The sequence below is a fragment of the Pseudomonas sp. PGPR40 genome, from assembly GCF_022014505.1.
In the GTDB taxonomy this organism is placed as follows: Bacteria; Pseudomonadota; Gammaproteobacteria; order Pseudomonadales; family Pseudomonadaceae; genus Aquipseudomonas.
This window is the reverse complement of the sequence record NZ_JAKLSP010000019.1, coordinates 1-57671: the sequence shown is the minus strand read 5'-3', so window position 1 is coordinate 57671 and position 57671 is coordinate 1. Positions and strand designations below refer to the sequence as shown.

The 57671-nt window shown below is 58.7% G+C and carries 50 protein-coding genes, 2 tRNA genes, 2 rRNA genes and 4 pseudogenes; 35 read left to right on the top strand and 23 right to left on the bottom strand.

Annotation, left to right across the window (positions count from 1 at the left end):
• Positions 1–132 precede the first annotated feature (132 nt).
• Positions 133–771 carry a uracil phosphoribosyltransferase gene (gene upp / locus MEB48_RS17235; RefSeq protein WP_030129730.1) on the top strand — a complete coding sequence of 213 codons (639 nt, stop codon included), beginning with the start codon at positions 133–135 and terminating at the stop codon, positions 769–771.
• A gap of 2 nt (positions 772–773) precedes the next feature.
• Positions 774–2048 carry a uracil-xanthine permease family protein gene (locus MEB48_RS17230; protein ID WP_237885260.1) on the top strand — a complete coding sequence of 425 codons (1275 nt, stop codon included), beginning with the start codon at positions 774–776 and terminating at the stop codon, positions 2046–2048.
• A gap of 113 nt (positions 2049–2161) precedes the next feature.
• Here MEB48_RS17230 and hemH read toward each other — a convergent pair whose 3' ends face one another.
• Both hemH and MEB48_RS17220 read right to left on the bottom strand, forming a co-directional pair.
• A complete protein-coding gene (hemH, locus tag MEB48_RS17225; RefSeq protein ID WP_237885259.1) occupies positions 2162–3184 on the bottom strand; it encodes a ferrochelatase in 1023 nt (340 codons plus the stop codon).
• 8 nt (positions 3185–3192) lie between these two features.
• On the bottom strand, positions 3193–4101 hold the full coding sequence (locus tag MEB48_RS17220; RefSeq protein ID WP_237885258.1) for a TIGR01777 family oxidoreductase: 909 nt from the start codon (positions 4099–4101) through the stop codon (positions 3193–3195).
• Positions 4102–4297: 196 nt separating this feature from the next.
• Here MEB48_RS17220 and MEB48_RS17215 point away from each other — a divergent pair, with 196 nt between their 5' ends.
• The 6 genes from MEB48_RS17215 to MEB48_RS17190 all read left to right on the top strand — a co-directional run bounded on the left by MEB48_RS17215 (position 4298) and on the right by MEB48_RS17190 (position 10034).
• Complete coding sequence (locus tag MEB48_RS17215; protein WP_237885257.1) at positions 4298–5284, top strand: NAD(P)/FAD-dependent oxidoreductase; 987 nt, start codon at positions 4298–4300, stop codon at positions 5282–5284.
• 155 nt (positions 5285–5439) lie between these two features.
• Positions 5440–6399, top strand: a complete 960-nt coding sequence (locus MEB48_RS17210; RefSeq protein ID WP_237885256.1) for a YbgA family protein — start codon at positions 5440–5442, stop codon at positions 6397–6399.
• Entirely contained in the window at positions 6399–7340 is a 942-nt protein-coding gene (locus tag MEB48_RS17205) for a MerR family transcriptional regulator (protein ID WP_237885255.1), read from the top strand. The genes MEB48_RS17210 and MEB48_RS17205 overlap by 1 nt, the downstream gene beginning before the upstream one ends.
• Positions 7341–7374: 34 nt before the next feature.
• A complete protein-coding gene (phrB, locus tag MEB48_RS17200; protein ID WP_237885254.1) occupies positions 7375–8817 on the top strand; it encodes a deoxyribodipyrimidine photo-lyase in 1443 nt (480 codons plus the stop codon).
• 74 nt (positions 8818–8891) lie between these two features.
• Positions 8892–9668, top strand: coding sequence for an SDR family NAD(P)-dependent oxidoreductase (locus MEB48_RS17195; RefSeq protein ID WP_237885253.1), 777 nt, complete (start codon positions 8892–8894; stop codon positions 9666–9668).
• Positions 9669–9728: 60 nt separating this feature from the next.
• Positions 9729–10034 (top strand): YkgJ family cysteine cluster protein, encoded by a 306-nt coding sequence (locus tag MEB48_RS17190; protein ID WP_205889737.1) that lies wholly within the window; start codon positions 9729–9731, stop codon positions 10032–10034.
• A 136-nt stretch (positions 10035–10170) separates the two neighbouring features.
• Here the strand turns inward: MEB48_RS17190 and MEB48_RS17185 are convergent, their stop codons facing one another.
• The 6 genes from MEB48_RS17185 to hemA all read right to left on the bottom strand — a co-directional run bounded on the left by MEB48_RS17185 (position 10171) and on the right by hemA (position 15542).
• A complete protein-coding gene (locus MEB48_RS17185; RefSeq protein ID WP_237885252.1) occupies positions 10171–10689 on the bottom strand; it encodes an acyloxyacyl hydrolase in 519 nt (172 codons plus the stop codon).
• Between the two features lie 120 nt (positions 10690–10809).
• Entirely contained in the window at positions 10810–11601 is a 792-nt protein-coding gene (gene murI, locus MEB48_RS17180) for a glutamate racemase (RefSeq protein WP_237885251.1), read from the bottom strand.
• A complete protein-coding gene (locus tag MEB48_RS17175; protein WP_237885250.1) occupies positions 11594–12349 on the bottom strand; it encodes a molybdopterin-synthase adenylyltransferase MoeB in 756 nt (251 codons plus the stop codon). The genes murI and MEB48_RS17175 overlap by 8 nt, the downstream gene beginning before the upstream one ends.
• Positions 12343–13173 carry a peptide chain release factor N(5)-glutamine methyltransferase gene (prmC, locus tag MEB48_RS17170; protein ID WP_237885249.1) on the bottom strand — a complete coding sequence of 277 codons (831 nt, stop codon included), beginning with the start codon at positions 13171–13173 and terminating at the stop codon, positions 12343–12345. Before prmC ends, MEB48_RS17175 begins: the two co-directional genes overlap by 7 nt.
• Positions 13174–14256 (bottom strand): peptide chain release factor 1, encoded by a 1083-nt coding sequence (gene prfA / locus MEB48_RS17165; protein ID WP_030129716.1) that lies wholly within the window; start codon positions 14254–14256, stop codon positions 13174–13176.
• The gene (gene hemA / locus MEB48_RS17160; protein WP_237885248.1) at positions 14253–15542 is read right to left on the bottom strand and encodes a glutamyl-tRNA reductase; all 1290 of its coding nucleotides are present in this window, start codon (positions 15540–15542) and stop codon (positions 14253–14255) included. The genes prfA and hemA overlap by 4 nt, the downstream gene beginning before the upstream one ends.
• A gap of 236 nt (positions 15543–15778) precedes the next feature.
• Between hemA and MEB48_RS17155 the strand changes: the two genes are divergently transcribed.
• From MEB48_RS17155 to ychF, 8 genes are all read left to right on the top strand, one after another.
• Positions 15779–17503, top strand: coding sequence for a tetratricopeptide repeat protein (locus MEB48_RS17155; RefSeq protein ID WP_237885322.1), 1725 nt, complete (start codon positions 15779–15781; stop codon positions 17501–17503).
• Positions 17504–17507: 4 nt separating this feature from the next.
• Positions 17508–18125, top strand: a complete 618-nt coding sequence (gene lolB / locus MEB48_RS17150) for a lipoprotein insertase outer membrane protein LolB (protein WP_237885247.1) — start codon at positions 17508–17510, stop codon at positions 18123–18125.
• A 2-nt stretch (positions 18126–18127) separates the two neighbouring features.
• Entirely contained in the window at positions 18128–18979 is an 852-nt protein-coding gene (gene ispE, locus MEB48_RS17145; protein ID WP_237885321.1) for a 4-(cytidine 5'-diphospho)-2-C-methyl-D-erythritol kinase, read from the top strand.
• A gap of 37 nt (positions 18980–19016) precedes the next feature.
• Positions 19017–19091, top strand: a tRNA-Gln gene (locus tag MEB48_RS17140).
• Positions 19092–19137: 46 nt separating this feature from the next.
• Positions 19138–20079 (top strand): ribose-phosphate pyrophosphokinase, encoded by a 942-nt coding sequence (locus tag MEB48_RS17135; RefSeq protein WP_003171603.1) that lies wholly within the window; start codon positions 19138–19140, stop codon positions 20077–20079.
• Between the two features lie 142 nt (positions 20080–20221).
• Complete coding sequence (locus tag MEB48_RS17130) at positions 20222–20821, top strand: 50S ribosomal protein L25/general stress protein Ctc (protein WP_237885246.1); 600 nt, start codon at positions 20222–20224, stop codon at positions 20819–20821.
• A gap of 169 nt (positions 20822–20990) precedes the next feature.
• The gene (gene pth / locus MEB48_RS17125) at positions 20991–21575 is read left to right on the top strand and encodes an aminoacyl-tRNA hydrolase (protein WP_008074178.1); all 585 of its coding nucleotides are present in this window, start codon (positions 20991–20993) and stop codon (positions 21573–21575) included.
• A gap of 22 nt (positions 21576–21597) precedes the next feature.
• Complete coding sequence (gene ychF, locus MEB48_RS17120) at positions 21598–22698, top strand: redox-regulated ATPase YchF (RefSeq protein WP_237885245.1); 1101 nt, start codon at positions 21598–21600, stop codon at positions 22696–22698.
• 176 nt (positions 22699–22874) lie between these two features.
• Here ychF and MEB48_RS17115 read toward each other — a convergent pair whose 3' ends face one another.
• The gene (locus MEB48_RS17115; RefSeq protein WP_237885244.1) at positions 22875–24092 is read right to left on the bottom strand and encodes an MFS transporter; all 1218 of its coding nucleotides are present in this window, start codon (positions 24090–24092) and stop codon (positions 22875–22877) included.
• Positions 24093–24415: 323 nt separating this feature from the next.
• Between MEB48_RS17115 and MEB48_RS17110 the strand changes: the two genes are divergently transcribed.
• From MEB48_RS17110 to MEB48_RS17075, 9 genes and pseudogenes are all read left to right on the top strand, one after another.
• Positions 24416–26473 (top strand): methyl-accepting chemotaxis protein, encoded by a 2058-nt coding sequence (locus MEB48_RS17110; RefSeq protein WP_237885243.1) that lies wholly within the window; start codon positions 24416–24418, stop codon positions 26471–26473.
• A gap of 116 nt (positions 26474–26589) precedes the next feature.
• Positions 26590–26666, top strand: a tRNA-Met gene (locus MEB48_RS17105).
• 360 nt (positions 26667–27026) lie between these two features.
• Complete coding sequence (locus tag MEB48_RS17100) at positions 27027–27551, top strand: sigma-70 family RNA polymerase sigma factor (RefSeq protein WP_237885242.1); 525 nt, start codon at positions 27027–27029, stop codon at positions 27549–27551.
• Positions 27524–28492 carry a FecR domain-containing protein gene (locus tag MEB48_RS17095; RefSeq protein ID WP_330932710.1) on the top strand — a complete coding sequence of 323 codons (969 nt, stop codon included), beginning with the start codon at positions 27524–27526 and terminating at the stop codon, positions 28490–28492. Before MEB48_RS17100 ends, MEB48_RS17095 begins: the two co-directional genes overlap by 28 nt.
• Before the next feature lie 92 nt (positions 28493–28584).
• Positions 28585–31014 carry a TonB-dependent siderophore receptor gene (locus tag MEB48_RS17090; RefSeq protein WP_237885240.1) on the top strand — a complete coding sequence of 810 codons (2430 nt, stop codon included), beginning with the start codon at positions 28585–28587 and terminating at the stop codon, positions 31012–31014.
• Between the two features lie 81 nt (positions 31015–31095).
• On the top strand, positions 31096–31407 hold the full coding sequence (locus MEB48_RS17085) for a hypothetical protein (protein WP_237885239.1): 312 nt from the start codon (positions 31096–31098) through the stop codon (positions 31405–31407).
• Positions 31407–32930 (top strand): PepSY-associated TM helix domain-containing protein, encoded by a 1524-nt coding sequence (locus MEB48_RS17080; protein ID WP_237885238.1) that lies wholly within the window; start codon positions 31407–31409, stop codon positions 32928–32930. The genes MEB48_RS17085 and MEB48_RS17080 overlap by 1 nt, the downstream gene beginning before the upstream one ends.
• Positions 32931–32933: 3 nt before the next feature.
• Positions 32934–33233 (top strand): DUF3325 family protein, encoded by a 300-nt coding sequence (locus MEB48_RS29425; protein WP_442969102.1) that lies wholly within the window; start codon positions 32934–32936, stop codon positions 33231–33233.
• Positions 33221–33441 (top strand): annotated as a pseudogene (locus tag MEB48_RS17075) (hypothetical protein); the annotation flags it as partial. The gene MEB48_RS29425 and the pseudogene MEB48_RS17075, both read left to right, overlap by 13 nt.
• A 6-nt stretch (positions 33442–33447) precedes the next feature.
• On the opposite strand, the gene glyA reads toward MEB48_RS17075, so the two are convergent.
• From glyA to MEB48_RS17060, 3 genes and pseudogenes are all read right to left on the bottom strand, one after another.
• Complete coding sequence (gene glyA, locus MEB48_RS17070; RefSeq protein ID WP_237885237.1) at positions 33448–34713, bottom strand: serine hydroxymethyltransferase; 1266 nt, start codon at positions 34711–34713, stop codon at positions 33448–33450.
• Positions 34714–34805: 92 nt separating this feature from the next.
• A pseudogene (locus MEB48_RS29420) lies at positions 34806–34938 on the bottom strand (YggS family pyridoxal phosphate-dependent enzyme); the annotation flags it as partial.
• The gene (locus MEB48_RS17060) at positions 34938–36188 is read right to left on the bottom strand and encodes a benzoate/H(+) symporter BenE family transporter (protein WP_237885236.1); all 1251 of its coding nucleotides are present in this window, start codon (positions 36186–36188) and stop codon (positions 34938–34940) included. The gene MEB48_RS17060 and the pseudogene MEB48_RS29420, both read right to left, overlap by 1 nt.
• A gap of 209 nt (positions 36189–36397) precedes the next feature.
• On the opposite strand from MEB48_RS17060, the gene pdxR reads away from it, so the two are divergent.
• The 4 genes from pdxR to MEB48_RS17040 all read left to right on the top strand — a co-directional run bounded on the left by pdxR (position 36398) and on the right by MEB48_RS17040 (position 40890).
• A complete protein-coding gene (gene pdxR / locus MEB48_RS17055; protein ID WP_237885235.1) occupies positions 36398–37897 on the top strand; it encodes a MocR-like pyridoxine biosynthesis transcription factor PdxR in 1500 nt (499 codons plus the stop codon).
• 197 nt (positions 37898–38094) lie between these two features.
• On the top strand, positions 38095–39939 hold the full coding sequence (gene ggt, locus MEB48_RS17050; protein ID WP_237885234.1) for a gamma-glutamyltransferase: 1845 nt from the start codon (positions 38095–38097) through the stop codon (positions 39937–39939).
• Between the two features lie 273 nt (positions 39940–40212).
• A complete protein-coding gene (locus tag MEB48_RS17045; protein ID WP_237885233.1) occupies positions 40213–40515 on the top strand; it encodes a type II toxin-antitoxin system HigB family toxin in 303 nt (100 codons plus the stop codon).
• A 3-nt stretch (positions 40516–40518) separates the two neighbouring features.
• Positions 40519–40890 (top strand): helix-turn-helix domain-containing protein, encoded by a 372-nt coding sequence (locus MEB48_RS17040; RefSeq protein WP_237885232.1) that lies wholly within the window; start codon positions 40519–40521, stop codon positions 40888–40890.
• A gap of 35 nt (positions 40891–40925) precedes the next feature.
• Here MEB48_RS17040 and MEB48_RS29415 read toward each other — a convergent pair.
• The 3 genes and pseudogenes from MEB48_RS29415 to MEB48_RS17030 form a co-directional block, all read right to left on the bottom strand.
• A pseudogene (locus tag MEB48_RS29415) lies at positions 40926–41363 on the bottom strand (methyl-accepting chemotaxis protein); the annotation flags it as partial.
• A 150-nt stretch (positions 41364–41513) separates the two neighbouring features.
• A pseudogene (locus tag MEB48_RS29410) lies at positions 41514–42152 on the bottom strand (PAS domain-containing protein); the annotation flags it as partial.
• Between the two features lie 208 nt (positions 42153–42360).
• Positions 42361–43674 carry an MFS transporter gene (locus tag MEB48_RS17030; protein WP_237885230.1) on the bottom strand — a complete coding sequence of 438 codons (1314 nt, stop codon included), beginning with the start codon at positions 43672–43674 and terminating at the stop codon, positions 42361–42363.
• A 216-nt stretch (positions 43675–43890) separates the two neighbouring features.
• On the opposite strand from MEB48_RS17030, the gene MEB48_RS17025 reads away from it, so the two are divergent.
• On the top strand, positions 43891–45063 hold the full coding sequence (locus tag MEB48_RS17025; RefSeq protein ID WP_237885229.1) for a hypothetical protein: 1173 nt from the start codon (positions 43891–43893) through the stop codon (positions 45061–45063).
• Between the two features lie 181 nt (positions 45064–45244).
• Positions 45245–45769 carry an SET domain-containing protein gene (locus MEB48_RS17020; RefSeq protein ID WP_237885228.1) on the top strand — a complete coding sequence of 175 codons (525 nt, stop codon included), beginning with the start codon at positions 45245–45247 and terminating at the stop codon, positions 45767–45769.
• A 7-nt stretch (positions 45770–45776) separates the two neighbouring features.
• Here the strand turns inward: MEB48_RS17020 and can are convergent, their stop codons facing one another.
• A complete protein-coding gene (gene can, locus MEB48_RS17015) occupies positions 45777–46421 on the bottom strand; it encodes a carbonate dehydratase (RefSeq protein WP_030129672.1) in 645 nt (214 codons plus the stop codon).
• Positions 46422–46582: 161 nt separating this feature from the next.
• Here can and MEB48_RS17010 point away from each other — a divergent pair, with 161 nt between their 5' ends.
• Positions 46583–46987 carry a serine kinase/phosphatase gene (locus MEB48_RS17010; protein ID WP_237885227.1) on the top strand — a complete coding sequence of 135 codons (405 nt, stop codon included), beginning with the start codon at positions 46583–46585 and terminating at the stop codon, positions 46985–46987.
• A gap of 121 nt (positions 46988–47108) precedes the next feature.
• Here the strand turns inward: MEB48_RS17010 and rimI are convergent, their stop codons facing one another.
• The gene (gene rimI / locus MEB48_RS17005) at positions 47109–47561 is read right to left on the bottom strand and encodes a ribosomal protein S18-alanine N-acetyltransferase (RefSeq protein ID WP_007896888.1); all 453 of its coding nucleotides are present in this window, start codon (positions 47559–47561) and stop codon (positions 47109–47111) included.
• Positions 47554–48294, bottom strand: coding sequence for an energy transducer TonB (locus MEB48_RS17000; protein ID WP_237885320.1), 741 nt, complete (start codon positions 48292–48294; stop codon positions 47554–47556). Before MEB48_RS17000 ends, rimI begins: the two co-directional genes overlap by 8 nt.
• A gap of 238 nt (positions 48295–48532) precedes the next feature.
• Here MEB48_RS17000 and mksB point away from each other — a divergent pair, with 238 nt between their 5' ends.
• The 3 genes from mksB to mksF are packed head-to-tail and all read left to right on the top strand — an operon-like array spanning position 48533 to position 53335.
• Entirely contained in the window at positions 48533–49807 is a 1275-nt protein-coding gene (mksB, locus tag MEB48_RS16995) for an Mks condensin complex protein MksB (RefSeq protein ID WP_237885226.1), read from the top strand.
• Positions 49797–50498, top strand: a complete 702-nt coding sequence (gene mksE / locus MEB48_RS16990) for an Mks condensin complex protein MksE (RefSeq protein WP_237885225.1) — start codon at positions 49797–49799, stop codon at positions 50496–50498. The genes mksB and mksE overlap by 11 nt, the downstream gene beginning before the upstream one ends.
• Positions 50495–53335: an Mks condensin complex protein MksF gene (gene mksF / locus MEB48_RS16985; RefSeq protein ID WP_237885224.1), complete on the top strand. Its 2841-nt coding sequence runs from the start codon at positions 50495–50497 to the stop codon at positions 53333–53335. Before mksE ends, mksF begins: the two co-directional genes overlap by 4 nt.
• A 214-nt stretch (positions 53336–53549) precedes the next feature.
• Here mksF and MEB48_RS16980 read toward each other — a convergent pair whose 3' ends face one another.
• The 5 genes from MEB48_RS16980 to MEB48_RS16960 all read right to left on the bottom strand — a co-directional run.
• Positions 53550–55853, bottom strand: a complete 2304-nt coding sequence (locus tag MEB48_RS16980; protein WP_237885223.1) for a PqiB family protein — start codon at positions 55851–55853, stop codon at positions 53550–53552.
• Positions 55846–56469 (bottom strand): paraquat-inducible protein A, encoded by a 624-nt coding sequence (locus MEB48_RS16975; protein ID WP_095051129.1) that lies wholly within the window; start codon positions 56467–56469, stop codon positions 55846–55848. Before MEB48_RS16975 ends, MEB48_RS16980 begins: the two co-directional genes overlap by 8 nt.
• Complete coding sequence (locus tag MEB48_RS16970; protein WP_237885222.1) at positions 56456–57115, bottom strand: paraquat-inducible protein A; 660 nt, start codon at positions 57113–57115, stop codon at positions 56456–56458. Before MEB48_RS16970 ends, MEB48_RS16975 begins: the two co-directional genes overlap by 14 nt.
• A gap of 149 nt (positions 57116–57264) precedes the next feature.
• Positions 57265–57380 (bottom strand): 5S ribosomal RNA (gene rrf, locus MEB48_RS16965).
• A gap of 183 nt (positions 57381–57563) precedes the next feature.
• Positions 57564–57671 (bottom strand): 23S ribosomal RNA (locus MEB48_RS16960); the annotation flags it as partial.

Below are 57671 nucleotides of genomic sequence, written 5' to 3'. Positions count from 1 at the left end.
AAGCGGGCAAAGGTACGCATCAAGCGAGGCCAGATCAAGCGTTTGTGGACTAACGTTCTATATGTCTATAGGACAACACCCTCGGATAGATTAATCTGGGCCGGTTTTTTGCCCGCCTCCGGAGCCTTTCCCATGCCCATCCTCGAGATCCGCCATCCGCTGATCCGTCATAAACTTGGCCTCATGCGCCGCGCCGACATCAGCACGAAGAATTTTCGTGAGCTCGCTCAGGAAGTCGGTGCCCTGCTGACTTATGAAGCCACCAAAGACCTGCCGCTGGAAAGCTACGACATCGAAGGCTGGTGCGGCACGGTGTCGGTCGAGAAAATCGCCGGCAAGAAAATTACCGTGGTGCCGATCCTGCGTGCCGGTATCGGCATGCTCGAAGGTGTGTTGAGCCTGATCCCGGGCGCCAAAGTCAGCGCCGTGGGCGTGGCCCGCAACGAGGAAACCCTCGAAGCCCACACCTACCTTGAGAAACTGGTACCCGAAATCGACGAACGCCTGGCGATGATCATTGACCCGATGCTCGCCACCGGTGGTTCGATGGTCGCCACCATCGACCTGCTGAAAAAGGCCGGTTGCAAGGACATCCGCGCGATGGTGCTGGTCGCCGCGCCAGAAGGCATCGCCGTGGTCGAGAAGGCTCACCCGGACGTGATCATTTACACAGCTTCCATCGATCAAAAACTGAACGAACACGGTTACATCATCCCAGGCTTGGGCGATGCCGGTGACAAGATCTTCGGCACCAAGCAGAAGGACGCTTGAGCATGCAACAAGAGTTCAACGATCCGCTCTGGCGCACAGTGTTGTCGGGTGCGCAGATGCTGTTCGTGGCCTTTGGCGCGCTGGTGCTGATGCCGTTGATTACCGGCCTCGACCCGAACGTCGCGCTATTCACCGCAGGCCTTGGGACGATTCTGTTCCAGATCGTTACCGGGCGTCAGGTGCCGGTGTTCCTCGCCTCGAGCTTCGCCTTCATCACGCCGATCATTCTCGCCAAGGGCCAGTTTGGCCTGGCAGCGACCATGGGCGGTGTGATGGCGGCCGGTTTCGTCTACACCTTCCTCGGCCTTGCCGTGAAGATCAAAGGCACCGGGTTCATCGACCGTTTGCTGCCACCGGTGGTGATTGGCCCGGTAATCATCTCCATCGGCCTGGCCATGGCGCCGATCGCCGCCAACATGGCGATGGGCAAGGCCGGCGATGGCACCGAGCTGATTGCTTACCAGACGGCGATGTTGATCTCGATGCCGGCGCTGCTGACCACTCTGATCGTCGCGGTGTTCGGTAAAGGCATTTTCCGCCTGGTGCCAATCATCTCCGGTGTGCTGGTGGGGTTTGCCATGGCGTTCTATTTCGGGGTGGTCGACACCGCGAAGATTGCCGCTGCACCGTGGTTCGCGATTCCCCAGTTCACGGCGCCGGAATTCAACTGGCAGGCGATTCTGTTCATCGTTCCGGTGGCCCTGGCCCCTGCCATTGAGCATATCGGCGGCGTGATTGCAGTGGGTAGCGTGACTGGACGCGATTATTTGAAGAAGCCCGGCCTGCACCGCACCTTGCTCGGCGATGGCATTGCCACCACCGCCGCCGGCCTGTTTGGCGGCCCACCCAACACCACCTACGCCGAAGTGACCGGCGCGGTGATGCTGACCAAAAACTACAACCCGAAAATCATGACCTGGGCGGCGATCTTTGCGATCAGCCTGGCGTTCATCGGCAAATTCGGCGCCCTGCTGCAAAGCATCCCGGTGCCGGTGATGGGCGGGATTCTGTGCCTGTTGTTCGGTTCGATCGCTGCGGTGGGGATGAACACCATGATTCGCCACAAGATCGACTTGGGCGAAGCGCGCAATCTGGTGATTGTCTCGGTGACGTTGGTGTTCGGGATTGGCGGCGTGCTGATCGGTACAGGAACTGGCCCGGACGATTTCGGCCTCAAAGGCATCGCGCTGTGCGCGGTGGTGGCGATTGCGCTGAACCTGTTGCTGCCGGGCCATGACAGCTGGAAGCACAAGCAGGCGGATGAATCGCTGCTCTGAGTGAACTGATCGTTCCCACGCTCTGCGTGGGAATGCAGCCCGTGACGCTCCGCGTCACTGGACGCGGAGCGTCCCCAGAGGCGTTCCCACGCAGAGCGTGGGAACGATCATGACTACAGGGCTATCGGCGCTCTTTCACACAATGCGTTCAACGCCTTGGCCCACTGCGGATTCTCGTTGAGGCACGGCACCAGCACCAATTCCTCCCCTCCCGCTTCGCGGAATTGCTCTCTCCCGCGATCACCGATCTCTTCCAGCGTTTCGATGCAATCGGCGACAAACGCCGGGCACATCACCAGGACTTTCTTCACGCCACTTTTGGCCAACTCATCGAGGCGCGCTTCGGTGTAGGGTTCGATCCACTTGGCCCGCCCCAGACGCGACTGGAACGACACCGACCACTTGCCGTCCGGCAGGCCCATGCGCTTGGCAAACTCGGCGGCTGTGCGCAGACATTGACCGCGGTAACAGGTCGCGACCACTTCCGGCGGTGCCCCGGCGCAGCAATCGCTGCCACCTTCGAAGCTGTGTCCTGGATTAAGCTTCTTCAAGTGCCGTTCCGGCAAACCGTGGAAGCTCAATAACAGGTGATCGTAATCCTGCTCCAGATACGGTTGGGCACTGGCCACCAACGCATCGAGGTATTCCGGCTGATCGTAGAACGGCTGGAGAATCGAGAACTGCACGTCGAGTTTCTTCTCCCGCACCACCCGCCTGGCTTCTTCGATCACCGTGGTCACCGTGCTGTCGGCGAACTGCGGATAGAGCGGCGCCAGCGTCACTTTCTTGTGCCCCTGGGCAGCCAGCCGCACAAGTGCCGATTCAATCGATGGCTCGCCATAACGCATCGCCAACTCAACAGGTCCGTGGGTCCATTCCCGGGTCATGGCCTGTTGCAGACGACGGCTGAGCACCACCAGTGGCGAGCCGTCCGCCCACCAGATCGACGCATAAGCGTGGGCCGATTGCTCTGGACGCTTGATCAGAATCAATGACACCAGCAAACGCCGCACCGGCCATGGCAGGTCGATCACATACGGGTCCATCAGAAATTGATTGAGGTAACTGCGCACATCCGCCACCGAGGTGGAAGCGGGTGAACCCAGGTTGACCAGAAGCAACGCGTGATCGGTCATGCAACGTCCTATTTCTTAAGGCGGCTGGACACATCGTCCAACGCCGCGCGCAAATCGGTGAACTGGAAAGTGAAGCCCGCTTCCAGCAAGCGCGCCGGCATGGCCTTCTGACCACCCAGCAACAACAATGACAACTCGCCCAGGCCCACCTTCAACACGAGAGTCGGCATCGGCATGAACGCCGGACGATGCAACACGCTACCCAACGTTTGGGCGAACTCGCGATTGCGCACCGGTTTGGGCGCGCAGGCATTATATGGACCGCTGGCCTCATTGCGATGCAGAAGAAAATCAATCAGGGCAATTTGATCCTTGATATGAATCCACGACATCCACTGCCGACCGTTGCCGAGCGGCCCGCCCAGCCCCAGTTTGAACGGCAACAACAGCCGCGACAAAAAGCCGCCCTCGGCGGACAGCACCAACCCGGTACGGATGAGGATCACGCGAATGCCCAAGGCTTCGGCGCGCTGCGCGGTTTCCTCCCAGGCGACGCACAATTGGCTGGCGAAATCATCGATGACCGGTGGAGATTCTTCAGTCAATTCCCGCTCACCACCGTCGCCATACCAACCGATCGCGGAGCCGGAGATCAGCACCTGCGGTTTCTGCTCGCGGCTTTCGAGCCAGGCCAGCAGGGTTTCGGTCAGGGTGATCCGGCTGCTCCACAACAAGGTTTTGCGTTTATGAGTCCAGAGCCGATCGGCAATCGGCGCACCCGCGAGGTTGATAATGGCATCCACCGGCTCTTGACCCAGGTCCTCAAGCCGTGCGATTCCACGTACCTGAGTGCCACAGACTTGGGCGACTTTTGCAGGCGTGCGACTCCAGACCGTCAGGCGATGTCCCTGACTCAACCAGTGTCGGCAGAGTTGACGTCCTATCAAACCAGTACCGCCGGTCAGCAATATGTGCATGACATCTTCCTCGCGTGGCGTTTTACCCTGATCACTAGTCTATTTTTATAAGCAGGGATCTTTGGTATTGGGCAGGCTCTGTGCTTAACAATAGGCCAAGCTGTCAGAACGAGGACGCTAAAAGTTATACCAAAAAACAATATTGTACAGGTTTGAACCACGGCGTAGTCTGTACAGACAGGTAAACGAGGCCCCTATGACTGTACCTATCGCAATCATCGGCACCGGCATCGCCGGACTCTCAGCCGCCCAGGCCCTTACGGAGGCCGGGCATGTCGTTCAACTTTTCGATAAAAGCCGCGGCAGTGGCGGACGCATGTCGAGCAAGCGCAGCGATGCGGGTGCTCTGGACATGGGCGCGCAATATTTCACTGCCCGCGACCGCCGCTTCGTCACCGAAGTCCAGCGCTGGCAAGCCAACGGCTGGGTCGCCGTCTGGACGCCGCAGCTCTATACCTTTCACGGTGGCCAGCTCAGACCTTCGCCGGACGAACAGACTCGCTGGGTCGGCACGCCACGCATGAGCGCGATCACGCGCGGCCTGCTCGGTGATCTGGAAGTGCATTTCGCTTGCCGCATCACCGAGGTCTATCGCGGTGAAGAACATTGGCACCTGCAAGACGCCGATGGCTTCACTCACGGCCCGTTCAGCCATGTCGTTATCGCCACGCCAGCCCCTCAGGCGACCGCGCTGCTGGCGACCGCACCGAAACTCGCCGGGGCCGCCGCCGGGGTAAAAATGGAGCCGACCTGGGCTGTCGCCCTGGCGTTCGACACGCCACTGGAAACCGCCATCGAAGGTTGCTTCGTGCAGGACAGCCCTCTCGACTGGCTGGCACGTAACCGTAGCAAACCGGGACGCGACACCACCCTCGACACTTGGGTACTACACGCCACCAGCGCCTGGAGCCGGCAACATATCGACCTGTCCAAGGAAGCGGTGATCGAGCAATTGCATGGTGCCTTTGCCGAACTGCTGAACGACGCCATGCCTGCTCCGACTTTCAGCCTCGCCCACCGCTGGCTTTACGCCCGGCCGGCCAGCAGCCATGAGTGGGGTGCCTTGGCCGATGCTGATCTGGGCCTGTATGTGTGCGGCGACTGGTGCCTGTCTGGCCGTGTCGAAGGTGCCTGGCTCAGTGGTCAGGAAGCAGCCCGCAGACTGCACGAACATCTGCAGTGAATTGAATCAAATCCAGCCCATCGCTGCTGTCGACATGGGCAGCAGCCCCGCAAAAAACCTATACAAAAAATTTGACTTGTACACCTTTGAATCTATGATGAAGTCATGTTGTACAGATCTAATAATCTGTACAGGTCTGGATTCGAGGCGCTCCGATGCCCCCTACAGCCATGAAACCCAAAATCGCCATAAGCGCCTGCCTGATGGGAGCCGAAGTGCGTTACAACGGCGGGCACAAAGCATCGCGGCTGTGCAGCATTACCCTCACCGATTATTTCGATTTCGTCCCGGTATGCCCGGAAGTCGCCATTGGCCTGGGTATCCCTCGCGAACCGATCCGCCTGGTCGGCAACCCCGAGCACCCGGAGGCTGTCGGTACGATCAATCCTGAGATCAACGTCACCCGGCCGCTGGCCGAGTATGGCCAAAAAATGGCGATGGAATTGGGTGACATCTGCGGCTATATCTTCATGCAGAAATCCCCTTCGTGCGGGCTGGAACGGGTCAAGACCTACCACGCCAACGGCGCGCCAGTGGACGGTGGTAGCCGTGGTATCTACGCCCAAGCCTTCTGTGCGTTGCATCCTGATCTTCCAGTGGAAGAAGACGGCCGCCTCAACGACCCGGTGCTGCGGGAAAACTTCCTCACCCGAGTGTTCGCCTACAGCGCCTGGCAGCAGTTGTTGCAAACAGGCCTGACCCGTCATGGCCTCACTGACTTTCACGCGCGCTACAAATACCTGCTGATGGCCCATAACCCGGTGCAATACAAAACCTTGGGCAACTTCCTGGGCAACATGGGCCAGACTGATCCAGAAGTGCTTGGACCGCGCTATTTCAGCGAGCTGATGACAGCCCTGAAAAAATGCGCCACACGCCGCAGTCACACCAACGTGCTGCAGCACCTCAGCGGTTATCTCAAGCAAGCCATCAGTCCTGAAGACAAACAGGAAGTGCAGCACGTCATCGGCCAGTATCGCCAGGGCTTCGTGCCGCTGGTGGTGCCATTGACGCTGCTCAAACACTACTTTCGCCAACACCCGGATCCCTACATCGCGCAGCAGGTTTATCTGCAACCGCACCCGGAAAACCTCAGCCTGCGAAACGCGATTTAATGAAGAACCCACCGGACACCAGCGCCAGCGAAGACCTCGGCACCAACTTCAAGAAGGCCCTGGACGCTGGTTGGCTGCCCATTCGTGAAGTGGCCCGACAGACCGGGGTCAATGCCGTCACCTTGCGCGCCTGGGAACGCCGCTATGGGCTGATAGTGCCTCAGCGCACACCTAAGGGGCATCGGCTGTTCTGTGCCGAACACATTCAACGGATCCTGATGATCCTCACCTGGCTCAATCGCGGCGTAGCTGTCAGCCAGGTCAAACAGCTGCTCGACACGCCTTCAGGGCTTACCGACCCCGTCGGGAACGATTGGCTGGTGCTGCGCCAGATATTGCTGCAAGCGGTCACTCAGCTAGCCGAACGCACCCTCGATGACACAGTGAATCAGGCGATGGCGCTGTATCCACCGCGTACCTTGTGTGAAAAATTGTTGATGCCGTTGCTGGCGGAACTGGAACAACGCTGGCAAGGCCAGTTCGGCGCGCAGATGGAGCGGGTGTTTGTTTATTCCTGGTTGCGCAGCAAATTCGGCGCGAGGGTTTACCATAACAACCGTCAGTTGCGCACCGCGCCGCTGTTGCTGATCAATCACTCGGACCTGCCGCTGGAGCCTTATCTGTGGCTCACCGCCTGGCTGATCAGCAGCGTCGATTGCCCGGTGGAAGTCTTCGACTGGCCGCTCCCTGCCGGCGAGCTTGCGCTGGCAGTCGATCATCTGCAAGCCCGCGGCGTACTGCTGTATTCCAGCAAAGCCATGAATCTGTCGCAGCTGATGAAACTTCTGAATGGCGTCAGCTGCCCAAAAATGATTGCCGGACCGACGGTGTGCATTCACCACGCCGAGTTATCCGCAAGAACCGCCGCCATTGCCGACCTGTCCCTGGCCGAAGACCCGTTGTCGGCCCATCAGGGCCTCATTCAGCGAGGGCTCATTTAATGGCGTATTTCCAATGGATCGTGTGGATACCACCATGCAATTGATCTGGCTGCGCAGCGACTTGCGTCTACACGACAACACCGCCCTCTCGGCCGCCGCAACCCGCGGCCCGAGTGTGGCGGTGTATTTGCTGAGTCCACAGCAATGGCTGGCGCATGATGACGCACCGTGCAAAGTGGATTTCTGGCTGCGCAACCTGCGCGAATTACGCCCTGCGCTGGACGCCCTGAACATCCCGCTGCTGATTCGCAAAGCGTCCCGCTGGGATGAGGCACCGAAAGTCCTGCTCGAATTGTGTCAGCAACTGAAGATCGACGCGGTGCATGTCAACGAAGAATATGGCATTCATGAAACCCGTCGTGATGCGGCGGTGGCCCAAGTGCTGAAAGCCCAAGGCATCGACTTTTACAGTTACCTCGATCAACTGCTGTTCAAACCGGGCACCGTGCTGACCAGAACCGGCACCTATTTCCAGGTCTTCAGCCAGTTCCGCAAGGTCTGCTACGAACGCTTGCACGCATCATTGCCCAGATTGGTTACCGCCCCTGCCATCCAGGCTCCACTGGGTATCGCCAGCGACGAACCGCCCTCTCGTGTCGAGGGTTTCGACACGCCCAGCGATAGTTTGCGTGCTCTCTGGCCGGCCGGCGAAGCCGAGGCCAGACGCCGCCTCGAGACCTTTACCGACGCACAGATCGACTATTACCACAGCGAGCGCGATTTCCCGGCAAAACCCGGTACCAGCCAGCTCTCGGCCTACCTTACCGCCGGGGTCATCTCCCCTCGTCAGTGTCTGCACGCCGCGTTGCGCAGTAATCAGGGTGAGTTCGAAAGCGGCAAGGCCGGTGCGGTCAGCTGGATCAACGAGTTGCTGTGGCGTGAATTCTACAAACACATTCTGGTGGGTTATCCACGGGTCTCCCGGCACCGCGCCTTCCGCCCGGAAACCGAAGCCCTGGCCTGGCGTGACGCCCCTGAAGAACTCAAAGCCTGGCAACAAGCCCGTACCGGCCTGCCGATCATCGATGCCGCCATGCGCCAATTGCTGGAGACCGGCTGGATGCACAACCGTTTGCGCATGGTCGTGGCAATGTTCCTGACCAAAAATTTGCTGATCGACTGGCGTGAAGGCGAACGTTTCTTCATGCAGCATCTGATTGACGGCGACTTGGCGGCAAACAACGGTGGTTGGCAGTGGAGTTCGTCCACCGGCACCGATTCGGCGCCCTACTTCCGGATTTTCAACCCACTGAGCCAGTCGGAGAAGTTCGATGCCGAAGGGGTTTTCATCAAGCATTGGTTGCCGCAGATCAATGAAATGAACGAAAAAGACCTGCACAATCGCGCGAAACTCGATGGATTGTTCGGTGTGATGGATTATCCATCGCCTATCGTCAATCTGAACAGTTCCCGCGAACGGGCCTTGGCGGCGTTCAAGAACCTGCCGTCACGACAAGGTTTACCGCTACCGGAATGATCGCTGATGCCGCAGCGTTACGTTATGAACACGGTATTGAGCCGGGAAATCATCTGGTTAAAAAGGGAATTGCGATGAATCTTAAACCTCCAAGGCGATACTGGCTGACCGGCACCAGCAACGGTATTGGTGCCGCGCTGGCCGAAGAAATACTCAAAACCGGTGCCCACCTGGCTGCCAGCTCCCGCTCGTTGGCGCCATTGGAAGCCCTGTCTCAGCGTTATCCCGGACAGGTACTGGTGGTCGCGGGGGATTTGACCAACGGTCAAAGAGTGCGCGAAATCGGCGAGCAGATTGCCAAGGAATGGGGGTCTCTGGACACCATGATTCTCAACGCAGGCACCTGCGAATACGTCGATGCCAATCAGTTCGATGCGTCAATCATCGAGCACATCGTGCGTACCAACCTGCTTGCCAGCAGCTATTGCATCGAAGCTGCCCGCCCCCTGCTGCGGGCGGGCACTGCGCCGCATCTGGTGGGCATGGCCAGCTTAGTGACCTGGCTGCCCCTGCCACGAGCCGAATCCTGCGATGATTCAAAGCCCGGGTTACGTCATCTATTCGAGTCCTTGCGCATCGAAGTAGCGCCTGAAAACATCGAAATGACCATCGTCAGCCCAGGACTTATCGATATCCCCTTGAGCAACGACGCTCCGGAGTACCTTGACTGGTCGGCGGACAAAACTGCGCGATACCTCTTCGACATGCTCAAGCATCGTCCCCTGGAACTCCCCTTACCGGAGTTGCTCATGCCTGTCCTTTGGCCTCTGCCGCAAAAGCCCGGCCAGACGGAACTGGCAATCGACAAGCGCATGGAGCGAGACAATCCGCCGATCGAGGATCTGCCGTGAAGCCTGAGCGTCCGTCAGGCCTTTCACACAGCGCGGGCCCACTGCCTTACACTGCGCGCCATGAAAACCATTCCCCATACGCAAATCGCCGAACCTGCGATCACCTGCTCGACCTGCGCGGCCTGTTGCTGTCAGCTTGAAGTCATGCTGATCACCGACACCGGTGTGCCCGAGCGTTTTATCGATACCGACGATTGGGGCGGGGAAGTCATGCTGCGACTGGATGACGGCTGGTGCGCCGCGCTGGATCGCAACAGCATGATGTGCACCATTTACGAAAAACGACCGCTGATTTGCCGGGAGTTCGAAATGGGCGCACCGGAATGCATTACCGAACGCCAGGGGATTGCGACGGCGTATCGGTGAGCGATACGACAGGCCACCGAAAATCCAATGTGGGAGCGGGCTTGCTCGCGAAAGCGGATTGTCAGTCAACATCAATGTTGAATGTTAAATCGCATTCGCGAGCAAGCCCGCTCCCACATTAAAGGTACAGCACTGCTTACAACGGCATCGTGTAATGCAGCGAGTAACTCTCTACACCATCGTTCGGGCTGCTGATCCCGGCATTGGAATAGTGCGTGGCGCGAATCCCGACTTCATGTCCGCCGGTAAAGCGCAGACCAAACCCGAAACGGTCTTCGAACTGAAAGGCACTGCCCAGTTTGTTGTCTTCGACTTCGGTGTTGGCAAACACCGCGATGCCGATACCCGCTTCAACGTAGGGTTTGATGGTCTGACCGGCAAACTCGTACACCAGCACCGGCGAGAACGACACACTGTGATTGTCCGACGTTTCATCGCCCTCCCAATAGGTGTAAGCGCCACTCCAGTAGCCGGTCAAGCGACCGATGTCACTCTGCAGCCAGCTTTTGTCCCAATCGAATTGCATCCCCAATCGGTAGGTCATGGTCGAATCGCTGGTCTGGCCGACCGCGAACTCCACCCCTGCTGCCTGCGCGGTAAAACTGTGCCCCATCAATGCGGTCGCAATCGCGGCCAAGCAGAATAGTCGCGTCATTAGAAACATCCTTTTCCGAACAATTTCGTATGGTTTTTTATGCCGCCCAACAGACCAAGCTATAGAAGTAGACGCTTGATCAGAAGTTCAGCCCAATTATTCGTTTCTTCATCTTTTTATCTACAAATCGAAGCTTTGCACAATCCCCGTCGAATGCCACAAAACCGGCAGGATATTTCTGAAGTGTGCCGGATCCGCACTCGACCAGAATCGGGCAGCGCGAGCAGGTCCCTCGGCCAGCAACTCACGCTCGGCCAATAATCGTTGAAGCTGCCGTGCCACAGCGGCACCGGTATCGATCAGGCTGATGCTCGGCGGGAGCATTTGCTTAAGCAGCGGTTTCAGAAAGGGATAATGCGTGCAGCCAAGAATGATCGTGTCTGCACCGGCAGCCAGCAGCGGGTCGACATACCCTTGCAGCAACTGACGCAATGCCTCGCTGTGCAAATCGCCATTTTCAATCAGCTCTACCAGCCCGGGGCATGGCTGGGTAATGACTCGCACATCGACGGCGAAACGGTCGAGCAAAGCGGCGAACTTGGCGCTCTGTAAAGTGCCGGTGGTGGCGAGTACGCCAACTACACCGCTGCGCGTCGCCGCCGCCGCCGGTTTGACGGCGGGCTCCATGCCGACGATGGGCCACTCGGGGAAATCGCGCCGCAAGTCCGCAACACCCGCGACGGTCGCGGTGTTGCAAGCGAGCACCAGCGCCTTGGCGCCCTGCTGCTGAAAGAACTGCGCCATGACGCTGCAACGCTGACTGATGAATGCCGGTGATTTTTCACCGTAGGGAATATTCCCGCAATCGCCAAAGTACAACAGAGATTCGTTGGGCAGCAATTGTTGGATCTCGGCCAGCACCGACAGCCCACCGACCCCGGAATCGAACACTCCAATCGGCGCTTCACGCATGGCTTGACCCGCAGACGCTGCAGCCCGGATCACGCTTGACCCGCAGTTCACGGAAACGCGTGCCCAAGGCATCGATCAATAACAGGCGCCCCACCAGCGGTTCGCCGAACCCCACCAGCAATTTCAGCGCTTCGAGCGCTTGCAGGCTACCGACCAGGCCCACCAGCGGACCCAGTACACCGGCCTCGCTGCAAGTCAGCTCGGCTTCGCTGCCATGCCCGTACAAACAGTGGTAGCACGGGCTTTCCGGACGACGGGAGTCGAATACCGACAATTGCCCTTCCAACCGAATCGCCGCACCGCTGACCAGCGGTTTGCGCGCCGCCACACAGGCGGCGTTGACTGCTTCGCGGGTGGAAAAATTATCGGAACAGTCCAGCACCAGATCCACCGCCGCAACTGCTGCCGCCAGGGAATCTTCATCCAGGACGGTGCGATGGGCAATCAGCTGAATCTCGGGATTGATCGCTGTCAGGCGACGGATCGCCGAATCGGCTTTGCTCAGGCCGACGCTGTCAGTGTCATGAACGATCTGGCGTTGCAGATTGGTCAGGTCGACCGTATCGAAGTCCGCCAGATGCAACTCACCGACACCGGCTGCGGCCAGGTACAGCGCAACCGGTGAGCCGAGACCGCCGAGGCCGACAATCAGCACGCGGCTTTCCTTGAGTCGCAACTGGCCGTCGATGTCGACGTGTTGCAGCAGAATCTGTCGGCTGTAGCGCAGTAATTCCTGATCATTCAGCACGGCAAGCGCCCCAGACTGATGCGTTGGTGACCACCCAGATCGGTGCGGCTGTGGACTTCTTCAAAGCCGCGGCTCAGTAGCAGATCGCGTACGGCTTCGGCTTGATCGTAACCGTGTTCAAGCATCAACCAGCCACCCGCCTCGAGGTGATCCGGTGCCTGGGCGACGATCAGACGCAAATCGTCTAGCCCATCGACGCCGGCCACCAGGGCACTGGCCGGTTCGAAGCGCACATCGCCTTCCACCAGATGTGGATCGGTCGAAGCGATGTAGGGCGGATTGCTGATGATCAGTTGAAAACGCTGGCCTTCCAAAGCGCTGAACCAATGGCTGCTCAGCACGGTGGCATTGTTCAGGCTCAAGCGTTGGCGATTGCGCTCGGCCAGGGCCACCGCTTCCAGCACGCGATCCACGGCGGTGACTTTCCAGGCCGGACGCTCGCTGGCCAAGGCCAGAGCGATGGCGCCGCTGCCGGTGCCCAAATCGAGCACCAAGGCCTGAGTGGCTGGCAACAATTCCAGCGCAGTTTCTACCAGCAATTCGGTGTCGGGACGCGGAATCAGCGTATGGGGCGCGACTTCCAGATCGAGCTTCCAGAAGCCTTGCTGACCCAGAATGTAGGCCACCGGCTCGCCGCTACGACGGCGCTGCAGGTACTCGGCAAACTTCAATGCCGCTTCGCTCGGGACGATACGCTCAGGCCAGGTGTGCAGAAAACTGCGGGACTTGCCCAAGGCCGCCGCCAGCAGCAATTCAGCATCCAGACGCGCGGTGGGCGAGTCGGGCAAATCGGCGGCGCGCAACAAGCTGGCAATGATCGTCATTTACTCACCTATCGCTGCCAATTGGTCGGCCTGGTACTCGGCCAGCAACGGTTCGATCACCGCATCCACACCGCCCGCGAGAATTTCGTCGAGGGAATATAGCGTCAGGTTGACCCGATGGTCGGTGACCCGGCCCTGGGCAAAATTATAGGTGCGGATCCGCTCGGACCGATCGCCGGAACCTACCAGCAATTTACGCTCGCTGGCGATGGCATTGGCCGCCGCGCTGGTCTGTTGATCGTTGAGCTTGGCCGACAGCCAGGACATCGCCCGGGCACGGTTCTTGTGCTGGGAACGTTCTTCCTGACACTCGACGACAATACCGGACGGCAAGTGCGTGATGCGAATGGCCGAATCGGTCTTGTTGACGTGCTGACCACCGGCACCGGAGGAGCGATAGGTGTCGACCCGAAGATCCGCCGGGTTGATCTCGATCGCTTCCTGCTCGTCCGGCTCGGGCAACACCGCCACGGTGCAGGCCGAGGTGTGGATGCGGCCCTGGGATTCAGTGGCCGGAACCCGTTGTACGCGGTGCGCGCCGGATTCGAACTTCAGCTTGCCGTAAACATTCTCGCCTTCGACCCGGGCGATGACTTCTTTATAGCCGCCATGTTCGCCTTCGTTCTCCGAAAGAATCTCTACCCGCCAACCACGTCGCTCGGCATAACGCGAATACATGCGGAACAAGTCGCCAGAGAAGATCGCCGCTTCGTCACCGCCAGTACCGGCACGGATTTCGAGGAATACGTTGCGCCCGTCGTTGGGATCCTTGGGCAGCAGCATGCGTTGCAGGCTGGCTTCAATTTCGATCAGTTGCTCTTTGGCTTCGCGGACTTCTTCCACGGCCATTTCGCGCATGTCCGGGTCGCTGTCCTTGAGCAGCGCCTGAGCCCCTTCGAGGTCGCCCTGCACTTTAAGCAGCTGTTTATAGGTGCCAACGATCGGCTCGACTTCCGCGTACTCCTTGGAATAGGTGCGGAACTTGTTTTGATCGGAAATGACCTCGCCGTCGCCAAGCAGGGCGGTCAATTCCTCGAAACGGTCCTGGAGGATGTCCAGCTTATTGAGCAGTGACGCTTTCATTGCGGTTTTTTATCCGAAAAGCTATCCGATGAGCCCTCACCGAGGGCAAAGAGTTCCTGGGCCATGGCCAGCGCATCGAGGCGGCCTTCGGCAGAGAGCTTTTTCAATTGCACACTCGGAGCATGCAAGAGTTTGTTGGTCAGGCCGCGGGCCAGTTGCACCAGTACGTCTTCGGCGCTGCTGCCATTGGCGAGCATGCGCTGGGCTTTCTGCAACTCTTCGTCGCGCAGACGCTCGCTTTGTTGACGATAAGCCTTGAGCACATCCACCGCCGCCAGTTCGCGCAGGCGAACCATGAAATCTTCGGCACCGACCGACACCATCTCTTCGGCGGCTTGGGCTGCGCCCTGACGGCTCTTGAGGTTTTCGGCGACCACTTCGTGGAGATCGTCGACGCTATAGAGGTAAACGTCGTCCAACTCGCCGACTTCCGGTTCGATATCCCGAGGAACGGCGATATCCACCATGAAAATCGGCTTGTGCTTGCGCAATTTCAAGGCACTTTCCACCGCGCCTTTACCGAGAATCGGTAACTGGCTGGCAGTGGAACTGATGACGATGTCGCTGCGCACAAGTTCTGCCGGGATGTCCGAGAGCAGCACTGCGTGGGCGCCGAACTGTTCGGCCAGAATGCTCGCGCGCTCCAGAGTGCGGTTGGCAACCACGATTCGCTTCACCCCCAGCTCATGCAGATGGCGGGCGACCAGGGTAATGGTCTCGCCGGCGCCGATCAGCAAAGCCTGACTGCGTTGCAAATCGCTGAAAATCTGTTTCGCCAGGCTGACCGCGGCAAACGCCACGGATACCGGATTTTCGCCGATGGCGGTGTCGGTTCGCACCTGTTTGGCCGCGTTGAATGTGGCCTGGAACAACCGGCCGAGCAGCGGACCGATGGTACCGGCCTCGCGAGCCACTGCGTAGGCCGATTTCATCTGACCGAGAATCTGCGGCTCCCCCAACACCAGCGAATCGAGCCCGGAGGCGACGCGCATCATGTGACGAACTGCCGCATCATCTTCATGCACATAAGCGCTCGCGCGCAGCTCGTCGAGGCTCAAATGATGATAATCGGCCAGCCAGCGCAATATGATGTCAGCCGAAAGGTGATCCTGTTCTATATACAGTTCACTGCGATTGCAGGTGGAGAGGATCGCAGCTTCGCGGCTGTCGGTGAGTCGGCAGAGCTGCTGCAAGGCCTCAACCAGCTGCTCAGGGGTAAAGGCCACGCGCTCGCGGACGTCTACTGAAGCAGTCTTGTGGTTAATACCGAGTGCAAGGAAGGCCATTCAAGGTCGCTGATGGTGACGTGAAGCCGACAATTGTCCTACTTCGACAGAGCCAGAACAACCACTCGATATCTATCGCTTCTGTAAGAACTGCCGAAGGCTGCGATCCGTTCTCGTTTACAAGGGCGCCGCGCCTATGGGGATTGCCCGCGCGGGTAAATTGGCCGGGCGGTTATGTTTGGCCCAAGGCTTGTGTCATGATGATCCGACCGCAGGTTAGTCGTCCTTCTTCCTATATGAATAGATCTTCCGCGTTGCTCCTCGCTTTTGTCTTCCTCAGCGGCTGCCAGGCCTTGGCACCCGTTTCGTCGGACGGTACGCCGCCGGTCGAAGACAGCACTCCGGCGCCTGAAAAGCCCAAGGTTTACAGCTCGTTCAGTGAAGAAACCGTCTTCAGCCTGTTGAGCGCCGAACTGGCTGGCCAACGCAATCGTTACGATATTGCCCTGGACAACTACGTGACCCAGGCCATCAATACTCAGGATCCGGGAATCTCCGAGCGGGCATTTCGCATTGCCGAGTATCTGGGTGCCGATCAGGCTGCCCTCGACACCGCACTGGTCTGGGCCAAAAACGCACCGGACGATCTCGAGGCGCAGCGGGCGGCCGCCGTACAACTCGCCCGCGCCGGGCGTTACGACGACTCCATGGTCTACATGGAAAAAGTCCTGCAAGGCAAAGGCGACACGCATTTCGACTTCCTCGCCTTGTCTGCGGCCGATACCGACCAGGACACGCGCAACGGTCTGATGAAAGGCTTTGACCGCTTGCTGCAGCGCCATCCGCACAACAACCAGCTGATTTTCGGCAAAGCCTTGCTGCTGCAACAGGACGGCGATGCCAAGGGCGCCCTGACCCTGCTCGAAGACAACCCGCCGGACGAGGGCGAAATCGCGCCAATCCTGCTACGCGCGCGCCTGCTGCAAGGGCTAAACCGCGGTGATGAAGCCCTGCCGCTGCTGCAAAAAAGCATCAAGAAATACCCGGACGACAAACGCCTGCGCCTGACCTACGCGCGCATGCTGGTTGAGCAGGATCGCATGGACGATGCCAAGGTCGAATTTTCGAGCCTGGTGCAGCAATACCCCGAAGACGACGAACTGCGTTATTCCCTGGCCCTGGTCTGCCTGGAAGCCAAGGCATGGGACGAGGCCAAAGGTTACCTGGAAGATTTGATCGCTCGGGAAAGCCATGTCGACTCGGCACACCTGAACCTGGGGCGCATTGCTGAAGAGCGTAACGACCCGCAGGGCGCATTGATCGAGTACGCCCAGGTCGGGGCGGGCAACGATTACCTGCCGGCGCAATTGCGTCAGGCCGATATTCTGATGAGCAACGGCAAGACCGCCGAAGCCCAAAGCCGTCTGGCAGCCGAACGCGGCGAGCAACCCGATTACGCGATCCAGTTGTATCTGATCGAAGCCGAAACCTTGTCTGCCAACAAACAGGGCGACAAGGCCTGGAAAGTCTTGCAGCAAGCCCTGCAGCAATACCCCGACGATCTGAACCTGCTGTATACCCGGGCCATGCTGGCAGAAAAACGCAATGATCTGGCGCAGATGGAAAAAGACCTGCGATTGATCATCAAGCGTGATCCGAACAATGCAATGGCGTTGAACGCCCTCGGCTACACCCTGTCCGACCGCACCACACGCTACGCCGAAGCCAAGGCCCTGATCGAACAGGCGCACCAGCTCAATCCGGAAGACCCGGCCGTTCTCGATAGTCTCGGATGGGTGAATTTCCGCCTGGGCAACCTCGATGAAGCCGAGCGGTATTTGCGCCAGGCACTGGAGCGCTTCCCCGATCAGGAAGTCGCCGCGCACCTGGGCGAAGTCCTGTGGGCCAACGGCAAACAACGTGAAGCCAAGCAAATCTGGAGCAAGTTCCTCAAAGAACAGCCCGACAGCCCTACCCTGCGCAGCACCATCAAGCGCCTGACCGGATCAGAGACTCTTTAAGATTATGTTTTTGCGCCACCTCATTATTTTCAGCTTCATCGCCCTGCTCGCCGGTTGCGCGGGCTTCGTTGCCCGCGAATCGGTCCAGGGTCAAGGCAACAAGGCCCAATGGCGCGAGCACAAACAGCAACTGACCGGCCTGGATGGCTGGCAAATCAACGGCAAAATCGGCATCCGTGCGCCAAAGGATTCGGGCAGCGGCACCTTGTTCTGGCTGCAACGCCAGGATTACTACGACATCCGTCTCTCCGGCCCGCTAGGTCGTGGCGCGGCCCGCTTGACCGGTCGCCCGGGCAAAGTCTCGCTGGAAGTGGCCAATCAGGGCCGCTATGACGCGCAGACCCCGGAAGCCCTGGTTGAAGAACAACTGGGCTGGAAATTGCCGGTGTCCCATCTGGCGTGGTGGGTTCGCGGACTCCCGGCCCCGGACAGCAAAAGTCGCCTGACCCTCGACATCGACAGCCGTCTGGCCAATCTCGAACAGGATGGCTGGCAGGTTGAATACCTCAGTTATGCCGAGCAAAACGGCTACTGGCTGCCCGAGCGGATCAAGCTGCACGGCACCGACCTTGATGTCACGCTGGTGATCAAGGAATGGCAACCACGCAAACTGGGGCAGTGAACATGACAGCCCCACGCCTGACATTGCCCTCGCCCGCCAAGCTCAACCTGATGCTGCACATCCTCGGTCGCCGTGAAGACGGTTATCACGAGTTGCAGACGATTTTTCAGTTCCTCGATTATGGCGATGAAATCACCTTCGCCGTTCGCGACGATGGCGTGATTCGGTTGCACACCGAATTCGTCGACGTCCCTCACGACAGCAACCTGATCGTCAAAGCGGCAAAAAAACTTCAGGAACAATCCGGTTGTTCGCTGGGTGTCGACATCTGGATCGAAAAAATCCTGCCCATGGGCGGCGGCATCGGTGGCGGCAGTTCGAATGCGGCCACCACATTGCTGGGCCTCAATCATCTCTGGCAACTGGGCTGGGATGAGGATCGGCTGGCCGCGCTGGGTCTTACGCTTGGCGCCGACGTCCCGGTTTTCGTGCGTGGCCACGCAGCTTTCGCCGAGGGCGTGGGGGAAAAACTCACCCCTGTAGAGCCTGAAGAACCGTGGTATCTCGTGCTGGTGCCGCAAGTATCTGTAAGTACAGCAGAAATTTTTTCAGATCCACTGTTGACACGTAACACTCCTCCCATTAAAGTGCGCCCCGTTCCCAAGGGAAACAGTCGAAATGACTGCTTGCCGGTGGTAGCAAGGCGTTATCCAGATGTACGTAACGCATTGAATTTGTTAGGTAAATTTACCGAAGCAAAACTCACCGGAACTGGAAGTTGTGTGTTTGGGGGCTTCCCAAGCAAAGCTGAAGCTGATAAAGTCTCGGCCCTTCTGACAGAGACCCTTACAGGGTTTGTAGCAAAAGGAAGCAACGTTTCGATGTTGCATCGCAAGCTGCAAGGTCTGCTCTAAAAGGAATCGAGTACTGGGTACTCGTTGCAACAGATACAGGGGCGTCGCCAAGCGGTAAGGCAGCAGGTTTTGATCCTGCCATGCGTTGGTTCGAATCCAGCCGCCCCTGCCATTTTCCTATACTCATCCAGGTTACCCTCAGCCTTCAGGTACTGCGCGTGTCCAAGATGATGGTCTTTACGGGGAACGCTAACCCCGATCTGGCTCGGCGTGTTGTACGTCAGCTGCATATCCCTCTCGGTGACATCTCTGTCGGTAAGTTTTCCGACGGCGAAATTACTGCCGAGATCAATGAAAACGTTCGCGGTAAAGACGTCTTCATTATTCAGCCGACTTGCGCTCCGACCAACGATAACCTGATGGAACTGGTAGTGATGGCTGATGCCTTCCGCCGCTCCTCGGCTACTCGTATCACTGCTGTTATTCCTTACTTTGGTTATGCCCGTCAGGATCGCCGTCCGCGTTCCGCACGTGTGGCTATCAGCGCGAAAGTCGTTGCTGACATGCTTACCGTAGTCGGCATCGACCGTGTTCTCACGGTTGATCTGCATGCTGACCAAATCCAGGGTTTCTTCGATATTCCGGTAGATAACATCTACGGCTCCCCGGTACTGGTGGATGATATTGAAGATCAGCGCTTCGAAAACCTGATGATCGTGTCCCCGGACATTGGTGGCGTCGTGCGTGCACGGGCTGTTGCCAAATCCTTGGGCGTGGATCTCGGGATCATCGACAAACGCCGTGAGAAAGCCAATCACTCTGAAGTGATGCATATCATCGGTGATGTCGAAGGGCGTACCTGTATTCTGGTCGATGACATGGTCGATACCGCCGGCACTCTGTGCCACGCGGCCAAGGCCCTGAAAGAGCATGGCGCTGCCAAGGTTTTCGCCTACTGCACGCACCCTGTGCTGTCGGGTCGGGCGATCGAAAACATTGAAAATTCCGTGCTGGACGAGCTGGTGGTGACGAACACCATCCCGCTGTCCGCTGCAGCACAAGCCTGTGCGCGTATCCGCCAACTGGATATCGCACCGGTAGTTGCCGAGGCGGTCCGCCGCATCAGCAATGAAGAATCGATCAGCGCGATGTTCCGTTAAGGGCCCTGCCCTTTTCATTACATCTCGTTGACGAAAAGCGCCCCGCCCCGGCATTCCTGTCGGGGCGGGGCTTTTTTGCCCATATCGCCTTTAGCGCTGGTCGCAAACGCTGGGGCGAATGTGGTTATTTTGGAGATACAACATGAACGATTTTACTCTGAATGCTGAAGTGCGTTCCGACCTGGGGAAAGGTGCGAGCCGCCGCCTGCGTCGTCTCGCAAGCCTGGTTCCAGCTGTAGTTTACGGTGGCGAAAAAGCCCCTGAATCCATCAGCATGCTGGCTAAAGAAGTTGCCAAACTGCTCGAAAACGAAGCGGCTTACAGCCACATCATCGAGCTGAACGTTGGCGGCACCAAGCAAAACGTCGTAATCAAAGCTCTGCAGCGTCACCCGGCCAAAGGCCACGTGATGCACGCTGACTTCGTACGCGTAGTAGCTGGCCAGAAACTGACCGCTATCGTTCCTGTGCACTTCATCAACGAAGCTGCTCCAGTGAAGAAAGGCGGCGAGATTTCGCACGTTGTTGCTGAAATCGAAGTGTCCTGCCTGCCAAAAGACCTGCCTGAATTCATCGAAGTCGACCTGGCTAACGCCGAAGTCGGCGCGATCATTCACTTGTCCGACATCACCGCCCCTAAAGGCGTTGAGTTTGTTGCTCTGGCTCACGGTAACGATCTGGCTGTTGCCAACGTTCACGCTCCACGTGTTGCTCCAGAAGCTACTGAAGGCGCAGCAGAGTAATTTCACTCTGTTCGCCGGAGTGACCGGGAACATCGCGGACTAGAGCGTAGCGAGAAAGCGGGCGAGAACGCGGAGTTTACATAATGGTAAATGAGCACTTGTCGTCCACTTTCGCCGCACTCCCTGATTGCGGCGATGTTATCCACCACTCCAAGGAAGGGCCCCTATCGTGACTGCCATTAAACTGATCGTTGGCCTGGGAAATCCAGGCGCTGAATACGAACAGACCCGGCATAACGCAGGGGCCCTTTTTGTTGAGCGCATCGCGCAAGCACAAGGTGTAAACCTTGTGGCCGATCGCAAATATTTCGGCCTGACCGGGCGCTATTCGCATCAGGGTCAGGATGTTCGTCTGCTGATTCCCACCACCTACATGAACCGCAGCGGCCAAGCCGTCGCGGCACTTGCCGGCTTCTTCCGCATCAAGCCTGAAGAAATCCTGGTGGCACATGACGAACTCGACCTGCCTCCGGGCGTTGCCAAGCTCAAACAGGGCGGCGGCCATGGCGGTCACAACGGGTTGCGCGACATCATCGCGCAACTGGGCAATCAGAATACCTTTCACCGCTTGCGGCTTGGCATTGGCCACCCGGGCGTTGCCAGTATGGTTTCAAATTTCGTCCTGGGTCGTGCGCCACGCGCCGAACAGGAAAAACTCGATGCCAGCATCGACTTTGCCCTCGGCGTGCTGCCGGATATCCTCGCCGGTGAATGGAACCGCGCGATGAAAAACCTGCACAGCCAGAAGGCCTGACTCTTACCCGAGGGGAAACACCATGGGATTCAATTGCGGCATCGTCGGCCTGCCTAACGTCGGCAAGTCCACCCTGTTCAACGCCCTGACCAAATCCGGGATCGCGGCCGAGAACTTCCCCTTCTGCACCATCGAGCCGAACAGCGGCATCGTGCCGATGCCGGATCCGCGCCTGGAAGCCCTGGCGGCCATCGTCAAACCCAAGCGCATCCTGCCGACTACCATGGAATTCGTCGACATCGCTGGCCTGGTTGCCGGCGCCTCGAAAGGTGAAGGCCTGGGCAACAAGTTCCTCGCCAACATCCGCGAAACCGATGCCATCGCCCACGTGGTCCGCTGCTTCGAAGACGAGAACGTGATTCACGTCTCCAACAGCGTCGACCCGAAGCGCGACATCGAAATCATCGACCTGGAACTGATTTTCGCCGACCTCGACAGCTGCGAGAAGCAACTGCAGAAAGTCGCACGCAATGCCAAGGGCGGTGACAAGGATGCAGTGGTCCAGAAAGGCCTGCTGGAGCAACTGATCGCTCACTTCACCGAAGGCAAGCCTGCGCGCACGCTGATGAAGAACATGGGCGCCGACGACAAAGCGGTGATTCGTGGCTTCCACCTGCTGACCACCAAGCCAGTCATGTACATCGCCAACGTCGCTGAAGACGGTTTCGAGAACAACCCGCTGCTGGACATCGTCAAAGCCATCGCCGAAGAAGAAGGCGCCGTGGTGGTTCCGGTCTGCAATAAGATCGAAGCCGAAATCGCCGAACTGGAAGACGGCGAAGAGAAAGACATGTTCCTCGAAGCCCTGGGTCTTGAAGAGCCTGGCCTGAACCGCGTGATCCGCGCCGGCTACGAAATGCTGCACCTGCAGACCTACTTCACCGCTGGCGTCGAAGAAGTCCGCGCCTGGACCGTCCGCGTGGGTGCTACCGCGCCACAAGCCGCCGGCGTGATCCACACCGACTTCGAAAAAGGCTTCATCCGCGCCGAAGTTATCGCTTATGACGACTTCATCCAGTACAAGGGCGAAGCCGGTACCAAAGAAGCCGGCAAATGGCGTCTGGAAGGCAAGGATTACATCGTTAAAGACGGCGACGTGATGCACTTCCGTTTCAACGTCTAAGTTTTCAGGAAGCAGCACCCGCTCAAGAAAAAGCCGCGTTCATACGCGGCTTTTTTGTGCCTGCTGTCTCGCCCCTCTGTAGGAGCGAGGCTTGCCCGCGAAGACCGTTACGCGGTTTTCCTGAATAACCGCGTCATCGTTCTTCGCGGGCAAGCCTCGCTCCTACAGGGTCCGCATCAGGCCTTTTTCGTTCGCGGCAGGAAGATCGCCAACACCCCAAGCAGCGGCAAGAACGAACACAAGAGGTACACGTACTCGATGCCGTGAATATCCGCCAGATGCCCGAGCAACGCTGCGCCAATCCCGCCGAAGCCGAACATCAGGCCGAAGAACACCCCGGCAATCATCCCGACATTCCCCGGCACCAGTTCTTGTGCATACACCACGATGGCCGAGAATGCCGAGGCGAGGATGAAACCGATCACCACACTCAGGACGCTGGTCCAGAACAGATCGACGTGGGGCAGCATCAGGGTGAACGGTGCAACGCCAAGGATTGAGAACCAGATCACCGCCTTGCGCCCGATCTTGTCGCCGATCGGCCCGCCGAAGAAGGTCCCTGCCGCTACCGCACCGAGAAACAGGAACAAGTGCAGCTGCGAACTGGCCACCGACAGGTCGAACTTTTCAATCAGGTAGAACGTGAAGTAACTGGTGAGACTGGACATGTAGAAATACTTGGAGAACACCAGCAACCCGAGTACCACCAATGCGCTGATCACCCGTCGTTTCGACAAGCCGTGAGTCGCCGCCTGACCTTGTTTGAGCTTGAACAGGTTCAGGTGGTTGGCGTACCAGCGACTGATCCTATACAGCACGAACAACGCAAACAGCGCGAACAATCCGAACCAGGCCACATGACCCTGACCGTAGGGAATGATGATCGCCGCTGCCAGCAACGGCCCGAAGGCCGAGCCCGCATTGCCGCCGACCTGAAATGTCGACTGCGCCAAGCCGAAGCGTCCGCCCGAGGCCAGTCGCGCTACCCGAGAAGCTTCTGGGTGAAAGGTCGATGAGCCGACGCCGATCAACCCCGCCGCCAGCAGAATCATCGGGAAGCTACTGACCACGGACATCATCAGAATGCCGATCAATGTGCAGACAGTACCGGCCGGCAACAGCCAGGGTTTGGGATGACGATCCGTGTGGTAACCGACCCATGGCTGCAACAGCGAGGCCGTCAGTTGAAAGGTCAGGGTGATCAGTCCGATCTGGGTGAAGGTCAGGCCATAGCTGGCCTTGAGCATCGGATAGATCGACGGCAATACCGCCTGAATCAGGTCGTTGATCAAATGCGCCAGCGCCACCGCACCGATGATGCGCATGACCAGCGGACTGCTTTGTGAAGTGACGGGCGCCGACGTCGCGGCGGACTGAACGTTGCTGATAGCCATGAGAGTTTCCGTACTGCGGATGGGTGCGCACTGGCAGGTCGGTCAATGTGCCATTTTTCGGTGCAGGAGCGCCATCCCCTTAGCCTGCTAACGACCTCAAAAAGAAGGTGATAGCGCAACGCCATGGTCTGAATCTTGCCTTGTTTATCCGCTTCAACGCGGCCCCTTACAAAGGGGACCGAGAATGGGAAGTTTCGCTACAAAGTCGGCCTACAGAGCGGACCAAGGTGAACTTTCGAGGCCTTTTAGAAGGGCACAAGTCGCGGTCGCAATGACTTCGACGCACGCTAATGATGCGTGGTGTGCCAGAGGAGTCATGGGGCATGCAGGCTTTTTTATCACCGGGGATCGGGCTGCTGGGGCGATTCGGTTTCGCGCGAAAATTTCAGTTGCTGTTTCTGCTGTTTATCCTGCCACTGGCGGGCAGCCTGTGGATGATCGGTCAGGATTATAGTGACAAGTTGAACCTGATCTCCGGCGAGCGCGCCGGGGTTCGTCAATTGCTCGCCCTCGATGCACTCGACAACCTGCTCGCCGCCCAACGTAACCGCGCCGCTCGCTGGCGCGCCACCGAAACCAATCGCCAGCCGACACCCGCAACCATCGCGGCGATGGCAGCGTTCGACGCGGTTCAGCCGGCCGTCGCCCAAGCCATCACGGACTTGGGCAATGCCCTGAAAACCGAAGGCGCCGAGGGCCAAACCCTCACCCGCTATCAGGCCCTGCAAACCGCCCTCACCGGCCTGGACTCGAAAAGCCTGAGCAGCGTCGGTTGGTGGCCGGACGGTTACGATCGCTTCACCAATGCCTTGAGTGCTCTGCAAGCCTTGCGCGAACAAATCGCCATGGACAATCGCCTGACCCTCGCGCCGTGGCTGGAAACATGGTTGCTGACGCAGATTTCCACTCAACACGCGCCGGACCTGATCGAACGGGTCGGGCGTCTTGCCGCCGTTGGTCAGGCCTCAGTAGTGTCCGGGCAGTTCACCCTGCAAAGCCGCCTGCAACTGCGGGACTTGCGCAGCCGCATCGGCGATGCCCGGGAGCAGCTGGTTAAAACCGCTGGCCTGCTGGAAGCGCGTCTGCCCAGCGCCTTGCAAACCTGGGCCGGGCAATACCACGACAGCCTCAAGCACCTGGACGCCGGTTTGAAAGTGCTGGACGAGGGCGTCTTCGGCGGCAGCATCAACCTCAAGCCGGAAGACTTTGAACGCAGTCTCGATGCCCTCCTCGGCGACCTCGCCTCGTTGCGCCAGCAATCGTTGGTTTCGCTGGATCAACGGCTGGATTATTACCACGGCTCGGCCATCCGCCAGTTCATCCTGGTGGCGACAGTTTTTGGCTGCCTGCTACTGGCTGCGTTGTACCTGTTCATCTGTTTGCAGGCCTCGATCCGTCGCAGCGCCAGCGGCATCACGCTATTGGCCGAAGCACTGCGTGACGGCAACCTGAGCCTGCAAGTCCCGGTGCAGGGCCGCGACGAACTGGCGGCGATCAGCACCGCCCTGAATGTCGCCGTGGTGCAACTGCGCAACAGTCTGCTGGGGGTCGATCATGAAACCCTGCAACTGAGCAACGCGGTACGCACCCTCAACGATCACTCCAGCGGCGCTCTCGGCGAAGTCGAGGCTCAGCAGTTGCAAATCAGCCAGATCGCCGCTGCGGCCACGCAACTGGCGGCCACCTCTCAAGGTGTCGCTCAGAGCTGCGAACAGGCCTCAGGCAGCGCTCAGCACACCCAGCGCATCGCCGCCGACAGCAGCCGCGACAGTCAACGCACGACGGCGAGTATTCAGCAGCTCAATCAGCGCTTGAACGACACTGCAGCGGCACTGGGTCGGGTCAGCGAGCAAGGGCAGCAGATTCAATTGGTGGTCGATACCATTCGCGGCGTGGCCGAGCAGACCAATCTGCTCGCCCTTAACGCCGCCATCGAGGCCGCACGGGCCGGCGAGCAAGGTCGTGGCTTTGCCGTAGTGGCCGATGAAGTGCGCAGCCTGTCGCAACGCACCCAGTCCTCCACCGCGCAAATCGCCGGCACCGTCGACAGCCTGCGCAGCACCGTCAATGAAGCCGTAAGCCTGATGGAAGCCGCCTGCGGCCAGGCCCAATCGGATGCGCAAGCTGTCACCGGTCTCGGCGAGCGACTGGGACAAATCGCCAGCGCGGTGCAGAGCGTCACCGATACCCTGGCGCAGATCGCCACCGCCGTCGAAGAGCAAGCGAGCACCGCCGATGAAGTCAGTGGCAACATCCAGCAAGTCGATCAGGCGGCGGTACGCTTGCTGGAAGGCGCACGGGCGGTGAACCTCGCAGCGGACACCTTGAGCCAGGGCAGCAAGGCCTTGAGTGCGAATACCGGAAGATTTCAGCTCGGTTGACGCCCTCCCCTGGCCCGATTTTTCGGGTCAGAGGGATAAGCGGTTGAAAGTGTGGAGAAATATTTTAAATTTACGCTTGACGCATCTTCGTTCCAGGTGAATAATGCGCGCCACTTGGCTACATAGCTCAGTTGGTTAGAGCATAGCATTCATAATGCTGGGGTCCGGGGTTCAAGTCCCTGTGTAGCCACCAAGTACCGATTTATAGAGATCCCAGGATGTCTGTAAATCACCTCAAGAAGCCCGCCTCGTGCGGGCTTTCTTGTATCTGGATATTCATCCTGATCTACCTGCATTCTTCCCATCGTGTATGCCCCCAACTGAGGCATACACGGATGAAGCGTAGCGATATCAAACGCCGTCCCCTCTTTCAGATACCACACTAAGTCAATCTGGCTCCTGAAGCTTCCTGGGGATCACCTGGGCAATTTCGGCTCTTCGCCAGCACCCACGCTTCTCATGCTGGAGTTGTGGTGCTCATAGATAGCCTTACACCTTGAAAAAATAGCCATATTCATGGTTAATGATAAGAATTATCATTAAGTTCATTCCCATGGCCTATATCGCGCTCAATTCTGCCAATGCTCGACAGACGGTATTGCACCGTCTTTTCGGTGACCACCATGGTTGGTTGCTGAGTCGTTTGCGTGCGCGGCTGGGCTGCACTCATGATGCTGCAGACATCGCTGCAGAGGTATTCGCTCAGGTCGTAGCATTGTCTGAGCCGCAGACAATACGCGAACCTCGGGCACTACTTACGACAATCGCCAAGCGATTGATGTACGACAGTTGGCGCCGACGCGATCTGGAACGCGCTTATCTTGAAGTGTTGGCTTTGCAACCCGAAGCGTTCGAACCATCACCTGAAGTCCGCGCGTTGACGATTGAAGCTCTGCTTCAAATCGACGCCCTGCTCGCAGGCCTTTCGTCGCGAGCCCGCACTGCATTTCTGTGCAGCCAGGTGGACGGTATGAAGTACGCCGACATTGCCGAGTTGATAGGGGTCTCGACTATCCGTGTACGCCAATATGTGGCCAAGGGTTTGAAGCTGTGCTGCCAGAATCTGATGCACGAGTGAAGCGCACACATTCCGCCGTCGAGGAAGCCATCGAATGGACGGCCTGTATGCGTTCAGGCGAAGTCCAGGCTGATGAACAAAAGGCGTTCGAAGCCTGGATCGCCAACCCAGCGAATGCGCTGGCATGGGAGAGAGTGCAAGTCCACTTGGGTGCGACCTTTTTACCGCTCGCGCGTGGCTCGGACTCGAAGGTACGCAGAGTACTGCAAACGCCTGATCCGCAGCGACGTCGCTTGCTACGTGGGGCGCTGGTTCTCGGCGGAGTCGGTGTCAGCGCGACATTACTTGGCCGGCAGAGCACGTTGTTCACAAACATTGTGGCCGACTTGAGTACAACAACGGCTCAACGTCGTGACTTCAATCTGTCGGATGGAAGCAAGCTGGTTCTGGACGCGCGCAGCGCAGTGGATATCGATTTTACTGCGAGCCAGCGCAACCTGGTATTGCGTAAAGGAAAACTGGTGATTGAGGTGAGCGACGATCCCAGGCCGCTTGTTGTGCACACATTACATGGATTTGCACGCAGCTCTGCCGCACGGTTTATGGTCTCGCTTCAAGGCGACACGACTCATGTGTGGGCAATGCATTCCAGCCTCTGCGTTGGTCGGTTCGACGGTCAGTGCTCGTTGCTCAAGAGCGGAGTAGGTGCCCGCCTCAATTCAGAGGGTATCCAGCCGCTCGCCGCTAATCGTAAAGGGGAAATCAGCTGGGAGAGCGGCAGGCTCAGTGTCGATGACTGGTCACTGGGAGAAGTCATTGAAGCGTTGCAGCCCTACCGGCGCGGGGTGCTACGCATCGATCCGGCGGCGGCGCAGCTTCGGGTTTCCGGCCTGTTCTCTCTGGATAACAGTGAGCGTGCACTTGCCTCGTTGGAGCAGATCCTGCCTGTACGCATTGAGCAGTACCTCGGATTCTGGACCCGGATCGAACTGCGCGGCTAAGTTTTTTTCATTGGCCCTATATCGCTTTTTCAGTCTCGTTGGACATAGGCATTAACCGCTAATAAAAGCGGAGCCGCCAACACGGAGTACCTATGTCCAATCGTTTTAACACTGCGTTCAGGCTGACGTCTGTGTGCTTTTCTTTTCTGCTGACCCAGGGATACGCTTCGACCAGTTTCGCGGAATCGGCTTCGACGGGCAGCCAATCGCTACAACATTTCGACTTACCTGCAGACTCCCTGGTGGCAACCCTCGACCGCATAGCCCGTCAGAGCGGTAACGAAATTGTGTATGTCCCTAATCTCGTCGCCGGGCTGCGTGCGCCGGCCATTAAGGGAGCAATGACTGCCGAGCAGGCTGCACAAATCGCGATTGAAGGCAGCGGACTGTCAGTACGCAAGACTGCGGGTGGAATCTTGACGCTGGATGCCCTCGGCAGCATGACGCTACCGGCGCAGGCGATTGTCGGAATGCAGACCGAAGCACCCACCGTGTCGGTGGGCACCAAGGTCCCGCTGCGTCTTCGAGAGGTGCCACAGACGATCAATGTCATCGGCCAGGAACGTATCCAGAAGCAGAATCTTTATACCCTCGAAGATGCATTGGGCAAGGTCGGTGGCGTAACCGTGCAGCGAATCGACGCCAGCCGTCTGAGTTTTTTCTCCCGAGGTTTCGAAATGACCTCGCTGCAATTGGACGGTACGCCGACCACCATGGACAACAGGGTGTTCCTGTCACCCGATCTGACCATGTATGACCGCGTCGAGGTACTCAAGGGGCCGTCTGGCAGCTTGACCGGCGCCGGAGGCCCCGGCGGCAGCATCAACCTGGTACGCAAGCGACCGTTGGCCGATGCGGCTGTTTCGGCGGAAATCAGCGCCGGCTCCTGGGACGATTATCGTGGCATGGTTGACGTCACCGGCCCGTTGACCGAGAGCGGTAATGTGCGTGGACGCCTGGTGCTCAGTGAGCACAAAAAAGGCTTCTACTACGACGGTGGCGGCAAGCGCGAATCGAACCAAGCCTATGGCATCGTCGATATCGACCTGACGCCAGATACGGTCTGGACGATCGGTGCGAGCAACCAGAACACCGACATCCGTGGCGCCCAGCGCTCCCTGCCTGCCTATCGCTACACCAACGCTGCCGGTGAGGCCGCGATGTCGCTGCCGAATGCATCGCGCAAAAATTTTTACGGTGAAGACTGGAACCGTGACTACTTCTGGAGCACCGCTGTTTTCACCGAGCTCGAGCACCAGTTAGGGGATGGCTGGAAAACCAAGTTGTCCCTGCGACACGCCGACAACAACTACGATTTGACCCAGGCTTACGCGCGCAATGGCGGAGGCATAGACCCCGCGGACAACCTGGTGTCGATGAACTCGATCATGTTTGATTACCGAGAGAAACAGGACGAGGCCGACGTGTACGTCGACGGCCCATTCAACTTCCTTGGGCGTGAACATAAAGTGCTGGTGGGCGCCAACTATTCGCGCTCCGAGTTCGCTTCGAACGGCGGTTATTTCTCGAGTTACCTGGGCGATGTTGACCTCAACGATCCGCAGCCTGACTTTGCCTACCCGGCCTTTCCGGAATCGGACAAGTTGCCGACCAGCGTTGCCAATACCCGCGCAAAAGCGGTCTACAGCAACGTGCGCTTGAGCCTTGCCGACCCTCTGACGCTGGTACTTGGCGGGCGAGTGACCTGGCTTGATATGCACAGCAGCCAGCACCAGCCTGAGGCCGGCTCACCATCGGAAAAGAACGGCGATAGCGTGTCACAGAAATTCACTCCGTTTTACGGGCTGATCTACGATCTCAACGACAACTACTCGTTGTATGCCAACTATTCCGAGGTATTCCAGCCGCAGGCCGTCAGCAACCTGGACATCAACAACAACATCATTAAACCGCTGGAAGGCAAGCAGCACGAACTGGGTATCAAGGGCGAATTCCTCGATGGCGCATTGAACGCCTCGCTGGCTGCGTTCCAGATCGAAGAAGAGAACCGCGCGATTCCGGATATGAACGATCCGAACGCTCGGGCTGTGGTTGCCGGCGGCAAGGCTCGCACCCGCGGGTTCGAGGCTGAGCTGAGTGGGCAGATGACGCCCGATTGGTTCCTCAGCGCGAACTTCACCCATACCTACAAACGCTATGACAGTGCCAACGAACAGTTGCAGACCTACCTGCCGAAAAACATGTTACGGGTCTGGAGCCTGTACAAACTGCCCGGTGAGCTGGAGAAGTGGAGTGTCCAGGGTGGCGTCAGCGTTGTCAGCGAGACCTATAACAAGCTGCACGTCCCTGACATCGGCATGAACGGCACCAAACTCCGCCAGGGCGGATACGCCTTGTACGATGCGGGCATTGGCTACCAGATCACGCAAAACCTCTCCGCTGACCTGCTCGGCACCAACCTGGCCGACAAGAAGTACTTCCAGCGGATCAACACGTTCCAGGACGGGAATATCTTCGGTGACCCCCGTGCCGTGTCCATGACACTGCGCGCCAAGTTCTGATTACGATTGCCTGTCACTCACCCGGCATACTTCGGTATGCCGTTTTTTATCGGCTACACGCACTGCGATCAGGGAGTTGGGGTGAGACAAGCGGCATCAAAACAACCAAAGAAAAACCTGGGCCCACAGCGAACCGCGTGGCTGGTGCTGGTGTTGCTGCTCAGTTACCTGTCTTGCTGGGCGCTGAACGGCTTTTTTGCGTTGTGCATGGTGAAGTGGCGTGCGCAGCCCAGTGAAGCGGTGCTGACCAGCTCGATCGCCAGTTTTGTGCTCTTTCCATGGCTGGTGTTGTGGTTGTTCAGCGCGCCGCGTGCAACACGCAACGGCTTGCTGGTGACGAGTGCATCGCTGGTGATGTGGGCAAGCACCCGCTATCTGGTGGGAGGCGCCTGATGTTCACCAGTGTTCGACAAGCGCTGCTGTGGATGCATCGATTTATCGGCATCGGTTTTTCCGGGCTGCTGCTGATCGCATTTTTCATGGGCAGCCTGGCGGTTTATGACCGTGAGCTGGACAGTTGGATGCTGCCGCACATTCGTCTGGCACCGGTTGATACACCCTTGTCACTGGATCAGCGGGTGGCCCCCCATATTGCCAGCTTGACGGAGGGCAAAACGCTGATTCAGTGGTACGTGGAACTGCCCGATGAGCGCCGGCCGGTGGTGCGATTTCAAGCCTGGACCCAGGATCGTCAGGGCTTCAGTCGTTTTCTGGCGCCGGGTGAGGACCGAGCGCTGCCCGAAGCCGGCAGCCGCGGCGGCGATTTTTTTTACCGATTGCATTACACCCTCAATATCAACTTCTGGAACATCGGTGCGCGTCTGCTCGGTCTCGCCGCCATGCTGGGCGTGATCGCGCTGATTGCCGGCGTGTGCATCCATGCGCGCCTGTTTCAGGACCTGTTTACATTACGGACCGATAAGTCGCCCAGGCGGCTGTTGGACATGCACAACTTGACGGGTGTGTTTGCCCTGCCTTTTTACTTGGTCATCCTGCTGTCGGGGCTGCTGATCCTGTTCCCGCTGTATCTCCCTGCCGGCATCCTGACGGTGTACCAGGACCAGCCCGGTCAGTTCGACCAGGAGGCGGACGCGGCCTACAGTCGCCCGGCTTCGGGTATACCGGGGGCATTGGCCTCGCTGGACCAGATGATGGCGCAAGCCCGACTGCATTGGGGCAATGGCGAGCCGGCGTTTGTCCGGGTCTGGCACCCCGAGGATGCCAATGCCTACGTTGAGATCAGTCGCTCTTTGGCTGACCGCATGAGCCTGGATGGGCAAACCCTGTACTTCGATGGCGCCAGCGCAAGGCTGCTGCACGAATCCCGATTACCTGCCGCCGCCGCGACCTTCAAGTTTCTGGCCGGATTTCACGTGACGCATTTTCAGCAGCCGTGGTTACGCGCCTTGTATTTTTTCGCTGGCTTGAGTGGTTGCGTGATGCTCGGCAGTGGCCTGTTGTACTGGCTGGAGAAGCGCCGCCTGCAGCACGCTGCCGGGCAATGGGGCGTGGTGTCGATGACACTGCTCAGCAGCGCACTGATCACTGGAATGCCATTGGCCTCCCTGGCCATGCTGGTCGTCAATCGATGGCTGCCTGTCGATCTGGTTGACCGGGCTCAGTGGGAAATCACGGTGTTTTACTGGGCCTGGTTACTGGCGACTGTGCATGCCCTGCTGGCTATCTGGCGCTCGGGGCAATCGCGGGCGCCTTGGGCAACGCACCTTGTGGTGATCAGCGCGTTGGCGTTACTGGCTGTGCTCTCCAATGCCTGGAGTACGGGCGATCATCCCTGGCGGGCGATGAACCAGGGGCTATCGGCGGTGGCGGGAGTGGATCTGGTATTAATGCTCATCGCGCTGCTCGCAGGAGTCATTGGTTGGCGCTTACTCCGTCGCAAGCGCTCGGCAAGGTGACGAATGGCTGATTGGCTATCGAATATCGCAGCGTTCTGCTTAATTGTATTGGGGCTCTGGGCATTGGCGTTAGCTCAAATCACTCACTTTCGCAGGATTACGCTTCACCAACAGTTACTCGGAACACGAGTGTTGCGTTGTGGCGCAACGCTGTTGCTCGCATCAAGTCTACTGTTGAACATGTTAAGCCAAGGGTTTGTTATGGGAGCGGTAATCTGGACTCTGGCTATCACACCCTCAGGTATTGGCGTGACGATAATTCTCTGTTGGTACAAACATGAGAGAAACGCAAGAATCCGATAGCTGCCAAGAAAGCTCGAAAAGCTGCAGACATAAAAGCAGCAAACGACACTTTTGAAGTCTTGGCTCGTGAATGGGCTTACAAGACATCCACGACTTGGCCCGTGTGACCGGCAGAGCGATGAACAACCCCTTGGAGGGGGTTCATAAGTTTCTGTCATCGGGAAAGGCCGTGAATCAGGCCCATGTCTCGCAAGAAGAACTGCCCGCTAGAAGGTTAACGATAGACCGGATGACGACGGCAGAGCGCCACCACTTGTTCACGCACATGGTGCCTGACCTTCTCGCTATCGCCGTTTTCCAGGGCGTCCAGTACGTCGCACAACCAGCCCGCCACTTGCTCGCATTCGACCACGCCGAAACCTCGGGTGGTAACCGCCGGGGTACCGATGCGCAGCCCGGAGGTCACGAACGGTGAGCGCGGATCATTGGGTACTGAGTTCTTGTTGGCGGTAATGTAGGCCTTGCTCAGGGCCGCATCGGCTTCCTTGCCGGTGTTAGGCCTGTCCGACAGGTCGATTAGCATCATGTGGTTGTCGGTGCCGCCGGAGACGATCTTGTAACCACGTCGTTGCAACACGGCTGCCATGGTCCGGGCGTTGATCACCACTTGAGTCTGATAGGTTTTGAACTCGGGCGTCAGTGCTTCTTTGAAGGCGACGGCCTTGGCAGCGATCTGGTGCATCAGCGGGCCGCCCTGGACGCCCGGGAATACCGCGGAATCGAGCTTTTTGTAGAATACTTCGTCTTGCCCCTTGGACAAAATCAAGCCGCCCCGTGGGCCGCGCAGGGTTTTGTGAGTGGTGCTGGTGACCACGTGGGCGTGCGGCAATGGGTCCGGGTATTCGCCAGCGGCGACCAGCCCCGCGACGTGGGCCATGTCGACCCAGAAAATGGCCCCGACCTTATCGGCAATGGTCCGCATACGCGCCCAGTCTTTGCACCGGGAGTAGGCAGAAAAGCCACCGATCAGCATTTTCGGTCGCGTTTGCAGAGCGATGCGCTCCATCTCGTCGTAGTCGAGAAAGCCCGTCTCCGGGTCAAGGCCATAAGGAACGATCTTGTAATGACGGCCCGAGAAGTTTGAAGGGTTACCGTGGGTCAGGTGGCCACCTTGGGCCAGGTTCATGCCCATCACCGTATCGCCGGGATTGATCAATGCCAGGAATACCGCGGCGTTCGCCTGTGCACCTGCATGCGGCTGCACGTTGGCGTAGTCGCAGTTGAACAGGGCCTTGACCCGCTCGATGGCCAGGCGCTCGGCCACATCGACATACTCACAGCCGCTGTAGTAGCGCTTGCCTGGATAGCCTTCGGCGTATTTATTGGTGAGCACGGTGCTCTGGATTTTCATCACCAGAGGGCTGGCGTAGTTTTCGGAAGCGATCAGTTCGACGTGGTCTTCCTGACGATGTTCTTCGTTATGAATCGCCTCACACAGCTCGGCGTCGAATGCTTCAAGGGTCAGCGTTGAGTCGTACATATGAAGGGGTCCTTGGTTGGGAAAATAAGCCGGTTTACGAGAAGAGCCGTGCTGCGATGGCGAGGACATCGGGATGGCTTCCTGTAGAGCTGGATCAAACGCACACTCGCCGGATCACGTCCGACCCGCTGACAGGCATTGGCGAAAGTCCTCGATGCTGGTGGCCTGTGGGTAACGGCCATGACGCTCGTGCAGGGTGACGGTTTCTTCCAGTTGATCGAGCATCAATGGGTAGCTCCTTTGGTCGTCACAACAGCGTCGGCAGCCGGAATGACCACCGTCTCGCGACGTGGTAAGCGCCCATTGAGCAAGGCGTAGGCCGCCAGACCGATCAGCAATCCCCAGAACGCCCCACCAATCCCCAGCAAGGTGATGTTCGCAGCGGACGCCAGAAAGGTGATCAGCGAGGCTTCGCGGGTTTTGACGTCAGCCATGGCGCTGGCCAGGCTGGCGCCGATAGTGCCGAGCAGGGCCAGCCCGGCCAGCGTCGTAATGAAGGTGGGCGGGAATGCCATGAACACTGCCGCGAGGGTCACCCCGAAAATCCCTACGAAGATGTAGAACAGTCCCGCGGCAACCCCGGCGATCCAGCGTTTGGACGGATCCTCCGAGGCTTCTTTTCCGGTGCAGATGGCCGCCGTGATGGCCGCGATGTTGAAGGCGTGAGAACCGAAGGGTGCCATCAGCAAGGAGCCCAGCCCTGTGACAGTCAGGATAGGGTTGGCGCTGGTGCTGAAGCCATCGTTGCGCAGCACCAGCATGCCCGGCATGTACTGGCCCGTGAGGGTGATCAGAAACAGCGGCAGCGCCACACTGAGCAACGCATTGACCGAGAACTCAGGCCGTGTGAATACCGGTGCCGCGAATTGCAGCGCCAGCCCCGACAGCTCTACACGGCCCTGCGTCAGAAGAAACGCCAGTCCCAGCACCAGAATGCCCACCACCGCGTAACGCGCGGTAAAGCGCTTGAGCACAACGTAAACGGCAATCAGCAACCCGACCAACACCGGGTCAAGGCTCATGCCACCAAACGCGCCGATACCGAATTGCAGCAGGATACCGGCCAACAGGCCCGCAGCCACACCCGGCGGAATCAGCCGGATGACTTTTTCGAAGCAGCCGGACAACCCCAGCAGCACGAAAGCGGCGGCTGAAATGATGTACGCCCCCACTGCCTCGGCGTAGGGCGTGGTGGACAGCGCAACGACCAGAAAGGCCGCAGCGGGTGTCGACCAGGCGGTAATGATTGGCTCACGGCTCGCCCAACTGAGAAACAGCCCGGTAATCCCCACGCCAATCGACACCGACCACACCCAGGACGCCGTCAGCTCGGGGCTGAGCCCGGCGACCTTGGCAGCCTGAAAGACCAGGATGAACGTGCCGCCATAGTTGACGATGACTGAAATCAGCCCGGCGACAATCGGATGCAGAAGGTCGCGTAGACACAGGCGCGACACAGAGGCTGAGGAAGACATGATGGATTCGCTCCTTGCAAAACGAGGTGGTTAGCCTCGGGTGAGAGGTGATTTATGGGTAAATACGTCCATCGGCAACGCCGTCGGGCCCGTTCAAAATCGTTCGCAACGCGCCGGCTCGCCGCGCACAAAGGCAGTGGCGAGGGACTAATTCTACGGATAGACTGGCCTGCCATTGCAGGCCAATTTATTAAAGTAAGGCAGACCGCATGGCGAAAACGTTCGAGCTGGAAACGCTGAAAATACGCCTCAACGATGCTGAGTTTCAGCTGCTGGATCTGCACCAGCGGATTCAGCGCGCATTGCGTGAGCTGATCCTCGATGGCCCCCTTGGCCCCGGTTTGAAGCTGCCCGCGACTCGGGTATTGGCCAAGTCACTCGGTATTGCCCGCGACACCGTGGAGAACGCCTACGTGCAACTGCACCGCGACGGTTTTATCGTGCGGCGCGAGGGGTCGGGCAGTTATGTCTGTGAAACGGTGGGCACCGAATTGCGCGGTGCGACGCGCCGACGCATCAAGGCGCAAGAGGTCAAAAGCAGCCAGGCAGCACCGGGGGCGGGATTGAGCCAGCGCGGGCGGATGATCTTCAACAGTGGCGGTGTAAACGATCAGCAAGTGATCAAGGCATTTGCGACCGGCCTGCCGGAAACCCGCACTTTCCCCACCGATGTCTGGGAACGCCTGCAGCGCCAGGTCATGAAGGACCATCGCGCCAACGTGCTGTTGCATGGCGACCCGCAAGGAGCCGAGCCGCTGCGCAAGGCGATTGCCACCTACTTGAACCTCGAACGCGGGGCCAAATGCTCCCCCGACCAGATCATGGTGTTGAGCAGCACTCGCCAGGCCCTTTTTCTGTGTGCGCAGTTGTTGGTGGACGTCGGCAAACCGATCCTGTTGGAAAACCCGGGCTACTATGGCGCCAAAAAGGCCTTTGAAACCGCCGAGACCAAGGTTCTGCCCATCGATGTCGATGAACAGGGCATACGTACCGACCTGCTATACGACGACCGCAGCGGCGCCAATTGCGTCTATGTCACGCCGTCTCATCAATACCCCACCGGTGCGACCTTGTCGCTGGAACGTCGTCTTGAGCTAATCAACTGGGCCGCAGAGAAGGGCAAGTGGGTTATCGAAGATGACTATGACAGCGAGTTTCACTACGACGGGCAGCCGACAGCCTGCGTACAGGGCCTGGACAAGTACCAGCGTACGCTCTACATCGGCACCTTCAGCAAGACCCTCTACCCCGGGTTGCGAATGGGCTACATGGTACTGCCCCACGAGTTGATCAAAGCCTTCACCTACGCGCGCAGCATGATGGACGGCCACACGCCACAAATCCTGCAACTGACCCTGGCGCGCTTTATGGAGGACGGCCATTACAACGCCCATGTCCGGGCCATGCGCAAGCTGTATGCCGGGCGCCGTTCCATCATCCTCGACGCGATCGGCAAGCACTTGGACGGCATCGTTACCGCCTTGCGCCCTCCCGGCGGGCTACAAATTCCCTGCCTGCTGCACGATGGCTGGTCTGAGGAAAAAACCATCCGCCAAGCGGCCAGCGCGGGCGTACAGCTTTCCGGCCTGAGCCGGTTGTACGCCGGCGACCAGAAGAAACAAGGTTGGCTATTGGGTTACTCGTCCTTGACCGCTTATGAAATCGAAGCGGCCATGCTGCGCCTGGCCAATGCATTGAAAACCCGGTAAGGAAATGTCTGGCGGTGGCCCCGGGGTATCGTTCATCAACAGGCGACACAGGGCACCACAAACCTTGAGGCTCAAGCCGTTTTTTTATGCCTCGATAAAAGTGGCATTCACTTCAGGACGGCAGACCTGATTTGCGTCGCTCCCCCTCAGGCCGATAAAGTCCCCAGACCTTTTATCCCATGGACGGAGTGCCCCGCGTGTTCTCAGCCCTTCACTTGAGCCGCTATCGCCTGTCAGCCTTTTCGCTGATTGCCACCGCTTTAACCCTCGCCGCGTGTAATACCCTGCCCTCTTCGTCGTCAGTTTCTACTCTGCCGGTCGCCCCGGAAGTCGCCTCCGGTTATCGCACCGACCTGCAGACCCGGCATGCCTCGAAACACATGGCCGCAGCCGCCAACCCGCTGGCAGCCGAAGCCGGACGGGAGATGCTGCGTCAGGGCGGCTCGGCGATTGATGCAGCCATTGCCATGCAAGCGGTGTTGACGCTGGTCGAACCGCAATCGTCGGGCATTGGCGGTGGCGCGTTGATTGTGCTGTGGGATGGCAAGACTGTGCGCACTTACGACGGTCGCGAAACCGCTCCGGCCGGCGCCACCGAGAACCTGTTCCTGCAAGCCGACGGTACACCGATGCCGTTCACCCAAGCACAGATCGGCGGTCGCTCAGTGGGGACGCCGGGTGTGTTGCGGGCCTTGGAGCTGGCCCATCAGAAGCACGGTCGCCTGCCTTGGGCGAAGTTGTTCGAGCCCGCCATCAAACTCGCGGAACAAGGCTTCGCCCTCTCGCCACGACTGCATCGGCTGATCGCAGCGGACGCGTTCATACCGCGCTCACCGGATATGGCCGCCTACTTTCTAAATGCCGATGGCAGCCCAAAAGCCGTCGGTACACAACTGAAAAACCCGGCACTCGCTGCTGTGTTGAAACGCATCGCCAAGGAAGGTCCCGACGCGCTGTACGCAGGCCCGATCGCAAAAGAGATCGTTGCCACGGTTCAGGGCCATGCCAACCCCGGCAGCCTGTCGCTGAACGACCTCCAAGGCTACAAGGCCAAGGAACGCGCCCCGCTGTGCACCGACTACAAACGCTGGCAGGTCTGCGGCATGCCACCGCCGTCGTCGGGTGGGATCGCCGTGGCGCAAATCCTCGGCACCTTGCAGGCGCTGGAATCCCGTGACCGGCGTTTTGCCCTGGCGCCACTCAAACCGGTCCAGACCCGCAAACCGGCGGGCATCGAACCGGCGCCTGAAGCCGTGCACCTGATCGCCGAAGCCGAGCGCCTGGCTTACGCCGATCGCGCACTCTACGTCGCCGACACCGACTTCGTCCCCGTGCCGGTAAATGGTCTGATCGACCCGACTTACCTGGGCAACCGCGCCGCGTTGATTGGCGACCGCAGCATGGGCCTGGCCAAACCCGGCACCCCGCCGGGGATTCAGATTGCCCATGCGCCGGACCGCTCGCCGCTGCGCATCTCTACCTCGCAAGTGGTGGCGGTCGATGACGAAGGCGGCGCCGTGTCCATGACCACCACCGTGGAGGCAGCGTTTGGCTCACACCTGATGGTCCAGGGTTTTCTGCTCAATAACCAGATGACCGACTTCTCGTTCATCCCCGAAGAGAGCGGACAAAAAGTCGCTAACCGCGTCGAACCGGGTAAACGCCCGCGCTCGTCCATGGCACCAACGCTGATTTTCGACCGCCACAGCGGCGAATTCCTCGCCACCATTGGCTCCCCTGGCGGCTCGCAAATCATCGAATACGTCGCCAAATCCACCATCGGCCTGCTCGACTGGAACCTCGACCCGCAAGCGGCCATCAACCTGCCCAACTTCGGCAGCCGCAACGGCCCGACCGAACTGGAACAGGGGCAGTTCAGCGCTGAGTTGATTCAGGTACTGAAGGACAAAGGCCACAACGTGAACGAAATCGATATGACCAGCGGGACTCAGGCGATTGTTCGGGTCAAGGATGCGCAAGGGAAAGCGGCGTTGGCCGGCGGAGCCGATCCGCGGCGTGAGGGGGAAGCGTTGGGGGATTAGTCGTACGCAGAAATGAGAAAAGGCTTACCGGGAGGTAGGCCTTTTTTATTGGCAAAGAATCCTCATCAGGTATGTCGCGCAGCCTTTTCCTACCCTCAAATTGCTACCTCTTGGATAGAGTATGGAAACCGTTTTTAGCTCGAACGCCCTATTAACCCATCTCATCACATCAGCTATCGGCAGTACCTGATTGCAGGAGTCGATTCACTCTCCACATGTCGACTACTCCGCCACAAACTTGCACAAGTCCCACCGCGGGACTAGGATCATGTCATGAGAATTATCGCCATCAGTCAGCTGAAAAGTTTTTGGGAGAGGTACCCAGACTCAGAACAACCTTTCCTCGCCTGGATTGACGAATCAAGGAAAGCGGACTGGAAGACGCCTGCTGACATCAAGGCACACTTTGCCACCGCCAGCATTCTCAAAAGCCGCAGAGTCGTGTTCAACATCAAGGGCAATGACTTTCGGTTAGTAGTCGCGGTGGCCTATCGCTTCGGCGCTGTGTACATAAAATTTGTCGGCACCCACAAGCAGTATGATGGGATCGACGCTGATACCGTCGAAATGGAGTAACCCATGAACATTCATCCGATTCACACCGACGAGGACTACCGTGCAGCCCTCAGGAACGTATCTGCACAATTCAACAATGAGCCTGAACCGGGCACCCCCGAAGGCGATTACTTCGACATCATGATTACCCTCATCGAGGCCTATGAATCGAAGCAGTTTCCGGTCGACCTGCCTACGCCGATCGATGCGATCAAATTTCGCATGGAGCAGTCCGGCCTGTCCGCCGCTGATCTGGCACCTGCCATTGGCCGGACAAACCGGGTTTATGAAGTGCTCAACGGCAAGCGTGCGTTGACGCTTCCGATGATCTGGAAGCTTCATGATCTATTCGGGATACCCGCTGAAAGTCTGATCAAGCCGCAGAAGCAGGCCTGACCTTTTTTGCGCAACTCACGCCGGATAGATGAGCATCAAGTCGCTAACTGATTGGCAAACTGTGCGACCGCGTTCACCACTTTCTGCGCACCGTCCTGGATCTCGACGATCACCGTCCCCGCCTCAGCCGCCAGCGCCAGACCTTGTTCAGCCTGGAGTTTACCCTCGGTCATGAGTGCCACCGCGTTGCGCGCCATGTCCTGGTTCTGGCGCACAACGCCGACAATTTCGTCGGTCGCCTGACTGGTGCGCGAGGCCAGTTGCCGGACTTCGTCAGCCACCACGGCAAACCCCCGCCCCTGTTCACCTGCACGCGCCGCTTCAATGGCCGCGTTGAGCGCCAGCAGGTTGGTCTGCTCGGCGATACCACTGATGGTTTTGACGATGGTGCCGATCACCAACGATTGCTCGTTCAGCGCCTCAATACCTTCGCCAGCGGTTTGCATGTGTTTGGCCAGGTCGCGCATGACGTCCACCGCTTGAGTCACCACGGTGGTCCCGCGCTGGGCGCTGCTGTCGGTTTGCTGTGAGGTGCTGTAGGCGATGTTGGCCGCTTCGGCGACAGCCTGCTCCTGATTGACCTGATCGGTAATCACCGTGGCGAATTTCACCACTTTGTAGAGTTTGTTGTTGGCGTCGGCGACCGGGTTGTAGGAAGCCTCCAGCCAGACTACGCGACCATGGCCGTCGATGCGTTTGAAACGGTCGGCCACGAACTCGCCGGCGTTCAGGCGGCGCCAGAAATTCTGATACTCAGGGCTGTTGTATTCCTCTGGCGTGCAGAAGGTGCGGTGTTGTTTGCCCTGGATCTGCGCCAGGCTGTAACCCATGCCATTGAGAAACCGCTCGTTGGCCGTCAGTACGTTGCCATTGAGGTCGAATTCGATGACTGCGGTCGAACGCACCAGTGCGCCGATCAGGTTCTCATGTTCACGGGACGCCTCGATGGTGCGGGTCAGGTCGCTGGAGTAAATCGAGAAGTGTTTGATCCGGCCATCCGGGGATCGTACCGGTTGCATGATCGACCGCAGCCAGGCTTCGGCACCATTGCTGCGCAATAAACGAACCGTGCCGGCAAAGTGCTCGCCACGGGTCAACGCGGTCTTGAAGCGGCGGTGGAATTCGTCCGATTTCACATGGGCCGGGACGATGTCTTCGATGTGCCGGCCGACCAGATCGTTGCCCTTGTAGAGCATTTCACCCATGAAGTTCTGGTTGGCCGACTGAATCCTGCCATCGGCATCAAGAGTCAGGACCAGCATCTCGCTGTCCAGGCTCTCCTTGATTTGCTGAAGGCTGGAGAGTTCTTCGCGAAGAGCCGACAGCTCCTGCTTCAAGCGTTTGTTGAACATGGAAAAGCACCGACGGACAGAAGTAGGAAGCGGCTTACAGCCTAACCATCGGCCTTGAGGACATTTTCTGAAGAGTGTTTCAGTGTTGCCCTGCAAAAATAATATCAATACGACACCATCATGCCGCGCCAGCCACCGAACAGCGCCCGACTCGTGGTATCCGCGCGCCGAAATACGCCGCGCTGCCAATGCCCACCACCCCCATCACCGCGCAGAAGATCACACAAATCCATGGGCTCCACGGCATCAGTCCGATCAACAGCAATGGTGTGATACTCGCCCACGCCGCGTAGGCAATGTTATAGGTGAAGGAAATTCCCGAGACGCGAATCCGCGCCGGAAACAGGCTGACCATCACCGATGGCACCGCGCCGACTACCCCGCAACTGAGGCCGGCCATCGCATAGGCCAACCCGATCCATTGCCCCTCAATGATCAGGCAGGTGTAGAGCACGCCAATGCCCAAAGGCAGCAGCAGGCTATACAGCATTACCGTGCGCCAGGCGCCGATGCGGTCGACAAGCAGCCCTGCGAGTACGCAGCCGATGTTCAGAAAGACGATGCCCAAGGCACTCAGGGCGAAGGTATGGCTAGCGGTCATTCCGAAGGTTTTTTGCATCATGGTCGGGGTAATGACCACGAATACCACCACGGCCGAGGTCAGCACACAGGTGAGAATCATCGCCGGCAGCATCGCCAGGCGGTGCTCGCGCAGAACCGTGCGCAGCGGCAGTTCGACAGCCGCCTCGCGCTGGGCCTGCATCGCCATGAATACCGGGGTTTCACTGAGCCAGCGACGCAGCCAGACACCGATGACGCCAAACACACCACCCAGCAGAAACGGGTAGCGCCAGGCGTAATCGAGGATCTCCGCCGGGGTGAACGTCTGCGCCAGAAATGTCGCCGTCAGGGCTCCGATCAAGTAGCCAAACGTCAACCCCGCCTGTAGGAAACCCAAAGCATAACCGCGATGCCCAACCGGCGCGTGCTCGGCGACGAACACCCAGGCACTTGGCACTTCACCGCCCACCGCCGCGCCTTGCAGGACCCTCAGGGCCAGCAGCAGGAGTGGAGCGAAATAACCGATCTGGGCGTAGGTCGGCATGACCCCGATCAACAGGCACGGTAACGCCATCATCAGGATGCTCAGGCTGAAAACCTTCTTGCGCCCCAGTCGATCGGCGAAATGCGCCATCAGAATCCCGCCCAACGGGCGCGCCAGGTAGCCGGTGACGAAGATCCCGAAGCTTTGCAGCAGACGCAGCCACTCGGGCATTTCCGGCGGGAAGAACAGTTGGCTGAGGGTCAGCGCGAAAAATACGAAAATGATGAAATCATAGATTTCCAGCGCGCCCCCAAGGGCTGCAAGCCCCAGGGTCTTGTAGTCCGAGCGGGTGAAGGGCGCCGGGCTCGCAGCGGTATTGGCAGTCATGGCAAAGAACTCTGGCAGGCAAAAAACCAAGGCGCCCATGGTCTACGTAAATACACTGGCGGACAACCCGTCAGACCCTCGTAGTGCGGGAGTGAGCAACGTTCACATTGGTGAACCGTTACACCTTTTCACATGAGCACTAGACCGTTCGACACAAGTAGTTTCAGTATGTACCCCGCCCCACCTCCGAGGGCTCACGCTGAAAAGGATCTGAGCATGTTCAAACTCGCAGGACTCACCCTCGCCGCACTCACCCTGAGTGCCGCCGCCCACGCCGATGTCGATCTGAAACTGGGCAGTACCGAACGCGTCACCCGACTATTCGCCTACCCCAATAACTGCAACGTCATCTGTTTTCGCAACTGGACACTGGAACAGACAGTCGAGCACTACCTGACCCAAAGCGTACAACGCGATGGCTACAAAACCGCAAAAGTCCAAGTCAAAACCGATAACGATCAGCTCTACGCCGCAATCAGTGGCGTGCCTGCCGGCTATGAAAAACCACTGGCTGCATTACTCGATGCCGGCGATCTGGCTTACAACGGCGCCAGCAAGCTAAGTAGTGATGGTAAATGGACCTATAACTGGTACCTGTTCCTGCCACTCGGCATGGCGCTGGAAAACCGCAAAAGCGTCGAACTGCTGCACTTCCCGCCGGATTACTCGCTGACCCAGGCCCAGGACTACCTGGAGTCCAAGACCACCGACCGCTGGGCCACGCTGCTGACCGCTAACGGCATCCCCGTCGACCAGACACCGGGCTATCAGACCATCATCGACATCGCGCCGATTGCCGCGCCGTCCAGCGCCGGCAAGGACCTGGAAGGCGTCTATGACTACTTCAAGGATTACCAGACCACCATGGTCAAGGAAGTCAGCCAGAACGCCAGCGGCGCTGCGTTGCCAATGGTTGCCTTCGGCGCACCGGTGCGTAACTGGATCAAGCAGCAATACGGGCCGACCGTGGACGTGCTGGGCCTGGCAACCATCAGCCCGAGCGAGGGTGTGAAGGTGCCAGTACTGGGTTCCAACCATCCGAGCTACATCTGGTACGCCGCCGATCCCGAGGCCTACAGCGGCAGCGATGCCCAGGCCAAGGCTGACGCCGCGGGGCTGAAAGTCATGGGGCAGGATTTGAGCGCCGCGTGCTGGCAAGCCGGGATGGGCAGCAAACCGGGCACTGACCCTACCATTCAACTGAAAAGCTGCACTCAAACCTGGCAAGTGACCCAGAAAGAAAAAACCTGCGAACTGTTCTACACCTCGATCCGCAACCTGACGCCTGAACAGGCTGTGGCCAAATGCGCAACAACGACGGTCAAATCGCAACTGAAACAGCTGAAGACCCCGTCTCTTGCGACCTCCGCCCCTGCCCCACACTTGTAACACGATGAATATCTTTCCCGCGTGAGCCATGGCTAACGCGGGGAAGAGCCTTTTTCGCCTGTCATATTTGACAGTAGAACAATTGTTTCATTTGCGAGAGGCTTGGGGCGTACCCATGTGCTGCAGAGCTGACTGGATGTCAGCTGATAGAAGTCGTAGCACCCAGCTGACAAGGATCGTTATGAAAGCTCACACCCAACAAGGAATCCCCCCGCCGCCATCCAATGGCATCTATCCATTTGTAGAATTGCCCCTTCGCCTTGGATTCCCCTCCAAAGACGACTTTGAAACCCTCTACAACGCCGAGGGATCGGCAATAGCTGTCATGGCACTGCGCGAGTTCCCCCGCATCAGCCGAATCTGCAGGGTTTCCGGACATCTGTTGCCCTATCGCTGCCGACACACCCGGCAGTTGGCGCCGGGAATCCACATCTACGATCCGCGCTTCTGCGGTCTGCTGAGCCACTCCTGTGACCCCAACGTCTTTCTCGACATGAGCGAGCTGTGGTTATGGGCGCTCAAAGACATCAAAAAGGGTGATCGACTGACGATGGATTTCGCCGCGACAGAAGACAAGCTGCTGCGGCAGTTCGCCTGCCGCTGCGGTTGTCCTTGCTGCCGTGGCTGGATAATCGGCTATGACGAGTCGCCGAATGCCAATGGAGAACAGTTCTTTCAACACTGGCGTCGACGAAGTCACGGCTGAAAGGCTTTTACAACGCCTCGACCGGACGTAAACGGTACTGCGGCGGCAACTGTTCGAAACCGCTGATGGTGGCGTTCAGGCTTTTCCAGCGTCCATCCTTGATGCCATAGATGCAACCATGGATCGACAGGCTCTGCCCACGGTGCCAAGCGTTTTGCACAATGCTGGTATGGCCAACGTTAGCCACCTGCTGGATCACATTGAGTTCGCAGAGGCGGTCGACTCTTTCTTCTTCGGTGGATAACTTGGCCAGTTCGTCGCGCTTTTCATAATAGAGATCGCGAATCGAGCGCAGCCAACCGTCGATCAGGCCCAACTGACGGTCCTGCATCGAGGCGCGTACACCGCCGCAACCGTAGTGGCCGGTGACCAGGATGTGTTTGACTTTGAGTACATCGACTGCGTACTGAATCACCGACAGGCAGTTGAGGTCGGTATGCAATACAACGTTGGCCACGTTACGGTGCACGAACAGATCGCCCGGCAACATACCGACGATTTCATTGGCCGGCACGCGGGCATCGGAGCAACCGATCCACAGGTATTCCGGCGTTTGTTGACGGGCCAGTTTGGCGAAGAAATCAGGATCTTCCTGGGTAATCGCGTCGGCCCAGCGCTCATTGTTATCAATCAGATCTTGTAAGTCGTTCATGCAATGAAGCCTCGATAATGATGCGCTGCTTTGACAGACAACCGCCTGTCGGGGTCACGCGCAAGATGCAGACAGCCATGATGCCCGACGCTCCATGCCAGTGGAATTCTCGCAAGCCCAGTGGGTCAACTGTAGCAAGGCCTACCGTACGAGGAAATGCCATGACTGATTCACGACGGCCGTTCGATGAAGCACAACCCGAACCCATCGACGACAACGAAGACCGCATGGGCTCGGTCCGTGAGCTGGATTTTGACGAGGAAGAACCGGGTACCAGAATCGGCGACCTGATCCCTGAACACGAGCGTGCGCGCAAAATGCCCGATGAACGCGGGCGTGAAGCCGGCATGACCGGAGGCTCGACCGAGAACCATGAATCCACCGACGATGATATGAGCCCGGAAACCCTGATCCGTGAAGACGGCGCACGGGATGCCCATGAAGAGGGTGAAGGTGGCCAGGCGGACTGGGATCTGAGCGTTGTCGATGAAGACGACATCGGCGGTGGCGATGGGCTGGATGAGGCGGAACTGGCGCGGCACGATCCGATGGATGGCAAGCGTTGATCGTTGTCGTCAGTGAGGACGCCTTCGCGGGCAAGCCTCGCTCCTACAGGTTGGACATTCACATTTGTGTTCGACACCAACCCTGTAGGAGCGAGGCTTGCCCGCGAAGCTTTTAAAAGGATCAATCAACCAAGGTGCACGCCATGACAACGGCATCTTCGCGCCCACCCACCGCCGGGTAATAATCCCGCCGACGCCCAATCTCATTGAACCCATACCGCTCATACAACCGAAACGCCGCCCGGTTGCTGTCGCGCACTTCCAGAAAACACTCCCGCGCCTCTGCCTTGTAGGCAATCGACATCAAATGCTCCAACAGCGTCAAACCCAAGCCGCGGCCCTGATTTTCCGGTTTGACGGTGATGTTCAGCAGATGCGCCTCGTCGAGAATGATCTGCACCACGCCATGACCGACCTGCTGCTGCCCTTCGAACATCAGCCAGATCTGGTACTTGCCCAGGCCATCGAGAAAAATTCCGCGAGTCCAGGGGTGGCTGTAAGCCGCGTATTCGATTTTCAGTACAGTGTCCAGGTCCGCCTCGGTCATCGGGCGGAACGATACAGCATCACTCATTCGATTCTTTCCAGCGCGCCATCAGCCGACGCATGGCTTGCCAGACATCAGCCTTACGCTGTGGCTCTTCCATTAATAATTCCAGACCCGGCAAGGCCCAGGCCGAACCCAGGCCTTCGACCTGAAGTTCACGATTGAAGGATTCGGCGTTGGCCTCACCGGCAAAACGCACCGCCGGCAGGCCAATCAGCCACAGGCAGACGCAGGGAGCGTCTTCCAGACGGGCCGACAGAAAACCTTGTACGAAATCCCGAGCCGCTTCCGGCCCTTGATCCATGGTGCCGCGCGCCAGCAGCGGCCAGCGTACCGGTTCGCCGACGATCTGCGGGCTGTCCGGCAGACCGGCGGCGCGCAGCATGTCCTTGAGCAACAGATAGGCCGGATCGCGGGTCTGGAAGCTTTCGCCTGTGGGTAACTCCACCAGCAACAGGCAACGACCGGCGCGCAGCAATTGCAGGGCGAAACGCGGAGGCGGCACTTGCGGGGTTTTGGCGACGACCGGTGCCTCTTCGGCCTCTTCCACCGTTTTGCTCGCCGGCCGACCAGCCGATGGCGTCGGGCGCGGCACCTCGATCTTCACCCGCTCGACCGGTTTGGCTGCAGGTTCCACGGGTGCCTGCGGAACAGGCGTAACCGGGGCGACGACCAACGGCTCGGGCATCTCCAGCAGTTCGGGCCGCGATGGCGCAGCAAAGGGCAATTCGGTGCGCGGCAGCCAGTTGACCACCTGCATGGCGGTCAAATAAGCGCGGCGACGGGACTCGATAAGCAAAGGTCGGCCACTTGTGGATAACTAAAGTGCGGTGATTCTACCGCCCTTCGCTCAAGATCGCCCGCGCTGTTGATCGATAGACTTCACCGATAGTCTTTCCACCCATGAAAAATGGCGACAGCCCATCCCGAGAGTGAATCGACACGGCTGCGATGCAGTACAATCGCGGCTTTTAATCGCCAACCAGCCGGCCATTCCGATGATCGAACCCAAGCGCGTCTTGCGCGCCCTCGCTGAACACTGGGCACTTCTGGAGCCTCTGTGCGAGCACTTCGACCAAGGCACATTGAGCCTCAACGAACTGCGCACGCAACTGGCCGCCCAGCAACTCGACAGTACGCCGCAAGACATCACCAGTCTGCTGGACGTGTGGATCCGCCTCGACATTCTGGTTCCCGTGGCCAAAAGCCCGAACCGTTTCGAGCTCAATGCGCAGATCCACGACTTCCTCGCTTACCTGCGCCGTGAGCACCGTCTGGGGCTGTGCCTGGAAATCGAAGCTTACCTGCGCCACCTCGAGCGTCTGGCCGGTTACATCCAGGACGCGTTCGATATCCGCGACGGCAATGATCTGGCCCGCCAGTTGCGCCTGCTCGACATGCGCGTGCGTGACGTGCTGAAAAAACTCGATAACGACGAACAGGCACTGGTGGCCGTCGCCGAACGGGCGAAAACCAGCGACCGACAGATTCCGTTGCGCCAGCGTTACGCTGAAGTGCTGGCGACCTGGGACGAATACGTCGAGCCAATGATCGATCTGGTGAACGCCGACGGCGCCTTCGAGCAAGGCGTGCGCAAAGTCGAAACCGTTTTGTTGAAGATGCTCAGCGAACAGCAGCGCCTCGGCCATCTGGTCGATGACGACATGCTGCTGCGCACCCACGCGCGCATCCTCGAAATGCAGACCAGCGCGCAATTGACCCTGCGTCATGCCCGTGAACTGCTGCTGCCACTGCGTGAAGAAGCGCGCCGGCACAACGCCGTGACTCGCGGCGCGGCGCTGGCCCTGGCGGCGATTCGTCGTAAAGGTATCGATGCCGTTCCGCAAGCCGCGATGCCGATGTTCACCCGGCCGCAAAGCACCTTCCTTGGCAGCGCCAGTCAGGTCGAAGCCTATGTGTACGCCCTGGCCCGTTTCGAGCCGAAACCAGCGCGCTTCCCCAAGGCCCACAAGACCCAAGGCGAAGCCCCGCGCGCGCCACGCACGGTTCGGGAAATGCTCGAACGCTGCGAAGACGCCCTGCCGATGCCGGACCTGATGACCTGGCTGCTGGAGCAGGAGCCGGACGGCGCTACCGACGAATTGTTGTACTGGTTCTCGCGCTTGTCGCGGGAAAAACGCTTCAAACGCGAGCGTCTGGAACGCCGCGACTACCACACTCACGAGCATCAGGTCAGCCTGCGCTCCTTCGCCCTGCTCTCGGCCCGCGATGACGTTCCCGAGAATTCTGCGAGCATTCCACATGCATCTTGATCTTTCCGAACTGTCCCAGCTGGCGCCGATCTTCCGCGAGCTGTTCAAGGGCTACCACGTCAGCCGCCGCGATCCGGAGCTGTACGCGCAACTGTCGAACTTCCAGGACCAGTACCGCACGCTGTTCAAGGCACTGGGCTTTGAACTGGTCTGCGACACCCGGGGTTTCTACTACTTCGTACCCGACCTCGCCGCAGCGGCGGTGAACAAGACTGCGCAACGTCTGGCACTGTTCACCTTCATCCTCGTCGAGCATCTGGCGGATCAGGGCCGTGACCCGATCGCCGTGCTCGACGGTGGCAGCCTCGGCCGTGATGAACTGCCATCGTTGCTGGAAAAGTACCGCGACCTGTTCATTCAGGCTGAAGTGCAGACCATCGAAGAACTCGAAGAAAAAATCATGCGCCGCATGACTCAGCTCGGTTTCGCCAGCGAAGAAAACGGCGTTTACCGTTTCCTGCCGCCGATGCACCGCTTCCTCGACGTTTGCCTCTCGGTTCAGCAGGACCGCGATCTGGCGGCCAGCCTGCACAGCGTGTTGCCTCTGCCGGTCCCGGTGCTGATCGATGACGACAGCGATGAAAAGCTGCTGCAAACCGATGATCCGCTGGACCTCAGTGACTTCGAGGAAGAAAGCGAAGAAGACGCCCTGGCCCGCGCCATCGCCGAAGAACAGGAGACCGACGCATGAGCAAGGAACGCTACGGCATTCGCCGCTTTGCCCTTTTGAACACCGCCGGCTACAGCCTCGGCCTGTTCCCGCTGGAAGAGCCGCTGTCGGTTTACGGCGCAAACAACCTCGGTAAATCCGCCTCGATCAACGCCTTGCAGTTCCCGATTCTGGCGCGCATGTCGGACATGAGTTTCGGCAAGTACAGCCTGGAGCAATCACGGCGTTTCTACTTCGCCTCCGACACCAGTTACATCCTGGTGGAAGTCTCCCTGCCCCATGGCCCGCACGTGATCGGCGTGGTCGGGCGCGGCCCCGGTGGCGGTTTCGGTCACCAGTTCTTTGCCTATGCCGGCAAACTCGATCTGGCTCACTATCAGAAAAACGACACCTGCCTGCGTCAGAAAGAACTGTTCACCAACCTTGAGCGCGAAGGCCTGAAAGCCTACGAACTCAAGCCCGATGAACTGCGTCGTTTGCTGGTTGGCGGTCATACGTCGATTCCGCTCGACCTGACCCTGATCCCGCTGCGCTCCACCAGTGAACAGAGCCTGAAGACCTTCCGCGCGCTGTTCATCAACTTGCTGCACATGCGCGAAATCACCGCGGCGAAACTCAAGCAGTTGTTCCTCGATGCGTTCGAACACAGCCTGCGTTCCGGCAGCGTCGATTACATCGCCGCGTGTGAAGAAGCGTTCCGCGATGTACGGCGCATGGAGCAGGATTACAACTCGCTGGTCACCGCTGGCCCGCTGGTTGAAGCACTGGCCGCTGGCGTGGCCCAGCGCAATATCCTGCGTGGCAAACTGCACCGGATCTCGCCGCTGCTCGATTCCTTGCTCGGCACCTGGTCGGACTATGCCAGTGCGCGCAAGGAAGAACTGACGATTCAGGCCGAGCACTACCGTAACGAGCAGGACGCGTTGCAAAACGATCAGCGCGGCGGCACTCAGGAGCTGATGCGTCTGGAGCGGGAAATCACCGGCATCCAGCGCTGGCTCGGCGAGTTGTCAGTGCTCAAGCATCGCTTCGCCCTGGTCGATGATGTCAAAGTCCTTGAGCAGCAACTGCTCGCGGCCAAGGATGCGCACGACGAACTGGCCGGTGCGCTGGCCCAGTCGCGACAGTTCAGCGCCGAGGATCTGGAAGAGCGTCTGCGGGATCTGGAAAAACGCCTGAAGTCGGTCAAGCAGCAACTCGATCACGCCGACAACAACAGCTACGCCCGTCTGCGCGAAGAGTTTTCGCAGCAGGACGTCGAGCGCCTGATGCGGTTGTTCAACAACGCGCTGTTCAGCCTGCCGCTGGGCGAGCACGGCATTACGCTGGATGAGGACGGTCAGTGGGTCAAATCCATGGAACTGATCCTCGATGGTTTCAAAGGCGAGCGCTTCGAAGTGCCGGGCCTGTCGATCGACATCTCGCACATTGAGCCGCCAGCGCTGCAAGCCCTGGCTGACCGTGCGGCGTTGCGCGATCAGAAAGACCGCCTGGAAAAAGAACTCAAGCAGCTCAAAACTCAAGCTGCCGTGGCTGCCGACCGCGCGGCCAGCAAGACCCAGACCGAAGCGCTGTACCAGCAAGTGCTGGATGCACAGAAAGCCCTGGAAGACTTCCGCCGCGCGCAAACCCTGAGCGCCGAAGAAGGCGACAAGCTTGAGCAGTTGGCACAGATGGAAGCCGCTCAGGATGAATTGAAGCGCTCCAGCGACGCCTTCACCGAACGCGTCCAGCAACTGTCGGCCAAGCTGCAACTGGTCGGCCGGCAGATCGGCGACATGGAAGCCAAGCAACGCACCCTCGACGACGCCCTGCGCCGTCGTCAGCTGTTGCCGGCGGACCTGCCATTCGGCACGCCGTTCATGGACCCGGTCGACGATTCCATGGACAACCTGCTGCCGTTGCTCAATGACTATCAGGACAGCTGGCAAGGTTTGCTACGCAGCGACGGGCAGATCGAGGCGCTCTACGCTCAGGTTCGCCTGAAAGGCGTGGCCAAGTTTGACAGCGAAGACGATATGGAGCGTCGCCTGCAACTGCTGATCAATGCCTACGCACACCGCACCGACGAAGCCCTGACCCTCGGCAAGGCGCGTCGTGCGGCGGTCACCGACATCGCCCGGACCCTGCGTAACATTCGCAGCGACTATGACAGCCTCGAACATCAACTGGCGCTGTTCAACCGCGAGATCAACAAACGTCAGGTTTCCAACCTGCAAAGCTTCCGCATCGTGCTCGCGCCGAACAAGGAAGCGCTCAAGCACATTGACCAGATCATCCACAGCGCCGGTCAGTACGAAGAAGGCGAAACCCTTTCTGTCTTCGACCTGAGCCAAAGCGCCGATCAGGACAACAAAAACGAGGAAGCCAAGGAATACCTTGCGCGCTTGGTGGCGGCCAACCACAACCAGCTCGGTCTCAAGGATCTGTTCGAGCTGGCGTTCGAGATCACCAAGGTCAATGGCCAACCGGTGATCCACACCGACATCGACGGCGCGGCGTCCAACGGCACCACCATGACCATCAAGGCGCTGACCAACATGTACTTGTTGCTGCACTTGATGGACCGCGACCAGGCCGGTCGCGTGCGCTTGCCGTACTACCTCGACGAGGCGGCGGACATCGACGAGAAGAACCAGGCAGCACTGCTGGAAACCAGTCTGCAATTAGGCTTCGTGCCGATCCTGGCAAGTGTGAAGCCGCAAGTCTGCGCCAGTGTCGCCATCGACCTGGAAGGCGGCAGCGGCCCGAACGGTATCTACATCGATGAGGCGGACTGGAAATACATCCGTCGCCACGATGAAGTGAAGGCAACCGTTGTTGTACAAGCTGATGAGCCAGAGCTGGATGCAGTCTGATTTGACTTAATCCAAGCCAACAAAAAGGCCGCGATCCAAATGGATCGCGGCCTTTTTTATGCAATGACTAGAGACTTTCTGTGAGCTTTAGGCCGCCTTCGCGAGCAAGCCCGCTCCCACACTGGATCTTTGTCGTGCATAACATTTGCGTACGACACCGATTAAATGTGGGAGCGGGCTTGCCCGCGAAGGCGGTATCACAGGCGCCGATAGACTACTTGCCGATCGAGATCTTCGGCGCCCAGGTCAGCCACTCATCTTCGAACTGGTCGAACAACGGGAACGTCTGCTCGGGCCGCGCCGGGACACCCATGCGGTCGCCATCTGGCGTGGCAAAGGCAATACCGCCCTGAACCAGCGTTTCCAGCGATTCAGTGCGTATTGTCGCGCCTTTGAACAAGCCGTAGTCAAAACCAAAACCACTGGTATTCCAGAACCGCGTACCACTGCGCACCAGTGGTGCATACTTCGGCTCGATCAGAATGTGCACCAACACTCGATCGGCCGTTTGGCCCAGCTCATAGCCGGTCACCTTGCCTACCGTGATTTCGCGATAGGTGACGGGAACGCCGATCTTCAGCGACCCCCGACGAGCAGCGCTCAACACCAGGCTTAAACCAGCCTCTTCCTTGGCGGTTTCCGGGGGATTGGTCAATGCCACGAAAGTCTTCTGCGGGCCGAGGTTCTTCGGCGCCGGTTGCACTTCGATGTATTGCCCGGTGACCAAAGTTTCGAGGTTCGAGGTTTTAAGCAGACCGAGCTCAGGTTTGACGACCCAGAACTGACTGCCGACCTGAGCGATACGCTCCGGCACTTCTGTGATCCGCGCGGTCAGCAGCACTGATTGCAGGTCATCAGTGAGATCGACGTCCTCAATCTTCCCAACGTCCAGGCCTTTGAATCGAACCGGCGTGCCACTGCGCAGGCCATCGGCGCGATCGACCTTGATCGTCACCACAGTGCCTTTCTGTGTTGCGTCATCATGGTTGGCATGCAGGCGGAAACGTGGAATACGCTTTTGCAATGGCGCCTTGGCTTCCGGGGTTTCGAAGGCGATACCTCCAGCCATCAGGCTTTGCAATGATTCACTTTTGACCTGGATGCCGCCGGTTAACCCACCGGTGAGCGTAATGCCGCTGGCATTCCAGAAACGCGTCGAGGCGTTGACCAGCCCTTCGTATTCCTTCTCGATATGCACCCCGATCACCAGCTGCTTCTTGGTGCGGGAGAATTGATAGCTCTGAACCGAACCGACCTTGACCTGTTTGTAGAGAATCGGACTGCCGACTTCCAGAGACCCAAGGTTGTCGGTGAACAACACCAAGTGCAGGCCTGGCGAACGCAAATCCAGCGGCGGCGCCTTGGGCCGTGCTTCGAACTCGCGCTGCGGTGCACCGCCCTTGTCACCAGGGCGCACGGCGATGTAATTACCTTTTACCAGCGCTTCCAGGCCCGTGATACCGGCGAGCGAAATCGACGGTTTTACCACCCAGAACTGGGTACCAGTGACCAGGTAATCCTCGGCCAGTGGGTCGAGCGTCAACTCGGCGCTAGCACTGGACAGGTCCGGGTCAATCTTGAGCGTTTTCAGATTACCGACCTGGATGCCTTTGTACATCACCGGCGTACGCCCGGCCTGCAGGCCTTCGAAATCACTGAGTTTAACCTTGACCCGAATACCCGCTGCGGCCGCATCGAAATCCTCATAGAGACGGAACGGCAGGCTTGGATCGGTGGGCGGGCTGTCCTTGCGGCTCTCCGGAGTGGCAAATGCAATACCACCGGCGACGATGCTGGCGAGGGACTCGCTGCGCACTTTCACACCAGAAAGGTTAGCGTCGATACTGATGCCGCTGGCATTCCAGAACCGCGTGTGTTTGCGCACCAGGTTGGCGTAAGTCGGCTCGATGAAGACTTTGAGTTCGACCGTACTCTGGTCTGCGGACAGCACGTAGCTCTTGATCTGACCGACCTGAATCTGCTTGTAGAACACCGGGCTGCCGCGATTCAGCGAGCCAAGGCGATCAGCCTTGATGGTCAAGTGCAGGCCGGGTTTGGCGTCCGACAGCGGAGGCTCTTGGGCAAGGGCCTTGAACTTGCGGGTTGGCTCGCCTTCGCCAGGGCTGACGGCCACATAGTTACCCGAGACCAGTGTCTCCAGGCCTGTGATACCGGCCAGGCTAACGCTCGGCTTGACCAGCCAGAAACGCGTGCTGGTCTTGAGGTATTGCTGCACATCCTTGTTCATCTCGATGGTCGCGATCACTCCTTTGGAGCTGCCTTCATCATCGAGTTTGAGGGCTTTCACCTTACCGACCGACATGCCTTTGTAGACAACTTCGGTCTTATTGGCCTGAATGCCTTCACCGCTTTCGAAACGCACCTGAATCTCGATGCCCGTCTCGCTGTAGGCACGCCAGCCGAGCCAGCCGCCGATGATCAAGGCGATCAGGGGCAACACCCAAATGGCAGACCAGTTCGAGGCCGGTCGGGTTTTCGCTTTAGGCAAATCAGTCATGGTCGTCGTCCGACTCCGTGTTATCCCAAATCAGTCGGGGATCGAAAGTTACTGCGGCAAGCATCGTCAAAATCACCACACTGGCGAAGGCAATGGCGCCAGGATTGGCTTCGATACTGGCAAGCCGTCCGAAATTCACAACCGCCACCAGGATGGCGATCACAAAGATATCCAGCATCGACCAGCGGCCGATGAACTCGATAAAGCGGTACATCAGAATGCGCTGGCGTGCCGAAAGCGGCTGGCGGCGCTGCACCGAAAACAGCAGCAATGCGATACCCACCAACTTGAACGTGGGGACCAGGATGCTGGCGATAAAAACCACGGCGGCGATTGGAATCATGCCGTGCTGAACCAGTTGGATCACACCGGACATGATGGTGCTCGGATCGCCTTGGCCCAAGGAATTGACGGTCATGATCGGCAGCACGTTAGCCGGAATGTAGAGAATCGCGCCTGTGACCAATAACGCCCAGGTACGCATCAGGCTGTTCGGGCGGCGGGCATGAACCAGCGCACCGCAACGAGTGCAAACCTGCTCGTCGGTATCGGCTTCCTGCTTGTTCAACTCGTGGCATTCAGCACAAATCAGAATGCCTGCATCAATCGCCCGCATGGGCATCTTCTCCTGATAGAGCCTGCCAGATCTGGTGCGGTGACATCACCACTTCCAGCCAGACCTGAACCAACAACAAACTGATGAAGCACGCCAGACCAAAACCTACGGTGATCGCCGCCATATCGGCCAATTTAACGATCGCAACCAGTACGCCCATGAGGTAAACCTCGAGCATCCCCCAGTCTCGTAGATGGTGATAAATGCGGTAGAGCAGCAAGCCGTAACTGCGTCCGATATCGAAGCGAATACTCAGCAGTACGACCAGTTGGCAAAGCAGCTTGAGCAGCGGAATCCCCATGCTGCAAAGGAATACCACTGCCGCTACGCCTCGCATCCCGGTATTGAACAGACCGACAACGCCACTCCAGACAGTATCGTGCGACGACTGTCCGAGTAGATGGAGCTGCATGATGGGTAAAAAGTTCGCCGGGATGTACAACAACAGTGCGGCAATGACCAAGGCCAGACTGCGCTGCACGACATTATGTCGATGGGCATACAGCTCATAACCGCAGCGTACACAGACGGCTTTCTCACCATGAGCAAGCTCAGGCTTGCGCATCAGCAAGTCGCACTCATGACACGCTACCAAGTCGTCCAGCGGTAAATCTGACAGCCCAGGGGCGTCAACCGGATCTGGCATAAAGGCTCTGGCTCCAAAAAAGTTGGACCTATTCTAGTGTCCTGACTCGAAAATAACTGTGCAATTTTGTGCTGACGCTGAAGTGTTCTTTTCCTGCGGACAAAACAAAACCCCTACCTGCAGATGCAGATAGGGGTTTCGGAATTTAATCTTGACGATGACCTACTCTCACATGGGGAAACCCCACACTACCATCGGCGATGCATCGTTTCACTGCTGAGTTCGGGATGGGATCAGGTGGTTCCAATGCTCTATGGTCGTCAAGAAATTCGGGTACCGAGTCGTGGCCAGTTGGCCTCGCTTCAGCAAATTGGGTATGTAATAGATTTGTGTGTTGCCTTGGCTTTTTGTGAGCGAGCCGAACTTTCGGTTCATTGCGTCTTCACACACCGCAATCTGGTGCTCTTTCGCTTTTCAGCTCGAAGCCTGCAAATTGCTTGGGTGTTATATGGTCAAGCCTCACGGGCAATTAGTATTGGTTAGCTCAACGCCTCACAGCGCTTACACACCCAACCTATCAACGTCGTAGTCTTCGACGGCCCTTCAGGGGACTCAA

Bases quoted from the DNA above. Each gene is read 5' to 3' on its own strand.
- upp (WP_030129730.1), top strand. From the start codon at position 133: ATGCCCATCCTCGAGATCCGCCATCCGCTGATCCGTCATAAACTTGGC.
- MEB48_RS17230 (WP_237885260.1), top strand. From the start codon at position 774: ATGCAACAAGAGTTCAACGATCCGCTCTGGCGCACAGTGTTGTCGGGT.
- hemH (WP_237885259.1), bottom strand. From the start codon at position 3,184: ATGACCGATCACGCGTTGCTTCTGGTCAACCTGGGTTCACCCGCTTCC.
- MEB48_RS17220 (WP_237885258.1), bottom strand. From the start codon at position 4,101: ATGCACATATTGCTGACCGGCGGTACTGGTTTGATAGGACGTCAACTC.
- MEB48_RS17215 (WP_237885257.1), top strand. From the start codon at position 4,298: ATGACTGTACCTATCGCAATCATCGGCACCGGCATCGCCGGACTCTCA.
- MEB48_RS17210 (WP_237885256.1), top strand. From the start codon at position 5,440: ATGCCCCCTACAGCCATGAAACCCAAAATCGCCATAAGCGCCTGCCTG.
- MEB48_RS17205 (WP_237885255.1), top strand. From the start codon at position 6,399: ATGAAGAACCCACCGGACACCAGCGCCAGCGAAGACCTCGGCACCAAC.
- phrB (WP_237885254.1), top strand. From the start codon at position 7,375: ATGCAATTGATCTGGCTGCGCAGCGACTTGCGTCTACACGACAACACC.
- MEB48_RS17195 (WP_237885253.1), top strand. From the start codon at position 8,892: ATGAATCTTAAACCTCCAAGGCGATACTGGCTGACCGGCACCAGCAAC.
- MEB48_RS17190 (WP_205889737.1), top strand. From the start codon at position 9,729: ATGAAAACCATTCCCCATACGCAAATCGCCGAACCTGCGATCACCTGC.
- MEB48_RS17185 (WP_237885252.1), bottom strand. From the start codon at position 10,689: ATGACGCGACTATTCTGCTTGGCCGCGATTGCGACCGCATTGATGGGG.
- murI (WP_237885251.1), bottom strand. From the start codon at position 11,601: ATGCGTGAAGCGCCGATTGGAGTGTTCGATTCCGGGGTCGGTGGGCTG.
- prmC (WP_237885249.1), bottom strand. From the start codon at position 13,173: ATGACGATCATTGCCAGCTTGTTGCGCGCCGCCGATTTGCCCGACTCG.
- prfA (WP_030129716.1), bottom strand. From the start codon at position 14,256: ATGAAAGCGTCACTGCTCAATAAGCTGGACATCCTCCAGGACCGTTTC.
- hemA (WP_237885248.1), bottom strand. From the start codon at position 15,542: ATGGCCTTCCTTGCACTCGGTATTAACCACAAGACTGCTTCAGTAGAC.
- MEB48_RS17155 (WP_237885322.1), top strand. From the start codon at position 15,779: ATGAATAGATCTTCCGCGTTGCTCCTCGCTTTTGTCTTCCTCAGCGGC.
- lolB (WP_237885247.1), top strand. From the start codon at position 17,508: ATGTTTTTGCGCCACCTCATTATTTTCAGCTTCATCGCCCTGCTCGCC.
- ispE (WP_237885321.1), top strand. From the start codon at position 18,128: ATGACAGCCCCACGCCTGACATTGCCCTCGCCCGCCAAGCTCAACCTG.
- MEB48_RS17130 (WP_237885246.1), top strand. From the start codon at position 20,222: ATGAACGATTTTACTCTGAATGCTGAAGTGCGTTCCGACCTGGGGAAA.
- ychF (WP_237885245.1), top strand. From the start codon at position 21,598: ATGGGATTCAATTGCGGCATCGTCGGCCTGCCTAACGTCGGCAAGTCC.
- MEB48_RS17115 (WP_237885244.1), bottom strand. From the start codon at position 24,092: ATGGCTATCAGCAACGTTCAGTCCGCCGCGACGTCGGCGCCCGTCACT.
- MEB48_RS17110 (WP_237885243.1), top strand. From the start codon at position 24,416: ATGCAGGCTTTTTTATCACCGGGGATCGGGCTGCTGGGGCGATTCGGT.
- MEB48_RS17100 (WP_237885242.1), top strand. From the start codon at position 27,027: ATGGCCTATATCGCGCTCAATTCTGCCAATGCTCGACAGACGGTATTG.
- MEB48_RS17090 (WP_237885240.1), top strand. From the start codon at position 28,585: ATGTCCAATCGTTTTAACACTGCGTTCAGGCTGACGTCTGTGTGCTTT.
- MEB48_RS17080 (WP_237885238.1), top strand. From the start codon at position 31,407: ATGTTCACCAGTGTTCGACAAGCGCTGCTGTGGATGCATCGATTTATC.
- MEB48_RS29425 (WP_442969102.1), top strand. From the start codon at position 32,934: ATGGCTGATTGGCTATCGAATATCGCAGCGTTCTGCTTAATTGTATTG.
- glyA (WP_237885237.1), bottom strand. From the start codon at position 34,713: ATGTACGACTCAACGCTGACCCTTGAAGCATTCGACGCCGAGCTGTGT.
- MEB48_RS17060 (WP_237885236.1), bottom strand. From the start codon at position 36,188: ATGTCTTCCTCAGCCTCTGTGTCGCGCCTGTGTCTACGCGACCTTCTG.
- pdxR (WP_237885235.1), top strand. From the start codon at position 36,398: ATGGCGAAAACGTTCGAGCTGGAAACGCTGAAAATACGCCTCAACGAT.
- MEB48_RS17045 (WP_237885233.1), top strand. From the start codon at position 40,213: ATGAGAATTATCGCCATCAGTCAGCTGAAAAGTTTTTGGGAGAGGTAC.
- MEB48_RS17040 (WP_237885232.1), top strand. From the start codon at position 40,519: ATGAACATTCATCCGATTCACACCGACGAGGACTACCGTGCAGCCCTC.
- MEB48_RS17030 (WP_237885230.1), bottom strand. From the start codon at position 43,674: ATGACTGCCAATACCGCTGCGAGCCCGGCGCCCTTCACCCGCTCGGAC.
- MEB48_RS17025 (WP_237885229.1), top strand. From the start codon at position 43,891: ATGTTCAAACTCGCAGGACTCACCCTCGCCGCACTCACCCTGAGTGCC.
- MEB48_RS17020 (WP_237885228.1), top strand. From the start codon at position 45,245: ATGAAAGCTCACACCCAACAAGGAATCCCCCCGCCGCCATCCAATGGC.
- can (WP_030129672.1), bottom strand. From the start codon at position 46,421: ATGAACGACTTACAAGATCTGATTGATAACAATGAGCGCTGGGCCGAC.
- MEB48_RS17010 (WP_237885227.1), top strand. From the start codon at position 46,583: ATGACTGATTCACGACGGCCGTTCGATGAAGCACAACCCGAACCCATC.
- rimI (WP_007896888.1), bottom strand. From the start codon at position 47,561: ATGAGTGATGCTGTATCGTTCCGCCCGATGACCGAGGCGGACCTGGAC.
- MEB48_RS17000 (WP_237885320.1), bottom strand. From the start codon at position 48,294: ATGCAGGTGGTCAACTGGCTGCCGCGCACCGAATTGCCCTTTGCTGCG.
- mksB (WP_237885226.1), top strand. From the start codon at position 48,533: ATGATCGAACCCAAGCGCGTCTTGCGCGCCCTCGCTGAACACTGGGCA.
- mksE (WP_237885225.1), top strand. From the start codon at position 49,797: ATGCATCTTGATCTTTCCGAACTGTCCCAGCTGGCGCCGATCTTCCGC.
- mksF (WP_237885224.1), top strand. From the start codon at position 50,495: ATGAGCAAGGAACGCTACGGCATTCGCCGCTTTGCCCTTTTGAACACC.
- MEB48_RS16980 (WP_237885223.1), bottom strand. From the start codon at position 55,853: ATGACTGATTTGCCTAAAGCGAAAACCCGACCGGCCTCGAACTGGTCT.
- MEB48_RS16975 (WP_095051129.1), bottom strand. From the start codon at position 56,469: ATGCGGGCGATTGATGCAGGCATTCTGATTTGTGCTGAATGCCACGAG.
- MEB48_RS16970 (WP_237885222.1), bottom strand. From the start codon at position 57,115: ATGCCAGATCCGGTTGACGCCCCTGGGCTGTCAGATTTACCGCTGGAC.